At 54.8% G+C, this 57,671-nt stretch carries 50 protein-coding genes and 1 pseudogene (3 of these 51 cut by a window edge); 29 read left to right on the forward strand and 22 right to left on the reverse strand.

Translation table 11 applies throughout. From position 1 onward, the window contains the following. The 6 genes from RWV98_RS10325 to RWV98_RS10350 all read left to right on the forward strand — a co-directional run. Window positions 1-372: the 3' end of a thiamine pyrophosphate-dependent dehydrogenase E1 component subunit alpha gene (locus tag RWV98_RS10325; RefSeq protein WP_317860561.1), read on the forward strand. It extends 585 nt beyond the left edge of the window; only the last 372 of its 957 coding nucleotides appear in the window; its start codon lies beyond the left edge, outside the window; its stop codon occupies window positions 370-372. A 13-nt stretch (window positions 373-385) separates the two neighbouring features. Continuing rightward, window positions 386-1,375, forward strand: coding sequence for an alpha-ketoacid dehydrogenase subunit beta (locus RWV98_RS10330; protein ID WP_317860563.1), 990 nt, complete (start codon window positions 386-388; stop codon window positions 1,373-1,375). 2 nt (window positions 1,376-1,377) lie between these two features. After that, a complete protein-coding gene (locus RWV98_RS10335) occupies window positions 1,378-2,709 on the forward strand; it encodes a dihydrolipoamide acetyltransferase family protein (RefSeq protein WP_317860565.1) in 1,332 nt (443 codons plus the stop codon). Window positions 2,710-2,720: 11 nt separating this feature from the next. Then, window positions 2,721-4,106 (forward strand): dihydrolipoyl dehydrogenase, encoded by a 1,386-nt coding sequence (lpdA, locus tag RWV98_RS10340; protein WP_317860567.1) that lies wholly within the window; start codon window positions 2,721-2,723, stop codon window positions 4,104-4,106. A 33-nt stretch (window positions 4,107-4,139) separates the two neighbouring features. Continuing rightward, on the forward strand, window positions 4,140-5,330 hold the full coding sequence (locus RWV98_RS10345) for an SDR family NAD(P)-dependent oxidoreductase (RefSeq protein ID WP_317860569.1): 1,191 nt from the start codon (window positions 4,140-4,142) through the stop codon (window positions 5,328-5,330). A 99-nt stretch (window positions 5,331-5,429) separates the two neighbouring features. Beyond that, the gene (locus RWV98_RS10350) at window positions 5,430-6,422 is read left to right on the forward strand and encodes a lipoate--protein ligase (protein ID WP_317860571.1); all 993 of its coding nucleotides are present in this window, start codon (window positions 5,430-5,432) and stop codon (window positions 6,420-6,422) included. A 53-nt stretch (window positions 6,423-6,475) separates the two neighbouring features. On the opposite strand, the gene RWV98_RS10355 is transcribed toward RWV98_RS10350, so the two are convergent. Together RWV98_RS10355 and RWV98_RS10360 are read right to left on the reverse strand one after the other, a co-directional pair. Beyond that, complete coding sequence (locus RWV98_RS10355; RefSeq protein ID WP_280962167.1) at window positions 6,476-6,928, reverse strand: Lrp/AsnC family transcriptional regulator; 453 nt, start codon at window positions 6,926-6,928, stop codon at window positions 6,476-6,478. Between the two features lie 339 nt (window positions 6,929-7,267). After that, window positions 7,268-8,428: an iron-containing alcohol dehydrogenase gene (locus RWV98_RS10360; RefSeq protein ID WP_317860573.1), complete on the reverse strand. Its 1,161-nt coding sequence runs from the start codon at window positions 8,426-8,428 to the stop codon at window positions 7,268-7,270. Window positions 8,429-8,540: 112 nt separating this feature from the next. Between RWV98_RS10360 and RWV98_RS10365 the strand changes: the two genes are divergently transcribed. Further along, window positions 8,541-9,353: a MerR family DNA-binding transcriptional regulator gene (locus RWV98_RS10365; RefSeq protein WP_280962169.1), complete on the forward strand. Its 813-nt coding sequence runs from the start codon at window positions 8,541-8,543 to the stop codon at window positions 9,351-9,353. Window positions 9,354-9,459: 106 nt separating this feature from the next. Here the strand turns inward: RWV98_RS10365 and RWV98_RS10370 are convergent, their stop codons facing one another. The 7 genes from RWV98_RS10370 to RWV98_RS10400 form a co-directional block, all read right to left on the reverse strand. Next, a complete protein-coding gene (locus RWV98_RS10370) occupies window positions 9,460-10,374 on the reverse strand; it encodes an acetamidase/formamidase family protein (protein WP_317860576.1) in 915 nt (304 codons plus the stop codon). A gap of 24 nt (window positions 10,375-10,398) precedes the next feature. Continuing rightward, entirely contained in the window at window positions 10,399-11,703 is a 1,305-nt protein-coding gene (locus tag RWV98_RS10375) for a GntT/GntP/DsdX family permease (protein ID WP_317860578.1), read from the reverse strand. A gap of 212 nt (window positions 11,704-11,915) precedes the next feature. Further along, window positions 11,916-12,881, reverse strand: a complete 966-nt coding sequence (locus tag RWV98_RS10380) for a transketolase family protein (protein ID WP_317860580.1) — start codon at window positions 12,879-12,881, stop codon at window positions 11,916-11,918. 6 nt (window positions 12,882-12,887) lie between these two features. Then, window positions 12,888-13,748, reverse strand: coding sequence for a transketolase (locus RWV98_RS10385; RefSeq protein ID WP_317860582.1), 861 nt, complete (start codon window positions 13,746-13,748; stop codon window positions 12,888-12,890). 27 nt (window positions 13,749-13,775) lie between these two features. Next, window positions 13,776-14,888, reverse strand: coding sequence for an alanine dehydrogenase (gene ald / locus RWV98_RS10390; protein ID WP_317860584.1), 1,113 nt, complete (start codon window positions 14,886-14,888; stop codon window positions 13,776-13,778). Window positions 14,889-14,954: 66 nt separating this feature from the next. Then, window positions 14,955-16,454 (reverse strand): MFS transporter, encoded by a 1,500-nt coding sequence (locus RWV98_RS10395; RefSeq protein WP_317860586.1) that lies wholly within the window; start codon window positions 16,452-16,454, stop codon window positions 14,955-14,957. Between the two features lie 56 nt (window positions 16,455-16,510). Then, entirely contained in the window at window positions 16,511-18,454 is a 1,944-nt protein-coding gene (locus RWV98_RS10400) for an NAD(P)/FAD-dependent oxidoreductase (RefSeq protein ID WP_317860588.1), read from the reverse strand. Window positions 18,455-18,797: 343 nt separating this feature from the next. Here RWV98_RS10400 and RWV98_RS10405 point away from each other — a divergent pair, with 343 nt between their 5' ends. After that, entirely contained in the window at window positions 18,798-20,069 is a 1,272-nt protein-coding gene (locus tag RWV98_RS10405; protein WP_317860590.1) for an aminotransferase class III-fold pyridoxal phosphate-dependent enzyme, read from the forward strand. 445 nt (window positions 20,070-20,514) lie between these two features. Here the strand turns inward: RWV98_RS10405 and RWV98_RS10410 are convergent, their stop codons facing one another. From RWV98_RS10410 to RWV98_RS10420, 3 genes are all read right to left on the reverse strand, one after another. After that, window positions 20,515-21,375: an NAD(P)-dependent oxidoreductase gene (locus tag RWV98_RS10410; RefSeq protein ID WP_317860592.1), complete on the reverse strand. Its 861-nt coding sequence runs from the start codon at window positions 21,373-21,375 to the stop codon at window positions 20,515-20,517. Window positions 21,376-21,406: 31 nt separating this feature from the next. Continuing rightward, the gene (locus RWV98_RS10415; RefSeq protein WP_317860594.1) at window positions 21,407-22,345 is read right to left on the reverse strand and encodes a 3-hydroxyacyl-CoA dehydrogenase family protein; all 939 of its coding nucleotides are present in this window, start codon (window positions 22,343-22,345) and stop codon (window positions 21,407-21,409) included. Window positions 22,346-22,578: 233 nt separating this feature from the next. Beyond that, window positions 22,579-24,510 carry a sigma 54-interacting transcriptional regulator gene (locus tag RWV98_RS10420; protein ID WP_317860595.1) on the reverse strand — a complete coding sequence of 644 codons (1,932 nt, stop codon included), beginning with the start codon at window positions 24,508-24,510 and terminating at the stop codon, window positions 22,579-22,581. 255 nt (window positions 24,511-24,765) lie between these two features. Here RWV98_RS10420 and RWV98_RS10425 point away from each other — a divergent pair, with 255 nt between their 5' ends. From RWV98_RS10425 to RWV98_RS10520, 21 genes and pseudogenes are all read left to right on the forward strand, one after another. After that, on the forward strand, window positions 24,766-25,731 hold the full coding sequence (locus RWV98_RS10425; RefSeq protein ID WP_280963615.1) for a hydroxyacid dehydrogenase: 966 nt from the start codon (window positions 24,766-24,768) through the stop codon (window positions 25,729-25,731). Window positions 25,732-25,754: 23 nt separating this feature from the next. Beyond that, complete coding sequence (locus RWV98_RS10430) at window positions 25,755-26,927, forward strand: hypothetical protein (RefSeq protein ID WP_317860599.1); 1,173 nt, start codon at window positions 25,755-25,757, stop codon at window positions 26,925-26,927. A gap of 19 nt (window positions 26,928-26,946) precedes the next feature. After that, a complete protein-coding gene (locus tag RWV98_RS10435; protein ID WP_317860601.1) occupies window positions 26,947-28,017 on the forward strand; it encodes a TRAP transporter substrate-binding protein in 1,071 nt (356 codons plus the stop codon). Between the two features lie 75 nt (window positions 28,018-28,092). After that, window positions 28,093-28,656, forward strand: a complete 564-nt coding sequence (locus RWV98_RS10440) for a TRAP transporter small permease (protein WP_280963618.1) — start codon at window positions 28,093-28,095, stop codon at window positions 28,654-28,656. Continuing rightward, entirely contained in the window at window positions 28,653-29,936 is a 1,284-nt protein-coding gene (locus RWV98_RS10445; protein ID WP_317860603.1) for a TRAP transporter large permease, read from the forward strand. The genes RWV98_RS10440 and RWV98_RS10445 overlap by 4 nt, the downstream gene beginning before the upstream one ends. A 72-nt stretch (window positions 29,937-30,008) precedes the next feature. Further along, window positions 30,009-31,091, forward strand: coding sequence for a TRAP transporter substrate-binding protein (locus RWV98_RS10450; RefSeq protein WP_317860605.1), 1,083 nt, complete (start codon window positions 30,009-30,011; stop codon window positions 31,089-31,091). Window positions 31,092-31,121: 30 nt separating this feature from the next. Further along, on the forward strand, window positions 31,122-31,634 hold the full coding sequence (locus RWV98_RS10455) for a TRAP transporter small permease (protein WP_317860607.1): 513 nt from the start codon (window positions 31,122-31,124) through the stop codon (window positions 31,632-31,634). Further along, window positions 31,634-32,896 (forward strand): TRAP transporter large permease, encoded by a 1,263-nt coding sequence (locus RWV98_RS10460; RefSeq protein WP_317860609.1) that lies wholly within the window; start codon window positions 31,634-31,636, stop codon window positions 32,894-32,896. The genes RWV98_RS10455 and RWV98_RS10460 overlap by 1 nt, the downstream gene beginning before the upstream one ends. 26 nt (window positions 32,897-32,922) lie before the next feature. Beyond that, entirely contained in the window at window positions 32,923-33,678 is a 756-nt protein-coding gene (locus tag RWV98_RS10465; RefSeq protein WP_317860611.1) for an N-acyl homoserine lactonase family protein, read from the forward strand. Between the two features lie 3 nt (window positions 33,679-33,681). Next, a complete protein-coding gene (locus tag RWV98_RS10470) occupies window positions 33,682-34,485 on the forward strand; it encodes an HpcH/HpaI aldolase family protein (protein WP_280963620.1) in 804 nt (267 codons plus the stop codon). 18 nt (window positions 34,486-34,503) lie between these two features. Beyond that, window positions 34,504-35,238, forward strand: coding sequence for an RraA family protein (locus tag RWV98_RS10475; RefSeq protein WP_317860614.1), 735 nt, complete (start codon window positions 34,504-34,506; stop codon window positions 35,236-35,238). Window positions 35,239-35,247: 9 nt separating this feature from the next. After that, window positions 35,248-36,072, forward strand: coding sequence for a transketolase (locus RWV98_RS10480; RefSeq protein WP_317860616.1), 825 nt, complete (start codon window positions 35,248-35,250; stop codon window positions 36,070-36,072). Further along, entirely contained in the window at window positions 36,069-37,013 is a 945-nt protein-coding gene (locus tag RWV98_RS10485) for a transketolase family protein (RefSeq protein ID WP_317860617.1), read from the forward strand. The genes RWV98_RS10480 and RWV98_RS10485 overlap by 4 nt, the downstream gene beginning before the upstream one ends. A 21-nt stretch (window positions 37,014-37,034) precedes the next feature. Continuing rightward, window positions 37,035-37,151: pseudogene (locus RWV98_RS19445) on the forward strand (hypothetical protein); the annotation flags it as partial. Between the two features lie 22 nt (window positions 37,152-37,173). Further along, window positions 37,174-38,325: an RNA polymerase factor sigma-54 gene (gene rpoN, locus RWV98_RS10490; RefSeq protein WP_317865743.1), complete on the forward strand. Its 1,152-nt coding sequence runs from the start codon at window positions 37,174-37,176 to the stop codon at window positions 38,323-38,325. A gap of 18 nt (window positions 38,326-38,343) precedes the next feature. Continuing rightward, a complete protein-coding gene (locus tag RWV98_RS10495) occupies window positions 38,344-39,393 on the forward strand; it encodes an Ldh family oxidoreductase (RefSeq protein ID WP_317860619.1) in 1,050 nt (349 codons plus the stop codon). A 226-nt stretch (window positions 39,394-39,619) separates the two neighbouring features. Continuing rightward, on the forward strand, window positions 39,620-40,693 hold the full coding sequence (locus RWV98_RS10500; RefSeq protein ID WP_317860621.1) for a YARHG domain-containing protein: 1,074 nt from the start codon (window positions 39,620-39,622) through the stop codon (window positions 40,691-40,693). A 2-nt stretch (window positions 40,694-40,695) separates the two neighbouring features. Then, window positions 40,696-41,523, forward strand: a complete 828-nt coding sequence (locus tag RWV98_RS10505; RefSeq protein WP_317860623.1) for an N-acetylmuramoyl-L-alanine amidase family protein — start codon at window positions 40,696-40,698, stop codon at window positions 41,521-41,523. Continuing rightward, window positions 41,510-42,415, forward strand: coding sequence for a serine hydrolase (locus RWV98_RS10510; protein WP_317860624.1), 906 nt, complete (start codon window positions 41,510-41,512; stop codon window positions 42,413-42,415). Before RWV98_RS10505 ends, RWV98_RS10510 begins: the two co-directional genes overlap by 14 nt. Before the next feature lie 68 nt (window positions 42,416-42,483). After that, a complete protein-coding gene (locus RWV98_RS10515) occupies window positions 42,484-42,987 on the forward strand; it encodes a zinc ribbon domain-containing protein (protein ID WP_280963629.1) in 504 nt (167 codons plus the stop codon). Between the two features lie 120 nt (window positions 42,988-43,107). Next, window positions 43,108-44,829 (forward strand): CapA family protein, encoded by a 1,722-nt coding sequence (locus tag RWV98_RS10520; protein WP_317860626.1) that lies wholly within the window; start codon window positions 43,108-43,110, stop codon window positions 44,827-44,829. A gap of 8 nt (window positions 44,830-44,837) precedes the next feature. Here the strand turns inward: RWV98_RS10520 and RWV98_RS10525 are convergent, their stop codons facing one another. Further along, window positions 44,838-45,449 (reverse strand): recombinase family protein, encoded by a 612-nt coding sequence (locus tag RWV98_RS10525; protein ID WP_280963631.1) that lies wholly within the window; start codon window positions 45,447-45,449, stop codon window positions 44,838-44,840. A 587-nt stretch (window positions 45,450-46,036) separates the two neighbouring features. Continuing rightward, complete coding sequence (locus RWV98_RS10530; protein ID WP_317860629.1) at window positions 46,037-49,954, reverse strand: PAS domain-containing hybrid sensor histidine kinase/response regulator; 3,918 nt, start codon at window positions 49,952-49,954, stop codon at window positions 46,037-46,039. 61 nt (window positions 49,955-50,015) lie between these two features. Continuing rightward, complete coding sequence (locus RWV98_RS10535; protein ID WP_317860630.1) at window positions 50,016-52,241, reverse strand: diguanylate cyclase domain-containing protein; 2,226 nt, start codon at window positions 52,239-52,241, stop codon at window positions 50,016-50,018. 309 nt (window positions 52,242-52,550) lie between these two features. Beyond that, on the reverse strand, window positions 52,551-53,432 hold the full coding sequence (locus RWV98_RS10540; RefSeq protein ID WP_317860632.1) for a polyprenyl synthetase family protein: 882 nt from the start codon (window positions 53,430-53,432) through the stop codon (window positions 52,551-52,553). Between the two features lies 1 nt (window position 53,433). Next, window positions 53,434-53,667 (reverse strand): exodeoxyribonuclease VII small subunit, encoded by a 234-nt coding sequence (gene xseB / locus RWV98_RS10545; protein ID WP_317860634.1) that lies wholly within the window; start codon window positions 53,665-53,667, stop codon window positions 53,434-53,436. Next, window positions 53,667-54,938 carry an exodeoxyribonuclease VII large subunit gene (gene xseA / locus RWV98_RS10550; protein ID WP_317860636.1) on the reverse strand — a complete coding sequence of 424 codons (1,272 nt, stop codon included), beginning with the start codon at window positions 54,936-54,938 and terminating at the stop codon, window positions 53,667-53,669. The genes xseB and xseA overlap by 1 nt, the downstream gene beginning before the upstream one ends. Next, the gene (locus RWV98_RS10555; RefSeq protein ID WP_317860637.1) at window positions 54,935-55,870 is read right to left on the reverse strand and encodes a DNA-binding protein; all 936 of its coding nucleotides are present in this window, start codon (window positions 55,868-55,870) and stop codon (window positions 54,935-54,937) included. Before RWV98_RS10555 ends, xseA begins: the two co-directional genes overlap by 4 nt. After that, on the reverse strand, window positions 55,863-56,402 hold the full coding sequence (gene nusB, locus RWV98_RS10560) for a transcription antitermination factor NusB (RefSeq protein WP_317860638.1): 540 nt from the start codon (window positions 56,400-56,402) through the stop codon (window positions 55,863-55,865). The genes RWV98_RS10555 and nusB overlap by 8 nt, the downstream gene beginning before the upstream one ends. 235 nt (window positions 56,403-56,637) lie before the next feature. Further along, window positions 56,638-57,671 carry the 3' portion of a zinc-dependent alcohol dehydrogenase gene (locus RWV98_RS10565; RefSeq protein WP_317860640.1) on the reverse strand. The gene runs 1 nt beyond the window's last position, so the window shows 1,034 of its 1,035 coding nt (coding positions 2-1,035); only part of the start codon is in view: it crosses the right edge, with 2 bases visible at window positions 57,670-57,671; its stop codon occupies window positions 56,638-56,640. Then, window positions 57,669-57,671 carry the 3' end of a sugar phosphate isomerase/epimerase family protein gene (locus RWV98_RS10570; protein ID WP_317860641.1) on the reverse strand. Its footprint extends 831 nt past the window's final position, so only the last 3 of its 834 coding nucleotides appear in the window; the start codon falls outside the window, past its right edge; it ends in the stop codon at window positions 57,669-57,671. The genes RWV98_RS10565 and RWV98_RS10570 overlap by 4 nt, the downstream gene beginning before the upstream one ends.

Genomic DNA, 57,671 nt, shown 5'->3' on the forward strand with positions numbered 1-57,671 from the left:
CGTGCCATTGGGTATGACATTCCGGGCTATACCATCGACGGCAACGACGTGGCAGCCGTATATGAAACCGTTCGGAAAGCGGTGCAGGATGCGCGCGGCGGCAAGGGTCCGTCTATTGTGGAATGTAAAACTTACCGCCACCACGGTCACAACGGCAGCGATCCGGGCACCTATCGTCCGCCGGAGGAACTGGCTGCATGGAAAGCACGGGATCCGCTGGATCTTTTCAAGCAGAAAGGCTATCTGGACGAAGCGGAAATGCAGGCGATTCAGACAGAGGTGGACCAAGAAATTCAGGTCGCCTGCAAGTTTGCCGACGAAAGCCCGTATCCCGACGCCTCGGAACTAATGGACGATATTTTCTGCGATTAAGGAGGGGAATACAATGAGAAAAATCTATTATCGCGACGCTGTTTTGGAAGCGATTGATGAAGAAATGGCCCGCGACCCGATGGTCATGATGATTGGCGAAGATATCGGTGTTGGCGACGGCACATGGCGGTGCTCCAAAGGGCTATACGAAAAATACGGTGATCTGCGCATGAAGGATTCTCCCATCAGCGAAGCCGGTTTCGTTGGTATGGGCATCGGCATGGCTTTGACCGGTATGCGCCCCATTGTTGAAATCATGTTTTCTGACTTCATGCTGGTGGCAATGGATCAAATCGTAAACCAGATGGCTAAGGTATGCTATATGTCCGGCGGACAGAAGGGCGCCCCGATGGTAATCCGCACGACGATCGGCGCGGGCCGCGCCGCCGCCGCCCAGCATTCGCAAAACTTAAACGCGGTGATCGCGCATTTCCCGGGCAGTAAAATTGTCATCCCCTCCGATGCATATACCGCGAAGGGGCTGCTCAAAACCGCGATTCGCGACAACAACCCCGTTATTGTGGTGGAACACCGCAAGCATTACAGCATGGAATTCGATATGCCGGATGATGGGGACGAAAACCTGCTTCTGCCCATTGGCAAAGCCGCGATTGTCCATGAAGGCAATGATATTACTGTTGTGGCGAACTCTTTTCAGGTCGGCCAGTGTGTGAAGATCGCCAAGCGTTTATCCGCAAAGGGGGTCAGCGTCGAGGTGATCGACCTGCGTACGCTGGTGCCGATGGATAAGGAAACCATCATCCAATCGGTCAAAAAGACCGGCAGGCTGCTGATCGTGGACGAAGGCTATACCAGCTTTGGCATCGGCGCGGAGATTTGCGCAGCCGTCCAAGAAAATGTTTTTTATGATCTTGACGCGCCGATTATGCGTCTGAGCGAGCCGGATGTTTCCATACCATTCAGCCCTGCGCTTGAAAAGCTGGTTGTTCCAAACGAAAAGACCATTCTTGCAGCCATTCAGAAGCTGGTACAGGGGGTATAAAAATGGCAAAGGTAATCGTAATGCCTAAATTGGGCTATACACAGGACGAAGGACAAATCGCGCAGTGGCACAAGCAGGTTGGCGATAAGGTTGAAGCGGGAGAAGCGTTCTTTGACGTTCATACGGACAAGTCGGTCGTCACGGTTGAGGCCAGCTGCTCCGGCACCCTGTTGAAAATTGCCCTTGAGCCCGGAGAGACCGTTCCGGTTCTTACGCCGATCGCCGTTGTTGGCAACGCGGACGAGGACGCGGATGCAATTTTAGCGAATTATGTGACCAAAACCGCGGCGGACGCGCAGGACGACGCGGATCTCGACGACCTACCGGAGGAACAACCCACGGCAGAAGCGGCGGCCGCTCCCGCGGAAAGCTTGAAACTGACGCCGCGCGCGCAGAAGTACATACAGGAAAATAACCTTGACTCCGCTTCTATCGCCGGGATCAAAGGCACCGGTTTCGACGGCGGCATTACGGAGCGAGACATCAAGGCATCGCCGCTTGCCCGCAAGCTCGCGGCCGCGCAGGGCGTTGCGCTGGACAGCCTGACGGGAACGGGCGCAAACGGCAAGGTGATGAAGGCCGACGTCGAGCACGCCGCCGCTGCGCGGGCCGTGCAATCGACCGCAACGCCCGACCTGCTGGTAGAAAGCGAAACGCCCTACAAGGGTGTGCGCAAGATCATTGGCGACCGCCTGTCCCAAAGCAAATTTACCGCGCCGCACCTATACTTCACAGATGGCGTGGATACAACCAACCTAACAGCCTTCCGCAAACAGCTCAACGAACAAGGAACCGTCAAGTACGCGGTTTCCGACCTGTTGGTCATGGCGGCGAGCAAGGCGCTGCGCAAATTCCCGGGTATCAACTCCGCACTGGTCAAGGATCAGATCATCACTTACAAAAGCACCAATATTGGCATCGCTGTCGCGGGCGACAACGGTCTGATCGTGCCGGTCGTCAAAAACGTACAGTTTAAAACCCTATCCGATATCGCGACCGAGACCCGCGATTTGATCGCCCGCGCCAAGCAAGGCCGCCTCTCGCCTGACGAGTACAGCGGCGGCACCTTCTCCATCTCCAATTTAGGCATGTTCGGCATCGGCAACTTTACCGCGATTATCAACCCGCCCGAGGCGGCGATCCTGTCGGTCAGTTCGGTCAGAAAAACGCCGGTTGTTATCACGGACGAAAACGGCGAGGACGCTATCGCCATCCGCCCCATCATGAACATTCAGCTTTCGGTCGATCATCGCATCATCGACGGGCTTCTCGCTTCTCAGTTTGTCGAATATATGAAGCAGCTGCTGGAAAACCCAGTCGCCATTTTACTGTGAGGTGAGCAGGTATGATTTACGATTATGATATTGCAGTCATCGGCGGCGGTCCCGGTGGGTACGTCGCCGCCATCAAAGCGGCGCAGCGCGGCAAAAAAACCTGTATCATAGAATCCACTTACATTGGCGGCACCTGCCTGAACGTGGGGTGCATCCCAACAAAGACGCTGATTAGGAACGCCAATCTCCTCCACGAGGTCAAGGAATCTGCAAAATTCGGCATAACCGGCGTTGCGGCGAATCAAATCGGGGTTGATATGAAAGCGGTACAGACGCGCAAAGAAGGCGTGGTCAAGCAGCTTACGCAGGGCGTCAAAAGCCTGTTGACTGCAAACGGCGCAAAAATCATAACCGGCTCCGCCCGCTTTATAGACGAGCACACCATCTCCATCGGAGGCAATCAGATCACCGCCCAGTATTTCATTATTGCGACCGGCTCCGCAAGCGTCATGCCAAGCTTTATCACGCTGGAAGGGGCCAATCATATTCTTACCAGCACGGAAATGCTTTCGCTCAACGCCCTGCCCCAGACAATCGCTATTATCGGCGGCGGCGTGATCGGTGTGGAGTTTGCATATTTGCTCCATAACATGGGCGTTAAAGTCACCGTGATCGAGCTAATGGAGCACATTCTGCCCATGGTTGACCATGAGATCTCCGACCGTGCAAAAAAACGCCTGTCAAAAGACGGCGTCGTCTTTCATCTGGGCGCGCGCGTGGAAAAAATATGCGACGACGCGGTCCATTTTACCGTGGGCGCCGAAAGTAAATCCGTGAAAGCCGACATGGTGTTCATGGCGGTTGGCCGCGCGCCCTATACGGAAGGGCTGGACGCTGGAAAAATCGGTATTGCGTTTGAACGGAACGCGATCAAGGTCGATGCGCAGCTCCGCACCAATATCCCGCATATCTTCGCGATCGGCGACGTCAATGGCAAAGTGATGCTCGCGCACACCGCTTCGGCCGAAGCGGAAACGGTGGTGGACTGCGTTTGTGGGAATGAAAAGTCCATGCGCTATGACCGTATCCCATCCTGCATCTACTTAGAGCCCGAGATTGCCTGCATCGGCCTGACAGAAGCACAGGCGCGCGAACAGTATGGCGACCGGATTCAGGTAGGTAAGTTTCCCGCCATTGCAAGCGGCAAAGCTCTGGTTGAGGGCGATACCGACGGTATGTACAAGATGATTCTGCACGGCGAATACGGCGAGATTTTGGGCGCGCATTTCTATGGCCCGCATGCAACCGAGATGATCGCTGAAATCGCGCTGGCGATGCAGACCGAAGCCACTGCCGACGAAATCATCGACACCATCCATCCGCATCCGACGGTCAGCGAAATGATCCGGGAAACCGTGCTTGCCGCATGGACGGGCAAAGCAATTCACAACCTCTAACATGCCCATATGACTTGAGGAAGGATGATCACTTTGCGTGCATTGCCTATGGAATATCAAACGCTTCCGTTGACCGCGGCTTATATTCTCCCAGCTTTTCGCGGAAAAAGCAAGCCCATTGGCTTCCCGATCGCGCGGCATTTGCCCGCTCCCTCCATCACGCGAAACGCATTTGTATCCGCATATTCCGACCTGCCCGCCGTTTGGATCGGTTGTTGTGAGAGCATGGGCGCATTATACGACCAGCTTCGTGCACTGCCGAAAAACACCTCGGTTCTGGGCATTGAAAATATCGGCGTTTTCTCGTGCGCCGAAACTCCCGCGCGTGCGGATGCGCTTCTGGAGCAATTCACCGGCTGCGATACGGTCGCGTCTGCGGAACCCGCGCTGCCGTACGGAGTCCTGCACGGACGCATTGCCGTAATCACCGGCGCAGCGCAGGGCTTCGGCAAGGGCATTGCGCAAGTGCTTCTCGATGCGGGCGCTTATGTTGTCCTGTCCGATATCAACCAGACAACGCTTGCCGCCACTGCACATGCGTTTTCGGAGCGGTATGGGCCGGACCGGGTTTATACCGTCATCGGAGACGTCTCCAGCGACGACGGCATCAGCCGGCTCTGTGAACAGGCGGTTTTGCATTACGGCGGTATCGACGTCATGCTCAGCAACGCGGGCATCGTCATAGCAGGCGATCTGGAAAACATGACTTCCGAGGTCATGAAAAAGATATCAGATATCAATTATGTCGGTTATTTCCGGTGTGTCAAGTACGCATCCCGCTTTATGAAAATTCAGTCGGCTTTTGATGCGGATTACACAGCTGACATTATACAAATCAATTCGGTTGCCGGCCTTATTGGATATCAAAAAAATTTCGCCTACTGCGGCAGCAAATTCGGCGCGCTTGGCCTTACCGAGTGCTTTGCGAAAGAACTGCTTCCCTATCGCATCAAGGTCAACGCCATATGTCCGGGCAATTATTATGACGGTCCCCTATGGAGCGATCCGGAAAAAGGCCTTTTTATCCAGTACCTAAAGGCCGGCAAGATCCCGGGTGGCAAAACCGTTCAGGATTCCATCGACTATTATATGCAAAAGGAACCGCTTCACCGAGGCTGCACCGCTGAAGACATTGCGCAAGCGGTCCTTTACTGCCTTGTTCAGCAGTTTGAAACCGGCGTCTATATCCCGGTGACCGGCGGCCTTGCAATGGGTTTCGTCTGACTGTTTCTCTCTTCGGATGACCAACCACAAGGAGCACTCCTGCCGGTTGGTCATTCGACTATCTATACCGCTGTTTTCACCAAGGAGGTGCCCATACCAATGCGTTATATTGAAACCTATTCCACCGATCCCTATTTCAACCTTGCCGCGGAAGAATATATTTTCGAGCGTATGGATCGTTCGCATGCATACCTGCTTCTTTGGCAAAACGATAACGCTATTGTCGTAGGCAAGTATCAAAACACCATACAAGAGATTAATTTTTCGTTTGTCCGTGATCATGGCATCCGTGTTGTACGCCGTTTGTCCGGCGGCGGCGCTGTCTATCACGATTTGGGCAATCTGAATTTTTCATTTATCACGGATGCGCAATCCGCGGATGAAATAAATTTCAAGGCATTTTGCATGCCTGTTATTCAGACTCTGCACTCGCTTGGGATTACAGCCGAGCTGAATGGACGCAACGACATTGCCATCAATGGTCAGAAAATTTCCGGCAACGCGCAGTATATCAAAAACGGCCGCCGTTTGAGCCACGGGACGCTTCTTTTCCACGCCGATCTTAACATCGTTTCTCAATCCTTGCGTGTTAACGCTGACAAAATCCGCTCAAAAGGAGTCGCCTCGGTTTCGAGCCGTGTAACGAATATCTATCCGCATTTGCCTACCAAGCTTACGCTGTACGAGTTTAAGGAAATTTTTCTCCGTCATATCCCATGCGGCGAGCATCTCACGCCTTATTCCTTTACGCCCGATGATGTGCAGTCGATCTGCGCTTTGCGCGATGAAAAATACCGCACATGGGAATGGAATTACGGCCGTTCCCCACAATATCAGATTCAAAAACAGCGTTATTTTGAAGGGTGCGGCACAGTGGAGCTCTCCATGTCCGTGGCGCAGGGCGGCGCGATCACCGGATTATCGTTTTTTGGCGATTATTTCAGCGTTTCCGATCCAACTGTGCTGGCGCGCGCCCTCGTTGGCATCCCCTGCCGCTTTGAAGCGGTATTGGCGCGCTTGTCCATGTTTGATGTCGGCTCCTATTTTCTTTCCCTTTCCGCCGAGCGGCTTGCGGCGCTTATCACTTCATAGAAGCCGTATCGTTTCGCAACCGCGGCCGTTGTTCGCCGCATCCCCATCGTCATTTAGACCCGCATCGGGAGGGGCGTATCCTTGACGATTATGCCGGAAAGGACAATGTTGGTTTTTACACCGGTCACATAGTTCAGTTCCGACAGCTGACTGACAAAGGCGTTGACGTCGTCAAGATCATAGGCCACCACCTTGATCAAGAAATCGAACTCGCCGGTGATGTTATTACACTCCATGACATAGGGCAATGTCATCAGATCCTTTACCAGCAACGGATAAGCGCCCGGCAGCTGGGTCTTTACCATCACAAAGGCGGTCACTTGCTGTCCCAGCTTTTTCTGATTGAGCACCACCGTGTAGCGGCTGATGATCCCGCTTTGCTCCATTCTATGAATGCGCTCTATGACGGCCGACACAGACATGTTCACTTCCTGCCCGATCGTTGACGCCTTGACGCGGGCGTTCTTTTGCAGGCGCTGTAATATTTTCAGATCTGTCGAATCCATAAGGCTCCTCCCTTTCCATTCCGCACTGGTTTTCAAAGTGCTTCATTAATCAGTCCAGTAAACATCATACCAACAAGATCACTAAAATAAAGCCGCCGCCCGTTGCCGAAGTAACAGGCGGCGGGTTCGCATAAAGAATGGAATACGCTATTGCTTACCGTAAGAATGGGAGTATTAAAAATTAAGGCTTAAAAGCAGATCGTGGTAGTAATCGGTGAGAGATGAGATCAAAAGCTAAGGTGTTGGAGGAATACAATAGCGAAAGATCCATTCTTATTGCTATAAGGCGTAACCGCAGACAGTTCCTGATCGTGCCACGGTTCTACATGCGCGGCGTGTTTAGAGGCCTTCCTTCAAGAAAGCGGCGATGGCCTCCGGCGCGATCTGCTGCGCGGACATTTGCGTGATCGGATCCTGCGCGATATATTGCAAGACTGTAATGATCTGATCCTCGGTGACGCCATACTGTCCCCAGCGCTTTATTCCAAAGCTTTCGTTAAACGAGCGTATGCGCTCCGAGACGCAGTCGCCGATCTGCTCAGGAGTCAGACCGTCCACATCGGCCGCACCGAATATTTTTGCGACGGTTGCCATCTTTTCAGGCAGCGCACGGCTTTCTTCGCGCACGATCAGCGGCATTGCCAACGCGCATGCGGCCCCGTGATGGATGTGCGCCAACGCGCCGACCGCATGGGCGATGGAATGGCCAAAATGCACGCTGCTGCGGTTAAAGGCCATGCCTGCCATGGTCGAGGCCGTCAGCAGCATACCGAGATCGTCTACCCGCGGCTCTTCGGTATATGCCTTGGGCAGATACGCAGCGATCATTTGGATCGCACCGAGCGCCAGAGCGTCCGAAATCGGGCTGGCGGCAACGCTGGTGTACGCTTCCAGACTGTGCGCCAGCGCGTCAAGCGCGGTCTGCGCAACCAACTGTAAGGGCAGCTTGGTGAGCAGGGCCGGATCGAGCAGCGCGATATCCGGCGCGGCATAACCATCCCAGAAGGGAAGCTTGCGGTTCGTTTCGGTATCGTAGACAACGCCGCCGTCCGTAACTTCGCTGCCCGTGCCGCAGGTGGTCGGAATCGTAGCGAGCACGACATTGCGGCGATTGGGTACTGCGTCCATACCAACAAAGTTTAAGATATCCCCCTCGTTGCTTAGCATGACGGCGATCGCCTTGGCGATATCCAGACAACTGCCGCCGCCCAGCGCCACGATCGCGGAGATCTTATGCGTTTGGGCGAATGCGGCGCCCTCCCTAATAATTTCGACCGGCGCGTCGGAGGCAACTTTATCAAAATTCGCGAGGATGTAACCGGCCGCGCGCAACGAATGCTCTATGTTGTCTACAAGGCCGGATGCCTTGACGTTTTTTCCATGTACCAACATAACGGTAGCGTTTGCGGGCACGCCGGCCTTTTGCACCATCTGCCCGATCAAAGCGGAGCACCCTTCTCCGTAGGTGATCATCGGCTGCGCATGAAACATGTATTGCATATGCTTTTTTCTCCTTTCCTTTTCACCCCTGTAATAAGATTGACAAGCTATTTCCCTTGCTTTATACTCATTATAAAGTCTAATATAATATGAGAGTCAAGGGGGAATTTGCATGGAAAGAGATAAAAATTCACTTTTATCGATCGGACAGCTATCCAAACTTACCGATGTTTCTATGACCTCGTTGCGCTATTATGACAAACTTGGGATTCTTCGCCCCGCTTACATCGACCCGCAAAGCGGATACCGCTATTACAGCTTTTCGCAGGGTTATATGGTATTTGCGATCCAGCAATGTGTTGCGCTCGGCATACCGCTCAGCAGCTTTGATTCGTTTACTCAAAACGACCAGCAAATCCTTTTCTCAAAGGTCATAGAGACGGGCCGTTCGGTTGCCGAACAGAAAATAGAAGAAATCAAAAGTAATTTAAAACGGTTGGAGGACGTGAAAGCCCTGATCGATCATGCTGAGAAATGCATAAACAGCCAAGGGGTGTATGACTGTATCATACCAGAGAAAACGTATTGGATCACAAAATACGAAGGCACTATGGGCAACCCTGAGTTCAGCAAAAAATTTATCAATACCTATTGTGGACTTATCAGACGCAATCAGAAACGTGGGGATGATTTTGGCATATTGGCGCTTGAGGAGAATAATATATTACAAAAATATCTTTATATACAGCTGGATACATCCTATAACGCCCCTCCCAAAGCGGCCAATGTATTGACGCTTCCAGCCGCCAGATACCGGTGTCTGGTCCAAAACGAAAGCAACATTGACAATGCTCCAAAGTTTTTTCCTGAACTATTTTGTTTGCACTATAAAAAAATCATTTTTGACACCGAATTATTTACCGGAAACTATAATTTTCAAGCGCCTATGTACGAATTGCGTTGCCTGCTGCCGGCGGACAATTAGCGCGCAAAAAGTGCGACGTTTCCCACCCCATTTGGGGCGGATACGCCGCTCTTTTTGCGGGGATTGTATTACTAAGCCTGTTTGATATAAAAAGAACTACAGCTTGTCAGCCTTTAAAAAGAGGCACAAAGTCTTTATGAACGGACAAGGCAATGATGGAGGGAAAGAGGCGGTCGTTGCCCTGGCAAATTTGCGCGTCGCAGACGCTGGTGATCATGGCGGCGGCGTTAGTCCGGGACACCCCCGCGTAGTCTTGCAGAAACTGCAGCATGTCAGCGGATGCCAAATTGAGGGCGTCTTGAAACTCGGGAGCCGTTGCAATGGTCCAAAGCTCATCACCCTTGCGCAGCAACGGACCGTTAATCTTCACGCCCTTCACCTTCTCCACGGAAAGCTCTACGGTCGCAGGCATTTCAATGCCGGAGGTCATCAGTTCCCCGGCGCCCATGGAGCCATGAACATCGCCGACCAGCAGCAATGCCTGCTCCATATAAACCGGCAGATAGAGCTCCGTCCCCGCTTCCACAAAACGGCAATCCATGTTCCCGCCATATGTGCCCGACAAAGAGGTGGGCGTTATGTTTGTGGGGGTCACGCCGATCGTGCCGATATGTGGGCGGAGCGGGATGGAAAGGCCGGTCTCCATTTCAATCCGTTCGCCCTTTAGCTCCCCGAAAATGGCCGTGGGCTCACTGGAAACGTCTTTAATGACACCAAAGCCGGGTATGAATACCACGTATCCACGCGCGCCCTGCTCAATGGTGATCGAATGAATCGTGATTTTTATGGTGTCGCCCGCATGGACGTCCTTGATGGCGATGGGGCCCGTGCTTGGGTTCATTTTCGGGATGGGCTGGGAGAGATCGGGCGCTGTCGAGCGATAGTCCGCAAGGGTCTTCATACGGCCGCCGCGGGAGTCGTGCGTTTCTACCCGAAACCGCTCTCCCAGTTCCACTTTCATGCAAGGCTGATGAGCAGGATCAAAAGTATATTGTGTGTTATCTCTGGAAAGCAGTTGCATGTCAATACCTCCGTTTATTTGGGTTTATAGTATGAAGCCGGCCACGGCTGCAAGAATGAGAGACGCGGGTATAACAGCGCAATAGGAAAGCATCATCATGTATTTGATTTCCTTGGCCTTGGCCATGCCCATCGCGGCAAACATGTCGCCATTGGGGTAGGCAAGGGTGGTAATCTGTGTGCCGATGGTCATGATCAGTGTCCAAAGCGGAATCGAAAGATGCAAGCCGTGCGCAAGAGTACCAAACAGATTGTCGATGATGACGGACTGTGCGACGTGCGCGCCGGAAATTCCGAAAACACCGATAAAGCTGGCCATAAAGGAAAAGAAGGGCTTGCCGGCGCCGCTCAGAACCGGGGTAAGCATACTGCCCAGCACGTCGAATGCGCCAGATGCGCTGACATACTTTATAAGAACAGCGGACATGACGAGAAGCAGGAAGATCCAGAGTACCCGGCCGGCGCCTTTCAGGATGTTGACAAAAATTTCAGTGACAGGCATCCGATAAGAAATACCCGTAACCATGGCGGAAACGAACACGATGATCAACGCAAACTGCGCGCCGCCCTGAGTCGCGATACCGACGCCGACCATGATGAAGAGCGTAACCAAAAAGACGATGGTGGCGCGCTTTGATTTCGGACTTGCAACGAATTCCTTGTCCTGATCCACAAGATCCTCAGGGCCATAGCACTCCTTATCCGCTGTGATCTTCTGCACGCGCCCGGCCATAAAGTATGTGCAAACCCACATTACAATGGCAAGCGGGAGCACCGAAAGAAGATACGACGGATAGGATTGCCCCGTAAGAGACATAACCGTTACCGCGGGAGGACTGAATGGCCCCACGAACAGGCCGGTTTGGCTCGCGCCCAGAAAAATCAGCCCCAGCGTTGCCGGCGTAATGCCCACTGCGGCTACAAGCGGGATTAAGACCGGAGCAATTACCGCGTTCGCGCCGGCCATGGTGCCCAGCATGGAGACCAGCAAGATGCCGGAAACCATTGAGGTGAGAATCGCGCGACGCTGCGTGTTGATGCCGATGCGGTTGACGATAAAGCGGACGATGACCTCCGCGACGCCCGTAACCCGCAGCACTTCTGCGAGGCCGGCGCCGAACATGACGGTAAGCCCGATTAAGCCCATTGTAGAGCCCATGGCTTCTCCCACGACGTTGCCGAATTTGAGCAGATTCTCCTGCATTAAAATAGCGCCTATGAGCGAACCAATGATCATATTCATCACAGGATGCACTTTTTTATGGAAGGCCAAGACAATTACGAAAGCCAATGGCACTAGACCGAGGATAGGCGGTAGATTAAAAATCATGAGGATAGCCCCTTTCCATATTCTCTATTTTAAATTGCGACTTCATGATCGCAACCGGTTTCAGCCGCAGTCCCTTGTCGGTACAATAAGAGTAGGGCCTGAGGAAATCGGCAATGCAACGATGCTTTTGTCCGATATGCTCCTCAAGCCCTACACGATAGATTTTACCGCCATAAGGCGCTAAAATCACGAACCAGATATTGTTGCAGCCATTACTGACGCTTCAGCATTTTCTCCAGTGTCGCAACGATACCGTCACAATCCATTCCATAATAATGATAGATCGCATCCACAGGGCCGAGGATCGCAAATTCGTCCGGCATGCCGACGCGGCGGAAATTACCCTGATAGCCATTCTCGCAAAGCACTTCCGCTACCGCGCCGCCCAAACCGCCATTGATCGAGTGATCCTCTACGGTGACGATATTGCCCGTCTTGCTCGCCACGCGCAGGATCGCGTCCGTATCAAGCGGCTTGATGGTGTGCATATCCAGCACGCCAACGCTTACGCCGTGCTTTTCCTGCATGGTCTTGGCGGCCAGCAGGCACTGATGCAAATTGGAGCCGCAGGAGATGATATAGGCGTCCGTGCCCGTTATGGTTTCGATCGCCTTGCCGATCTCCAGCTCGTAATCCTCGGCATAGACATTCGGGGAGCCCGCGCGGTCGATGCGAATGATCATCGGGCCTACAAAATCCATCGAGGCGCGAATAAACTTGCAGCACTGGCCGGCGTCCGCGGGGACGACCACGGTCAGGTTCGGGATCGCGCGGTAGAGCGCGAGGTCCGCGATATCGTTATGGGTCGGGCCGCCGCCGGCGGTCACGCCCGAGTGCGTGCCGATCAGACGGACATTCACGTCGTTGTAGGCGATATCCGTGTGGATCTGATCGGTCGCGCGCAGCGGCAGGAATGGACCGAACACTTGGGAAAATACCGTGCAGCCGGCGAGCGCGAGTCCGGCGGACGCGCCCACCTGATCGGCTTCGGCAATGCCCATGTTGAAGCAGCGCTCCGGAAACTCCTTGAGCAGCTTGCCCGCGGAGCTGGACGGCGCAATATTATCCGAATACGTAAATACAAAATCCTTGCCTTCCTTGGCCATCTTGTAAAGCTCTTCGCCATAAGCTTCACGAGCGTTCGAGACCATTGCATCAAAATCAAACGTCATTGCCATAAATCATCACGCCTTTCTCATCTTTTCGAGCTCTGCAAGGGCAGTCTTCAGGTCATCGTCGCCAATGCCGCCGCCATGCCACTTATAGTTGCCCTCCATAAAGCTAACGCCCTTACCCTTGACCGTATTCGAGATGATAAACGTCGGCTTGGCCTCCTTGGAACAGTCGAGCGGCGGCAGTTTATCGAATGCCGCGCAAACCTGCGCGATATCATTACCGTCCTCGATCTCAATGACATTCCAGCCGAACGCGCGTACCTTTTCATCGACCGGGTCAATGTTCATGACATCGCGGGTATTGCCGGTCATCTGAAGTTGGTTTTTGTCAAGAATGCAAACCAGATTGTTCAGCTTGTAATGGCCGCCGGCCATCAAGGCTTCCCAGTTTGTGCCTTCATCGAATTCGCCGTCGCCGATCGTTACGATGACACGGTAGTTTTCTTTTCGGTAGCGCGCGCCGAGTGCATAGCCGACCGCGATCGGCAGGCCATGACCAAGAGAACCCGCCGAGACCTCGATCTGCGGGCACTTTTTGCGGTTGGAGTGCATGCCGAACTCATAAGTGTCCAGACTTTCAAAGTGCTTAACCATGTAGTCCTGCGTATACGCGCCGAGATCGGAGAAAATCGTGAACAGGGTTTCCGAGCAATGGCCCTTGGACAGGATGAAGCGGTCGCGCCCCTCCATGTGCGGATCCATCACATCATAGTTTAAGTACTTGTAATACATTGCGACCGCCACTTCCACAAGGGACAGTTCACCGCCAAGGTGTCCCATTCCGATACGGTGGATAAAGGTCAGCAGATTGCGCCGGATATCGATACATTTGTTTTCTAATTCGGCGACGGTTTGTAATTTTTCTCTCATTACGAATCATCCTTTCCTAACGGCATTTCAAAACAGGGTGGCGGGGTCTGTATAAGCAAGGCCGAGGCTTGCGGCCACTTCTTTACAGGTGAGCTTACCGTTGTAGGTGTTAAGGCCCAGCATAAATCCGGGGTCTGTCTTGAGCGCCGCCTCCGCGCCCATGCGGGCAAGCATTAGGCCATAGGGCAGCGTGGCGTTCGTCAGCGCCAGCGTACTGGTGCGCGCCACGGCGCCGGGCATGTTGGCTACGCAGTAGTGCACCACGCCGTCCACCACGAAGGTGGGCGCGTCATGGTAGGTCGCCTTGGTGGTCTCGGCGCAGCCGCCCTGATCCACCGCCACGTCGACGATTACGCTGCCGGGCTTCATCTTTTTCAGGTATTCTTTTTTGATGAGCTTGGGCGCGGTCGCGCCGGGAATGAGCACCGCGCCGATCACAAGATCCGCCGAAGCCACCTCGCGCTCGATAGCGGCTTCCGTGCTGTACAGCGTTTGCAAACGCGCGCCAAAGATATCGTCGAGATAGGTCAGCCGGTTCAAGTTTTTGTCCAGAATGGTCACCTGAGCGCCCAATCCCAAGGCCATTTTTGCAGCGTTGGTGCCCACTACGCCGCCGCCCAGAATGACGACCTTCGCCCGCTCCACACCGGGCACGCCGCACAGCAGCAGGCCCATGCCGCCCATGGGTTTTTCAAGGGTCTTGGCGCCTTCCAGCGCTGAAAGCCGCCCGGCCACTTCGCTCATGGGCTTCAGGAGCGGCAGTCCGCCGGTCTTGTCGCGGATCGTCTCATAGGCGATGGACTTCACGCCGTTCTGCAGCAGCGCATCGGTCTGCGGCCTATCCGCGGCCAGATGCAGGTAGGTATACAGGATCTGGTCCTGACGCATCATCGGATACTCCTCGGCCAGCGGTTCCTTTACTTTTACCACCATGTCGCAGGTATCCCACACGGCCTTGGCATCCGGTAAAATTTGCGCGCCGGCCGCCTTGTACTCCGCATCGGTAAAGCCGCTACCTTCCCCCGCCCCGGCCTGCATGTATACTTCGTTGCCTTGGGAAATATATTCCCGGGCGTTGTCGGGCGTCAGCCCAACGCGGAACTCCAACTTCTTAATTTCCTTTACGCAACCAACTTTCATAATTGCATTCGCTCCTTCTATCAATTTAAAATGAGGGTTTGGGTTTTTACACAAGGGGTTGACGCGCTAATCCGCCTGACTCAACTCATGCTCTACCGTTTGACGTGCCGATGAGCGGGCTTGATTTTCCTCAGCGTACCTGCTAACCTGTTTGTCGCTCAGCCCGAAGAACAGTTGCACGATCAGCTGTGCCAGAGTAAACACCGCCGGTATGACAAACGCCACAATGAGCAGGCCGGACAACGCGGTAGCCGTTTGGGCCTGATTCGGGACATAGCCCACCATATCGAGCAGGCCGCCCATAAGCTGCGCGCCAATGGCGCCGCCCACGGTAAGGCAGATGGCATGAAGCGCATAGATCATACCGGGTTGGTACTGCCCCGTTTTCCACGCGCCGTACTCCACCACGTTGGGTAGCAGCACGAGTACAAAGGAGTAGTGCAGACCTGTGAGCAAGCCGTTGACTGTAAATACGAAAAACAGAGCGCCGTATTTCATGGACGCCGCCGCCGCGCTTGGTCCCATGCCCTTACACATAAACCAGAACAGCATGGTAAACACGACGCTGAGTGCCATGGTGATGAGAAAAGCGCGGTTGGCGTCTTTCACGAAGTGGATAACAGGCTTGAGCAGCATGGCGCCCACCACCATGGCCACGGTGGTCACAAACATGGCCATGGGTTGGAAATCTGGCAGATTCAGGTAATAATTAAAGACATAGATCAGCGAACCGTTGCGGATTGCCTGCAGGATATATTGGAAAGCGACGCCGATTACCAGCACCACAGCCGGCCTGTTTTGGACAATATTCTTTACCTGACGCACCACCGGCTCGTGTTCCGTACTCACCAGATGCGGGCGGGGCGTTCCGTCGGCGTTGAGCTCATACTTTTTGGTCACGCCGACCACACCGAGCAGCGTCAGCATGCTGAACAGAGCGATGACCACCGACGTCCAGAAGAAGCCCTGTTTCATGTTGCCGCTGCTGCCGCCAAACAGGTTCACCATGGGCATCATCATGGAAGATACGATGACCTGTCCCCCATTTAAAAAGATCGTTGTGATGCCGGCTACCGTGGCCCGTTCCTCCACGTTCTTGGTCATGTTTGTGATCTGGGACGTCATTGGGATCAAGCACAGGGTGGCGCCGATCGAGCCGTACGCGCCATAGGTGACCACTGACCATATCACCTTGGCGGTCATACTGAAGCCGGGTATCGCGGTGAAAACACCAATGAACAGCAGCGTGATCGGCGCGATGGAAAGAATAATCCAAGAGCGGTATTTGCCCCAGGGCAAATTGAAGCGGTCCACCGCCCAGCCCATCAGCACATCGGTGAAGGCGTCGAAAAATCGCGCGCCGAGTATGATGGTACCCGCAAGCACGGCGCTGATGCCCAGCACATCGGTATAAAAATACATTAGGTAATAGCCAAAGGCCACCCAAGCGATATTGGTTCCCAAACCGGACCCTGCCGCATAGAGAATTTTATCGATCAGGGGGAGCTTAGCCGTCGGGGAAAAGCTAACTTTCTCATAGGTTTTCGCTTTGCTTAGCGTACTCAATAAGAACACCTCTCCTATTCATCCCGCATATACGTCCGTGAAGCTTGTTCCGGCTATTACAGTTCATTGGCCAGATAGAACGCTTCGTGGATCGCATCAATGGCAAGCCGCGCTTCCTTGGCGTCACCGATCAAAGCATAGGGAATATTCGCCGCGGCCGCAATAGCGGCCAGTGTATGCTGGGGACGATAACCGGTCGCGAGCACCACACTGTCGGCTTCCAGAGTATGCTCATTCCCTTCGCCGTCGCGGATTTGGATCGCCCCCTCGGCGATGGACAGGCAGGCGGTGTTCAGCCAAACGGGAATCTGATTCTTTTCCACATATTCCGCCACATAATGCTGCTTGTACATATCCGCCTTGGGAACCATCTGAGCCATCATCTCCACGATGGTGACGTCCTTGCCGAGCGCGGTCAGGAACTCGCCCGTCTCTGCGCCGACCAAACCGCCGCCCAGAATGACCACGCGCCGCCCTGTCTTGGCGTTGCCCGCGAGCACGTCCCGCGCGAGTACGGCGCGCTCCACGCCGGGAATCGGCGGCACCGCCGGGCTTGCGCCTATGGCGATCACGACATAGTCCGGCCGCTCCTCGCGCAAAAGCTGGTCATCCACCTTGCAGTTGCAGCGGATTTCAACCCCCGCTTCCTTTGCCTGACGGACTCGCCTGAGCACCGCGTCAGCGATCTCCTGCTTGCCGGGCGGTACGCTTGCCAGCATGAATTCGCCGCCGCATTCCGGCTGGGCTTCGCATAGCGTCACGGCATGGCCGCGGTTTTGCAGTATCGTGGCCGCCGTAAGGCCCGCTACGCCGCCGCCGGCCACCAGCACGCGCAGGCTTTTTTTCGCCGGGGTTTGCTGCATCATAAACTCGTGCCCGCACAGCGGGTTTTGCATACAGGTAAGGTGGGGTCCGTTCGGCGAGGTGCCGTAGCGGCTGATACAACCCTGATTGCAGCCGATACACTTGACGATATCCTCCGCGCGCCCCTCCTGCGCCTTGCGCACAAAATCGTGGTCGGCCAGCTGGGCTCTGCCCATGGATACGAAATCCGCCAGCCCCTCCGCCAGCACGTGCTCCGCCAGAGCGGGGTCGTTGATGCGGCCCACCGCGATGACCGGCACCGACACCGCGGCCTTTACCGCGGCGGCGTTGGACACGTTAAAGCCGGGCTTGTGCTGAATGGGCGGAATCATATCCCACAGGTCGCCGTAGCTGCCGATCGAGACATGGATGGCGTCCGCGCCCGCCGCCTCGGCCAGCTTGGCCGCCTGCACCGCCTGCGGGGTGGTCATCGCGTCGGGCGACGGCACGCGCTCCTCGGCGCTCATACGGAACAGAACCGGGTAATCGTCCCCCACCTGACGGCGCACCTCACGAATGACCTCGCAGGCGAAACGCATACGGTTTTCCATGGAGCCGCCGTATTCGTCCTGCCGCCTGTTGCTCCACGCGCTCGTGAACTGGCCGATCAGGTAGCCGTGCGCTCCGTGCACCTCCACTGCGTCGGCTCCGGCCTCCTTGGCGCGGCGGGCCGCGTCGCCAAAGCTCTTCACGATTTCGGCAATATCCGCCGCCGTCATTTCACGCGGCACCGGCATGCCCTCCATCCCCGGAATAGGCACTGGAATAGCGCTGGGAGCAATGGCTTCAAAGCCTGTTTCGCCGGGCATCGTCTGGCGGCCGGCGTGCCAAAGCTGCACGCACAGCCTGCCGCCCTCCTGATGGATCGCCTCCGCCAGCTTGCGGAAGCCGGAGATAAAGCTGTCGTCATACAGGGCGGGCGAGCAAGGGATATGGGTGGTTTCATGTACGGCCACATACTCCGTAATGTTCATGGCGCAGCCGCCCCGGGCTCTGGCCGCATGGTATGCGCACAGGCGCGGTCCCACGGTATAATCCTTTTCCGCCATACAGGTGGCCATCGCGGGCATAATCACACGGTTGCGCAGCGTGATCGTGCCAATCTTGCCGGGAGAAAACAAATGCTTGAATGACATAAAATGTCCTCCTTACACGGGCGGCGTTGCGTTCCGCCCGTTTTTTTTCGCTTCTGCCTGTCAGGATCAATTAGGAAGCACTGCATTCCATCTCTCATTCAGCATTCCATCGGAGATACTGTGCCCATCATAAAGTCTGTCCTTTTTAAACGCAAGAGGTTTGCCCCAAGTCCGAAAAGCTTTTTGTTTGGACCGGGCAAAACCAAAAATTTTTCGCCATTTGCCGCATGCGCTTTACACCGCCGCCCTTTCTGTGTACTATGATAGCAGCTTCTGTTGCAGGCAAGCACGCACCGCATTCTCCATCCAGTACGCTTTTAACACTGAAATGGAGGAAAATATTATGAAGACCTATCAATATCCCAATAGCAGCAAAATGATGGAGAAGGCAAAGCAGTTTATTCCCAGCGGCATCCCCGGACATCAGGGCGTCGCCTCCTTTATGCCGCTGGAGCATTATCCGATTTTTTCCGACCATGCCGAGGGAACCTATTTCTGGGATGTGGACGGTAACAAATTCCTTGATTTTATGTGTGGGTACGGCCCCAATATCCTTGGCTATAACGACCCCGATGTCAATAAGGCCGCCATGGAGCAGATGAAGAAGGAGGACTGTGTATCCCAGCCCTCTACCAAGATGATCGAGCTGGCGGAGCTTTTGGTAAACACGATCGACACGGCCGACTGGGCGTTTTTCGCAAAAAACGGCGGCGACGTGACCAGCCTAGCTCTGCTCGTGGCCAAGGCCGCCACCGGACGCCAAAAGATCGTGCTGATCAACCACAGCTACCACGGTGTCGCGCCCTGGGCGCAAAGCCCCGGCGCAGCGGACGGTATGTTCAACAAGGAGCAGGAGGACCTGATCTATATCGACTGGAACAGCGTCGAGCAGTTGGAGCAGGCCATCGCCGAAAACCCCGGACAGATCGCCGGCTTTATCTCCACCCCGTACTATCAGCCCGCCCTGATGCGAAATGAACTGCCGGCTGCCGATTATTGGAGCCGCGTGCGCGATATTTGCACGAAGAATGGCATCGTCCTTATTCTGGACGACGTGCGCTGCGGTTTCCGTCTCGACATGGCCGGTTCCGACCGGTACTATGGTTTCAACGCCGACCTTGTCTGCATGTGCAAATCTCTGGCGAACGGCTACAACATCTCTACGCTCATGGGCATCGAAAGCCTGAAGGAAGCCTGCGAAAAGGTTTATTTCACCGGCAGCTATTGGCTGAGCGCCGTTCCCATGGCCGCTTCCATCGCCTGTATCAATAAGCTGAAGGCCATGAACGCTCCCGAGCGCCTGCTGAAGCTGGGTAAAATGTACACCGATGGCCTTGAAAAGCTGGCAGTAAGATATGGCTACCGCATGGAGGTCAGCGCCGAACCGTCCCTGTTCTACCTCTTTTTGCTGCAGGATCCAGCCGCCCAAAGCTGGGATTTATTCGGGCCCGATGGCGAGCTGCACAGAGCGTGGATCGGTGAGAATGTGCGCCGCGGCGTATTCCTTACCAATTATCACAATCAGTTCATCAACTGTGCAATGACCGAGGACGACATCAAGTTTGCCTTGGAAGTGGCCGACGAAGCGTTCCATGCGGTAAAGGATAGGTTTTAATTTTTTCTAAAAGCCGGACGGTATTGATTAACCGTCCGGCTTTCCCTGTTTGTAAGAGCGGCGCCAATTAAAGATGGCAGCAACCAGTTTTTATTCTGGTTGCTGCCATTACAGCGTGTCAAAGAACCCCTCGCGCCGCAGCGCGCATAAAATCGAATTTTGCCGCAAGTGGCAAAATTCATAAAAACCGGGAGCACGTATCTCGGTTTGCTCTCATTTAATCGCCGCACGGCGGCGGTCAGTGGATAGAGGCCTACGGGCTATACAAACCGACTTCAAGTGTGCCTGTAAGGCGCGCGCAGAAGCCGGAATGCTCGATCGAAATGGGGCTTTGTTTCGATCGACAGACTGTCAAAACTTGTTTTTTGACAGTCTGAGATGGCAGCAACCAGTTTTTATTCTGGTTGCTGCCATTATTTTTGTCACGATTTTCTTTCAGATCCGTTTATTCGCGGCGATAGTGCTCGATCAGCGCCTGTGTGCCTTCGTCTCCATGGCCCTGCGCTTCAAGCTCCACGCACATTTCGCATACCGTGCGCAGAACGGGTAACGGAACGGTTGTTTGCGCCAGCGCAATATGCATGTCCTTGATAAAATGCTTCAGAAAAAATCCCGGGGCATTGTCGTGCGCCATCATTTTGGGCATCTGGTTGCTCATTTGCCAGCTTCCAGCAGCGCCTTGACTGATACTGTCCAGCATTTTTTGCGTGTTCAGCCCGGTCAGCTCGCCATATCGCAGCGCTTCACATACACCGGAGAGCGCGCCCGCGATCGCGATTTGGTTGGCCATTTTGGTGTGCTGCCCGCTGCCCGCCGGTCCCTCTAGGATTATGGTGTTCCCCATGGCCTGCAAAATGGGCAAACACACCTCAAAATCAGCCGCATCACCGCCGACCATAATGGAAAGCGTACCATTTTTTGCTCCGGCGTCGCCGCCGGAAACCGGCGCGTCCAGCGCATGCAGACCACATGCGGCCGCCTGCTGCGCAATGCGCACGGACAGCCGCGGGTCTGTCGTCGTCATATCGATCAGATAGGTGCCGATATTCGCCGCCGCTAGGATGCCGTGATCGCCAAAATAAACCTGCTCCACATCCTGCGGATAGCCGACCATGGTGATCACCGCATCGCGTCCGCGCGCGCAAGCAGCCGCAGTATCGCACCAATCGGCTCCGGTCTCTGCAAGGAATGCGGCGAGCTTATCCTTGCTGCGTGAATAAACCGATACCTCGTAGCCGTTGGCCAGCAGATTGCGTACCATATGCCGCCCCATCACGCCAACGCCGATAAACCCTATCTTTTTCATTATCAATGCTCCTTACTTGCCTTTATCCGTCTTATTCTTCAGGCATTTCCCAACAAAAGCATGCGTAATACGGCGCTGCTTTACGCCTGAGATAATCGGCGTCGTCCTTGCCGCCCCAATCATAAAGGCCGTGTCCCGCCGCACGCCCGGTCCCGCCTGTTGCAAGGCCTGTTGTAACGATTTGCTGCACCTCCCGCGCGCCGCATAAATCAGGATACACGCACCGGGCAATATCACTCTCCATTTGGAACCCGACATCGTCAAAATACTCCAGCAGTCCGATCGACGCATATCGCATACCGACCGCGTATTTGACCGCCTTGTCCACATCTTCGGCCGATACGACTTCCTGCTCGATCAAGTAAAGCGCCTCGCGGAACAGGGCCTGCGCAAAACGATTGATAATAAAGCCCGGTACGCTTTTTTTGAGCACGACCACTTGACGATCCAGCGCTTCCAAAAATGTTTTCGCGCGCGCCATGATCTCCGGCGTTGTCTTGGGTCCGCCAACCAGTTCCACAAGCGGCAGCATATGCGCCGGCTGAAACGGATGTGTGACCACAAAACGCTCGGGATAGGTCATGTCCGCTGTTAATAGCTCCGTTGAGATCGCCGAAGTGGTGGATGCCATCAGGGTTCCCTGCGCAACGACCGCTTCTAATTGCCGGTATATCTCCTTTTTCACCGCTAGATCCTCGAACGCCGCTTCCAGCACAAAGACACAGTCCGACAGCGACGCCATATCCGTAGAAAAGGCGAAACGTTTCCAGATTGCGGCACAGTTTTTTTCTGTTGCAAGCCCCTGTTGTTTCATCTCGTCTAAATTGTCCTGTAATATCCGGCGGCAGCGGACAAGATCGTTTTCATCCAGCCCAATAATCGTCACCCAGCAGCCATGTCCCGCCATGAGGGTCGCCATACCCGCGCCGACACGTCCCGCGCCGACTACGCCAGTTTTGCAATGCATCATTTCTATGATTCTCCTTTCAAGTCTCAAGACCGGTTGACAATTTGCTATACAGCATATTGCTTGCCATATCGGCCTATTTGCCAAAAAAGGAGCGTAACGCACAAAATTTTTGACACGATTGCAACGAATTGCCGAAAATCCGCTCTGTCAAACCCCAAATACCAAATTGATTTTCTATCCGTGCAACAGTTTCGTTGAAACACCTGAAACAGTGCATACGCGCCATGACGCGGTCAGCTTTGTTCCGTCTCCAGCCGTTTGAGCTGACGCCAAAGCGTGACGCGGCTTATGCCCAGCGCTTTGGCCGCCTCTGTTTTATTGCCTTTCGCTGCCTCCAGCGCGTCAAGCAGCCTTTCCAGTTCCAATTCGGTTGCCGGTTTCTCCGGCTCAGCCATCGGCGCAAGGCAGCCGCTTCCTTTAGATAAAAAGTCCTTTAGCATATCGGCTTCCACCACATGCGCTGAGCCGCCCAGCACGCATAACCGCTCACAAAAATTGCGCAGCTCACGGATATTGCCTTGCCAGAGCTGCCGCTCCAATAGCTGCTCGGCTGAAGGAGAAAGCCGGATCGGCTTCCTACTCTGCCCTAAACAGAATTCATCCAGAAACGCCTGCGCCAGCAGTGTGATATCGCCGCCGCGCTCCCGCAGGGGCGGTATCATCAAGTCGAGCACATCCAGACGGTAAAACAGATCTTCCCGAAACAATCCCTTTTGCACCTGCTCGTATAGATTTCGGTTGCTAGCGGCAATGATGCGTACATCGATCGGGATCACTTTATCATGGCCGATGCGCATGATCTCCCTTTCCTGAATCACGCGAAGCAAGCGGCTTTGTAACGCCAGAGGCATTTCTGATATTTCATCTAAAAAAATCGTTCCGTTATGCGCCAGTTCAAACAGACCGGGTTTCCCCTCCTTACTGGCGCCGGTGAACGCACCGCCGGCATAACCAAACAGCTCGCTTTCCAGCAAATTCTCCGGAATTGCCGCGCAGTTGATAGCGACAAACGGCTGGCCCCGCCGCCCGCTGGCATTGTGAATTGATTGGCTGAACAGTTCTTTGCCCGTGCCGCTCTCTCCAAAGATAACAATGCTGGAATTGGTTTGTGCATAAGCGTTTGCACGCCGGATGCATTCGCGGATCGGCGCGCTCTCTCCAATGATATTGTCAAACGTGTATTTTGCCGTATGCCCTTTGTGATAAATCTTGCCGCGCAGCTTCCCCTCCGTCTCCTGAATCTGGTTTGCATTCAAAACGGTCAGCACATAGCCAATCACTTCTTCCCGCAAATATATCGTAATTTTCTTAACGGACAGATGGGTTTGCGCATACTCAACAATCTCGTCAATATAGTCGCCCGATTGTTTGATCAGCTTTGCGATTTGCGGAGATCGCAGCACCTCCCGTATGGGCATGCCCAAGAACCAATTCCCGGGCGCAAGATCCAATATATTGTGCGCAGAATGGTTCATCGATAAAATATTGCCGTTTTGATCGAGCGCGATTAGTCCCTCAAATGCATTGTCCACCATTGCCGAGCGCAACAGGCTCTGCTCCTTTGTTTCACGGCTGACTACGCCAAGCTGTTTGGCCGCGGTAATGGCGTTCCATATCGAGCTTCTGCCGGAAGTCAGCAAAATATGTTCTACGCCAAGGTTGTGCGCGTAAGTACAGCCCCGCATGCCGCCCAATATCACCTTTTTCCCATCTGCAACGGCACGCATGACGACACGGTATATTTCTTCGTCCGTATTTTCTTCTAGGTAGTAAGGTGTGACATTGACGCCGATTTTTTGAGCGGTCTGCTCGATCCCCAAAATCATATTTGTCGAGCCGATCATGGCGGCGGGCGTCTGCCCGTAATGCTCCTTTAAATTATAGAGCACATTTAACGTATCTTCACCCGATATGACGAGTTCAACAATCGGCAACGGAAACCCACGGCGCTTAAGGTCAAAAGCAGTCGCGCCGCGCGCGATGATCACATCCGCGTCCAGATCGAGTGACAGCGCCTGCGCCGTCGTCGGTGCAAGAAGTACGCAAAGATCATAAGCGCGTGCGCCGTTCTGTTCGGCTCGGTCGTTTTCCATGCATTCCGCAAAAACCTGCTCCGCTTCCTTCTTCAAATCTTCAAATGGCGCGATCAATACAATGCGGATCATCCAATCCCTCCCCCAGACTGCGTTTCCTGTGCAACAGCGTTTCATATCGCGTTTCGTTTGTTACGTCTTACCGCAACAACCATACCATATGAAAGGTTTGCTTTCAAGAGTTTTATGTATATTTTGCACAATTTTATAGATTTCACTTGAACACAAAAGAATTTTTTGACGCGCCCTGCAACCTTGGCACGGTTCATGCTATTTAACAGGATGAACGCAAAACAGGCGTATATATAAACAAAGGAGGACATGCAAATGAAACAACAAGTCCTGATCCCCTCCGACATCTCAGAAGCAGGTAAGCAATACCTGCGCGACCGGGGATATGAGATCAAAATGGGACATGGGCTGAGTGAGGACTGCATCATCGCGGATGCCCGAGGCTGCGACGCCATCCTAGTACGCAACGAGCCCATCACCAGACGGATACTGGAAAACATACCATCCGTTAAAGTACTGAGCAAGCACGGCGTCGGGCTTGACAAGATCGATCTGCAGGCCGCCGCCGAGCAAAACCTTTGGGTCACAAACGGACCCATGTCCAATGCGGTCGCCGTCGCGGAGCATACGGTCATGCTGTTGCTTGCCTGCGCCAAAAAGCTGGTGCGGTTTGATCTGGCAATTCGCTCGGGAGATTACAATATTCGCAATACGGTAAAGGGGATAGACGTAGAAGGCAAAACGATCGGCATTATCGGGTGCGGCAAGATCGGTTCCATGGTCGCGAAAAAATGTATTTTTGGTTTTGGGATGAGAGCCGTCGGTTACGACCCGTTTCTACCGTCAGAAGCTCGTATGCCGGAGATGGAATATACCGATCGGCTGGAAGAGGTATTCCGTGTCGCGGATTTTGTCTCCTTACATGTGCCCGCCACCGAACAAAACACCGGCTTTGTCAATCAAGAGCTGCTTTCGCTGATGAAACCCACCGCCTATTTAATCAACGCCGCGCGCGGATCGATTATCAACGAACCCGATCTGTATGAAGCGTTAAAAAGCGAGAAAATCGCCGGAGCCGGTCTGGACGTCTATGCGCAGGAGCCCCCTTCTCCTGAAAACCCGCTCTTCACACTGCCCAATATCACGGTAACGCCGCACAATGCATCGCTGACCTATGAAACGACCGATCGCATGGGCCTGCATGCGGCGCAGGGCATCGATGAGGTGCTCTCCGGTAAAACGCCGACCTGGCCGTGCGTAATCCCCCAAAATCCGAGATAGGCATAACCGCAAAGGAGAACGCGATGTATCAACTAAGAAACAAGAAGTATGACCTCGTTTTGAAAAACGGCACCCTGATTGATACGATCGGCGGTTTTGAAACCAAGGCCGATCTTGCTGTAACCGCTGGAAAGATCGCATCCATCGGCAATATTCCCGCCGAAAACGCACAAATGACCGTGGACGCCGAGGGCTGCTATGTATCCGCCGGTCTCATCGATTATCACTGCCATGTTTTTCACGGCGGCGACTGGGCAAGCTGTCCGGCCGATGTCTATGCGCTTGCGAACGGTGTCACAACCGTAGTCGATGCGGGCTCGACCGGCTGCGGCGGATTCCCCCTCTTTTGGCGCGCAGTCATGGCGCACAGCTTGGTCCATGTCAAAGCATATTTGTTTATCGGCACCGGCGGACAGGTTGGGCTGGGCTGTGTGGAGGATGAGAACCCGGCGCACATCAACCGCGATGGGATCGCCGAACTGTGTCGGCGGTATCCGAACGATATCGTCGGCATCAAATTAAAGCTCGACAAGGAGCATTTGTCTGCTTTTGGGATCGAGCCGCTGCGGGAAGCGATTCGCCTAGGCGAACAAACCGGACTGCGCGTCTCGGCCCATGCTACCGACCCGGTCGTACCGGTAGACGACTTCATCGACTTGCTCCGGCCCGGCGATATTTACTGCCATATGTTCCATGAGACCGGCGAAGGCATTTTGGACAAAGCGGGCGGCGTGCGCGGCAGCATCCGACGCGCGCGCGATCGCGGCGTCCTCTTCGACGCGGCGCATGGAAAAACAAACAATTTCTCGCTATCCTGTGCGCAAAAAGCGATACAGCAAGGCTTTCTGCCAGACATTATCAGTTCCGATTACACGAAGATCTCTTTATCCGCCCGCTATCCGTTCACTATGATGCTGTCAGAATACTTAAACCTCGGGATGCGCTTTTCCGAGGTGCTGAGATGCTGCACCGAGGTTCCCGCAAAGCTGCTGTTCGGCCGGCAAACCCCGTTTCTCGCGATCGGCGAACCCGCCGATCTTGCGGTTTTAAAGGTTGCCGAGCGCCCCGTGACCTTTTGGGATTTTTACGGAAACACGGTTTGCGGCGACCGGCTTATTGAAAACAAAATGACTATTTGCAATGGCGAAATTCTGTTCGATCAACTAGATGATAAATATCAAAGATTCAATGGATAAGAAAAAAAGGAGAATTGCTATGAAATTCAAAAAGGTCTGTGCGTTATCACTGGCTTGCAGCGTGCTTCTTCTTGCGGCCTGCGGCGTGAAGGCCCCCCCGCCTTCCCAAACGGAACCAAAGGAGCAAGCGCCGAACGCTCCATCCGCCGCCGCAAAGGTTTTCAATATCGGTCACTCCAATCCCGCCGACCCTGACGACCAATATCATTATTTCTGCGTACAGCTCAACAAGAACCTACAGGATATTTGTGACGGAGCGATCCAGTTTGAAATTTTTTCGGACAACCAGCTCGGCACCGAAACAGAAATGTTTCAGGGCGTCAGCGACGGCTCGATCGATGCAGTCTGTATTTCCAACAATATCGTGTCCGGCAGCATCCCACAGCTTCAGGTGTTGGATTTACCGTACTTCTTTGACGCAGAGGATGAGTACCAGCATCTGGTGGATGACGAAACATTCTTAAGCACCATCACGCCTATCTTTGAAGACACTTGGAATATGCATCAAATCGCGCCTGTTCTGGACGCGTCATGGCGCACGTTATTCACCAAGGGCAAAGCGGTCGAGTCCTTCGCGGATCTAAAGGATATGAAGGTTCGTGTAACGACCAACCGTGTGCACGAGGCGGCCTATAAAGCGATGGGCGCTATTCCGGCGGTGATTGCGTGGGGCGAATGCTACACCGCGTTCCAGCAGGGCGTTATTCAGGGCTTGGATGTCGGCGTGCCGATCTCCGCTACCATGGGTTTTTACGAGGTTTCCGACTATTGCTCGCGTGTGAATCCGTTCCCAATCATGGCGTGGCCGATGATCAATAAGGACAAGTGGGACGCGCTGACCGAGGAGGAACAGGGCTGGATCACCGAGGCCGCCACAAAGGCCGCGCTTGACCAACGCACGCATCAGCGCAAAATGGAAGAATCCTTTACACAGATGATGGAGGAAAAGGGCATCGCGTTCTTCTCCCCCGACCTTGCCCCCTTTAAGGAGGCAACAGCCAGCGTGCGCGAGCAGTTTAAGCCGGAGATCGGCGAAGCTTTTTATGATGAATGCCTTGCCACCGTTGAAACATATCGTGCCGGCAAATAGTCGGAACGTCATGATCCTGATCCGGCGCAGCTCCAGCGGTGCTGCGCCGGGTATCATCAAAAGGAGTTGAAGTGTATGCAATGGGCCAAGAAATTGGACAGCCGCGTGCAAAAGATCAATGCATTACTCATGCACATAGCCTGTATTTTTCTCGGTATCCTCGTCGTTGCGTGCGTTCTCATGGTCCTGACACGTTTTATCCCGAATTTTACCTTGACGGGTCTGGAGGAGATCGCGCGGTATTCCTTTATTTTTCTCACATTTTTTTCAGCGGGCGCGGGCGCGGGGAGCAACGCGCACCCCGGTTTGACGCTTTTACGCGATGCGCTCCCGCAAAAGGGCCGTTTCGTCCTTGATCTCATCATCTATACATTCATCCTGCTTTTCGGCCTGATCTTTATCTTCTATGGCTTTCAGGCGACGGCGGGCGTATCCAAGCTCATCTCCACCTCCTGGCGTATTCCCATGCCGGTGATCTATTCCTCCGCGGTACTGGGCGGCATTTTTATCACCGGCAACACAATCAACAATATGCTCCAGCTTATCATATGCGGTAACGATAAACGCAGCGCGGAAATCGAAGAGGTTCAAATCGTAGCCGCTCAGAACGCCGAAACGGAAGGGGGAAAATGCATATGACCTCCGCCGCCATTCTATTTGGTCTGCTGTTTCTTCTTCTAGCCTTGTGCGTGCCGATCGGTTACGCCATTGGCCTTTCCTGCTGCGGACTGGCGCTGCTCACCGGCGCCTGCGACTTATCAGCCATACCCGCCAAGATGATAACCGGCAATGACTCATTTATCTTTCTTGCGGTTCCCATGTTCACTTTTGCCGGATATTTAATGGAGGCCGGCAGCATATCGGAACGACTGATTAATTGGGTCAACAAAGTTTTCGGCCGCGTGCCCGGCAGCATGGGAGCAGTCGCTATCATAACCTGCGCCATCTTTGCTGCGCTGACCGGTTCGGGCGCCGCAACGACCGCCGCTGTCGGCGCGATCATGTATCCCTTAATGCGCAGAGCGGAATATTCCGAGGAAACAGCTTCCGGCATCATCGCATCCGGCGGCGTGCTCGGCCCTGTTATTCCGCCAAGCGTGCCGATGATCATATATGGCTCCGCCATGGGCGTGTCTATTTCCGATATGTTCCTTGGCGGCGTCATTCCGGGGCTATTGATCGCGGCTTCGTTCCTTATCTTTAATACTTGGTATGCCATCAAGCATAAGCTCCCCCGCAATATGACCAAATACACCGTTGTTGATATTTTGAAGGCCACTTGGCATAGTTTAGGCGTGCTGCTGCTGCCGGTCATTATTCTGGGCGGGATCTATTCCGGCCTGTTCACCCCAACAGAGGCCGCGGCTGTGGCTATTGTATACAGCAGCGCGCTGATGATCGCTTATAAACGGTTTTCTATTCAGCGCTATTTTCAGGCCATGAAGCGTACCGCCGCCACCACAGGCGTGATCCTGCTGATCGTGGCGATCTCCAACGCCTTCGCGTTCCTGCTTACCAAGGAGCGCATCCCCGCCAAGCTGACGGAGACGGTGGTTCCACTGCTCGGCAACGCATACGTTTACCTCGCGGTCGTCATCATCATCTTCCTGATTGCCGGCGCGCTGATGGATACCGCGCCTGCACTGCTGATCCTTGCGCCGATCCTTGTGCCGATTGGCGTTGAGTTTGGGCTGAGCGAACTGCATCTCGGCGTACTCATGTGCATCATTATGATCTGCGGTCTGATTACGCCGCCGTTTGGTTTAAACTTATTCACCATTTCTTCCACCGCGGGCGTTTCCTTTGAACAGGCAACCAGAGGCGCTTTGCCGATGATTATATGCTGTATCATCGTTTGTATCCTTTGCGCTTATATCCCCGAGCTGATCACCTTTCTTCCCGCAGCGGTGGGCGGCTGATAAAAGACAAGACAGCAAAAGACGGCGTGTTTCGTACAGAACGACACATAGGTCAAAAAGGAGACTGCACACATGAAACATATCAAAAGACTGCTTGCAGCGGCATTGACGCTGGGGATGACGTTGCTTTCGCTCACCGCTTGTGATAGCGGCGGCGATACGGCTAGCGACCGGCAGCATGAAGCGCAGACCGCCGACGCCGCCCAAAGTGCAAACGGCGCGGAATATGAACCGGTAAACTTTGTGCTGGGTCATGTAGGCGCGGCAAGCGATGTAAACCTTTTGCAGCGCTTTGCGGAAAAGTTCAAGAACGATGTGGAGGAAAAAAGTCACGGTCAGGTTACGATAGAGATTCACCCCGGCGGCGAACTGGGCGGCGAACGCGATCTGGTGGAGGGCGTACAGCTAGGCACGATCGATATGGCGTTAAGCTCCTCCAATGTGCTGGGGAATTTCGTATCCGATGTGTTCGCCTTTGACTTTCCCTTCTTATTTAAGGACGAGGCTCATGCGGCGCGTGTTTTTGACGGCGATATCGGCCAAGAGATGCGTCAAAAGGTAATCGCCGCATCGGGCATCAACGTTTTGGTTTGGCCATCCAACGGCGCGCGTCAGATCATGAACAGCAAGCGGCCGGTCACAAAGGCCGCCGACCTAAAGGGAATCAAGATCCGCACGGCGGAAAACAAGATCCATATGGCGTTGTTTTCCGCGCTCGGCGCAGATCCCACTCCGATCGGCGCGCCCGAGCTTTATACTTCTTTGCAGCAGGGCGTTGTAGACGCCATGGAAGGGACGCTGACCTGGATCGTACCGGCCAAGTATTATGAGGTTCAGCCTTATGTATCCATGACCAGCCATTTATACGCGCCCTCTATTTTAGCGATGAATGACGCCGCCTTTCAGGCGCTGCCAGAAAATACGCGCACGCTTTTGCAGGAATGCGCCGAGACCGCCCGCGACTATCAGCGCGATTATGTGACGAACGCAGATGAGGATATGATCAAGATCCTAGAAGAAAACGGCATTCAAGTGACGCGTGCCGAGGATATCGACCGGCAATCCTTTGTAGAGGCGACGCAAGTGGTTTACGATGAGCTGGGTGCTGATTACAAGGAGATCATTGACAGAATTAAGGCGTTGGAAAATGCATGAGGCCGCGCGGTATGGAAAGGAGGACTTAGGATGACGCGGAAATTGCTGAAGGCTGTGGACACGATCAACGGCGCGATCAAAGCAATTCTAGGCGTGTTTCTAATGATCATGTCTGCCATTATCATCATTCAGGTCGTTTTCCGGTTTATCTTGCATGCGGCGCTGCCGTGGTCGGAAGAATTGACGCGGTATTTGATGATTTATATCGTATTTTTCGGCGCGGCCTATGCCGTTCGGTACAACAAGCTCATGCGGGTGGAATTCGTGGAAACAATTTTGCCGCAAAAGGCGCAAAAGTGGTATTTTCTTCTCATGAACGCGGTGCTTATTTTCACCTTTTTGGTCATAACGATCGCCGGATTTGAGTTTACCCGCATGGCGTTGAACCAGCGTTCGCCAGGACTGCATGTGAGAATGGCCTATGTGTATGTGGCCATACCGGTAAGCGGCCTCTTAATGATGATGAATTCTCTTGCCCTGACCATTGAAAAATTCTTGTCTGAACGGGAACAGAAAATACAGCGCGGGGAGGTGGCGGAGTAATGGTTGCCATATTATTTATTTTATTTCTTGCGCTGATCATACTTGGCACGCCTATCGCCGTATCGCTGGTTTCCTCGTCGCTGACGTACTTGATGGGCGCGACAACCATTCCGTTGACCGTTGTCGCGCAGCGCATGTTTACAGGGGCGGATTCCTTCCCTCTCATGGCGGTCCCGTTTTTCATTGTCGCCGGTGTTTTAATGGAATCCGGCGGTATATCCAAAAAGCTGATCCGCTTTGCCGATGCCTGCTTGGGACACCGTACGGGCGGGCTGGCGATGGTGGTGATCGTGACCTCGGCCTTTTTCGCGGCGATTTCAGGATCCAGCGCGGCCACGGTCACGGCGATCGGGATGATCATGATCCCCGCCATGATCAGCAAGGGCTACGACAGACGGTTTGCCGCCGCGGTACAGTGCTGTTCGGGGCAAATGGGCATTATCATCCCGCCAAGTATCGCCATGGTGGTTTTTGCCGTCTCGACCGAGACCTCGATCAGCGATATGTTCAAGGCCGGTTTTATTCCGGGTATTTTTATGGCTATTTGCCTATGCACGTTATCCTATTTCGTTTGCAAAAAGCGCGGCTATGTAGGGTCGGAAAAATCCACTTGGAAACAGCGCGCGATCGCTTTTAAGGACGCGTTTCTTGCTATTCTCATGCCGGTATTGGTTTTAGGCACGATTTACGCCGGGGTGTGTACGCCGACGGAATCGGCGGCCATCGCGGTTATTTACGCCTTTGTTTTGGGCAAATTCGTTTATCATGAACTGACGTGGAAAAAAGTGATAAAGCAGTTTGCCGACGCGGCGATCACCACGGCGACCATCTTATTCCTGATTGCCTGCGCCTGCGTGTTTGCATGGGTACTGGGCAGGTTGAACGTTCCGTCGCAGGTCGCGGCGGCCATCACTTCCATCGCACACAATAAGATCGTCTTTCTGCTGCTGGTGAACCTACTGCTTTTCATTGTCGGCATGTTTATGGATGTTGCTCCGGCCATTACCATTTTGGCGCCCCTGCTCTGCCCGGTGGCTCTGGGCTTTGGCATCAACATCATTCATTTCGGTATCATTATGGTCGTCAATTTGGCGGTCGGCTTGTGCACCCCGCCGGTTGGTATCAACATCTTTTTATCCTGTCAGATCGCGGAGATCCCGTTTACAGCCATACTAAAAGATATTTTGCCGTTTTTACTTGTGCTGATATTGGTCACGTTGGCGATCACCTTTGTCCCATGGATGTCGCTGGCGCTGCTTTGACGCGCTGCTGAGAAAGGAAGATAACCGTGAACTACACGATCACGCCTATTATGCTGGGCCGTTTTGTCGCACATGAAAAATCCGTTTTTACATACAAAAAGGATTACGGTGTGGGCCTGAACTGTCCATTATTCGTCTTTTTGGTACAAGGCGGAGGAAAGACGGTTTTATTCGATTGCGGCCCGGTCAGTCCCGAGCTCGCGCCTGCGAAAAACCACCGCCAGATTACCGATCACATCTCACTGACACAAGCGCTCGCTTCCAAGGGATTGACACCGGACGATATCGACTGCGTGGTGCTGTCCCACCTGCATTGGGATCATTCCTACAATTTGGAGCTGTTCCCACATTGCCCGATCTATGTGCAGGCGAAAGAAGTTGCATATTCGCTCAACCCCTTGCCCTGCGACTATACGAACTGCAATATAAGGAGGGGCAATGGAATGCCCCAGTGGCTAAACGGCTATGAAAGCTTTGTGATGCTGGACGGCGACTATCTGCTCGCGGATGGGCTGAAAATTTTGACGCTTGGGGGGCACAGTCCCGCGCTGCACGGCTTGCTGGTGGATACCGAAGAAGGTCGCTACCTGCTGTCGAGCGATCACTATCCCCTTCTCGAAAATTTTACGGAGGGACTGCCCTCGGGCAACCATACCGACCTTGGATTGTGGTACGAAAGCCACGAAAAGGCAAAAAAAGCAGCGGATTTTGTGCTGCCGGGGCACGACGATTGCGTGCTCGAACGGGACGTATACGGAAAACTTGAAAATGGGAGGAAATAACCAATGTATAATTTACAAAAAATTTCTGATAAGCTGAACGCCGGAAAGGTACCGATCGGTTCCCACGTTGGATTTGACAGCCCCTTTTTAACCGAAGCGCTGGCCGGTTGCGGCTTTGATTTTATTTGGATCGACGCGGAGCATTCCGCGATTGACAAGAAGGACATACAAAACCATTTGCTTGCCTGCCGCGCGGCAGGCGTCGCCGGCATCGTTCGTGTACCGTGGAACGATCATGTATTTATCAAAAGCGTGCTGGACATGGGCGCGGACGGCATCATCGTTCCCATGGTCCGGTCGCTTGAAGAGGCTAAACAGGCCGCCGCCGCCACGCATTACCCGCCTTTTGGGGTGCGCGGCATGGGCACGCGCCGCGCGGTCAACTATTCCATGTGGGACAAGGCGGAGTACACCGCTAACGAGGATAAGCATGTTTGGACCATCGTGCAGATCGAACATGTAAGTGTTGTGCCGGATCTGGAAGCGATCGCCGCGCTGCCCGGCATATCGGGTTTTGTCATCGGGCCAAACGATTACGCCATGAGCATGAACACGCCGTTAAACCGCTATACGGCGGCTTCGCCCGAAGCGCGGGCGGAATTTGATAAGATCGGTGAAATATTGCGCAAGACCGGCAAGCCCTATGGCGTTTCCGGCGCATACAGCGAAAATTTTGTCAAAGACTGGCTTGACCGTGGAGCTGATTGGCTATGTATGAATTTCGATTTTAACTACATTGTCAATGGCGGGCGCGCGGTTCTTCAGAACACGCATCAAATGCTCGATACCCTTGGCAAGGCCTATTGATCAGGAGGTTGCTCTCTCATGGAAGTTTTAACGGCAACGCAGCTGCAAGCGCTGCAAGAATTCGATACGCCGACAGTCTGTAATGCGATCGAAGGCTTTGGCGTCAGAGCCAAAACCGAGGGTTTTACCAATCCGTCACTGCGGCTTCGCGTCGGCATGGAGGATAAGCCGATGGTGGGTTATGCCCGAACGGGCATGATTTCCGCACGTAATCCAGCCGAGCCGAAGCACAATGAAGTGATGAAGGCGTATTACCAACAGTACGAAGGCTTTGCACTGCCGCAGATCGCGGTCATTCAGGATTTGGATGAGCAGCCGGTCGGCTCCTTTTGGGGCGACGTGCAAGCCACCGTGCATCGGGCGCTTGGGTGCATCGGCGCCCTCACATCCGGTGGCGTGCGAGATATCAAGGAGGTGGAAAAGGTCGGTTTTTACCTCTTTTCCACCGAGGTGCTGATCTCCCACGCGCACGTCCATATGGTCGAGGCGGGCAGCACGGTCGAAATCTGCGGTATGGCGGTGCGCCCCGGCGACTTGATCCATGCGGACTGCCACGGTGCGATCGTTATCCCGCACGAAATCGCACCCGATCTGGCCGTCGCTTGTCGGCAGGCCATCGACGCGGAAAACGCTCTGCTGTCGCCTTGCCGCAAAGCGTTGGCAAGCGGATGCCGAGTGACCGCAGAAGAGCTTATGGGGTGGCGTGCCGAAATGACCTTACGCCGTAACGCCATCGGAAAATTTGGAGAATAAGGAGGCGCTATGTTAAACGAAAAATACATTCAGGAAACCGCCCGGCAAATCCGCCGCGATATCGTGACCATGATCCATACGGCCGGGTCAGGTCATCCGGGCGGCTCGCTTTCCTCCGCAGATCTGCTTGCGACACTGTATTTTACCGATCAGTTTCGATGTGATCCGGCAAATCCGACTTGGCATGATCGGGATCGGTTTATTCTATCCAAGGGACACACCGCGCCGGTTCTTTACAGCGTACTGGCTCGAAGGGGCTTTTTCCCTCCTGATGAGCTTTTGACCCTGCGAAAATTTGGCTCCCGCCTGCAGGGGCACCCCAAAAAGGGGACGGTCCCCGGTCTCGACTGCTCCTCCGGCTCGCTTGGTCAGGGATTATCGATAGCAAACGGCATCGCCTTTGCGCTTAAACGCCGCGGATCGGATGCGCGCGTTTGCTGCCTTTTGGGCGACGGCGAGCTACAGGAAGGGCAAGTGTGGGAAGCCGCGATGTTCGCCCCGCAACATGGGCTTGACAATGTGCTCGCGATCGTGGACTGTAACAACGTGCAGCTTGACGGCAAGGTTAGCGACATCAAGGATGTTTACCCGCTGCGTGAAAAGTGGCAGGCCTTTCACTGGAATACGATAGAAGTGAACGGACACCATATTAGGGAAATCTATGCGGCCTATCAGGCGGCGCGCGTCTGCAAAGGCAAGCCCACCGTGATTTTCGCCCGGTGCACCAAGGGCATGGGGGTTTCTTACATGGAAAACAGCGCGAAATGGCACGGCACGGCGCCGAATGATGAAGAGTATGCGCAGGCAATGGCGGAACTGGGGGTGCAGTCATGAAGGATACGCCGATGCGGGACGGCTATGGCAAGGCGTTGCTGGAGCTTTGCGATGCTCACGACGATATCATGGTGCTGGATGCGGACGTAGCCAAATCCACGCGCACGGAATGGGTGAAAAACCAATTCCCCACACACTTTCTCGATTGCGGAATCTCGGAGCAGGACATGGTTGGCGCGGCGGCTGGTATGGCGCTCGCCGGACTTATTCCCTTTGCCTCCACTTACGGCGTTTTTCTCACCGGACGGGCATGGGATCAGATTCGCAATACGATCTGCTACAATCATTTAAATGTAAAACTTGCGGGCGCGCACGGCGGCATCTCCGTTGGCCCGGACGGCGCAACGCATCAGGCGCTGGAGGATATCGCATTGATGCGGGTGCTGCCCGGCATGACGGTTGTCGTGCCCTGCGACGCGCTGCAAACCTGTAAAGCGACGCATGCTCTATATCATACGCCCGGGCCCTGCTACATCCGCTTTGGCCGCGAGGCGGTTCCCGTGGTAACAGAAGAAGACACCCCCTTTGTTTTGGGTAAGAACCGGCTGGTACGCAGGGGCACGGATGTGGTCTTTCTTGCCAATGGGTTTCTAGTGCACCAAGCCATGCAGGCAGCCGAACGGCTATCGGCCCATGGCGTATCAGCCCGCGTTGTCGACGTGCATACCGTCAAGCCGCTCGACCGCGAGGACGTGCTGCGTCACGCGCTGCAAACCGGCGCAGTAGTCACTTGTGAGGAGCATCAGCTGACCGGCGGGCTCGGCAGCGCGGTGTGCGAAGCGTTATCGGAAGGCCGCTGCGTACCGGTTGAGCGAATCGGTATTCGGGACAGTTTTGGCGAATCCGGCCGGCCCGAGGAGCTCATCGATAAATATGGCTTGGGCATAGAAGCGCTTTGCCAAGCCGCGCTTCGCGCTGTGCAGCGAAAAAAAGCAAAATAGTTACGGAATGGGAGGACATGCATGGAGCTGAACGCTAAGCAAGACCTATCGCAACGGCAGGTTCTCTCCTACGCGCAAATACAATCTCTTCAGGTTCTCTCTATGAATTGTGACGAACTGGAGCGGTTTGTTCAGCAAGAGATAGAAGACAAACCCTCTGCTGGAGCCGCCAGAATACACCGAAACAACATCAATCCTGCCGACAGATTTCCATCCCTACTCCGGCGAAGCGAGCTACCGGGATATTCCTGCGCCCGAACACGCCTCTCTGCGCGAGCATCTGCTCCGTCAACTCAATGAACGCACGATGAACGCACAGGAATGGCGCTGCATGCAGTTTCTTATCGATTCGCTTGATGATCAGGGCTTTCTTGATCTATCTGCGCAGGAAGCGGCGGCGCTTTTGCGGATAACGCCCGCGCTTGCAAAGCAATGCGTCGCCCGTTTACAGTCGCTCGATCCGCCGGGCGTCGGCGCGCGCGATCTGGGAGACTGTCTTTATTTGCAGTTGGTCCGTCTCGGACAGCAAAACGAATCCTATCATACCTTGCTTCACACCTGTCTTGAGGATTTGGCCGCTGGGCGGTTTCACAAAATCACACTTCGCACGGGAATCTCCAAGCTGGTCCAGCACCGCTGCCTACAGGCGATCCGCCAATTAGATCCGCATCCCGCCGCCGCGTTTGACTATATGGAAACCCGGTTCGTCACGCCGGACTTGATCTGCGAATACACAAACGGTCATTGGTCGGTGCAGATCAATGACCGGTGGATGGGAACCGTCGGGATCTCCGCTCTATACGATCGCCTGCTGCGCGCGGACGGCCGTCCCGAAATTCAGGCCTACTATACGGAACGCTTGGCGCGGGCCCAGCTTGTTTTGTCCAGCATTGAAAAACGGCGCGCCACACTGACTGCGCTTGTGCTTCACGTGGTGCGGCATCAAAGCGCATATCTGCTGGCGGATGATCCGCTCCGCCCACTTTCGTTTCGCGGGCTGGCGGAAGAAATGGATATCAGCGAATCGACGATCAGCCGTGCCGTGCGTGATAAATACATTCAAACGCCGCGCAAAACCATACTGCTGCGTCACTTATTTACGACAGCGCTGCCTGCCGTTAAAGAAACGAGTCAAGCGCAGGCGCTGCAGGTGCTGCAAGACCTGATCGCTTCCGAGGACAAACGCGCTCCTCTCAGTGATCAGGCACTCATGGAGCGCCTGCAACACGAAGGGATAACGCTGGCGCGGCGTACCGTCGCCAAATATCGCGAATCTCTCGGCATTCCGGGCGCCGCCCAACGGAAACGATAAGAAAAGGAGCTTTTACACATGAAATACCCTGTTGATTCCATCCGCCGATTTGGTATCGCCGTATCGATCAAAGCCGGTATGACGCAGCAAAACGCGGAAATATTTATTGATGGTATGATCGCCGCCGATCTGCGAAACATTCGCTCGCACGGCATCACCAAGTTTCGCGGCTATCTGTCGCGCGTCGAGCATGGCGTTTCCGATATACAGGCGGAACCTTCGATCGTACGTACCGCGCCTTCGACACTTGCGGTAGATGGCTGCAATGGAATGGGCAGCACGGTGGCATGGAAAACCATGGAGGCCTGCATACAGACCGCACGGGAAACCGGCGTTGCCTTTGCCGCAGTTAAAAACGCCTCGCACCACGGTATTGGCGGCTACTACGTCATGCACGCCGCGGAGCAAGGCATGATCGCGTTTGAGGTCTGCAATTCACCCAAGCTGGTTGCACCGTTTGGCGGCGCCAAGCCGTTACTGGGCACCAATCCCATTTCCATTGCCATTCCGGCGGGCCAGCATCCCATGCTGGTCTGCGATATGGCGACCAGTGTTGTCGCCAAGGGAAAAATCGCGCTGGCGATTAAAGAAGGCCGCTCCATCCCTGATCATTGGGCGCTTGATGCAGAGGGGCGTAAGACAACCGATCCGGTCGCCGCAAACGTTGGCACGTTACTGCCCTTCGGCGGCCCGAAGGGGTATGCGCTCGCGTTGATTATCGATGTGCTGTGTCACTGCCTCGCAGGCGCGAACGACAGCCAGCATATCCCTCGCGTATTTGAAAATCTGGCGGAGCCCTCCAACATCGGCTACTGTATGTGCGTGATCGATATCGGTAAATTTCTTCCGCTCCATGCGTTTCAACAAAGCGTAGACGAGCTTTTTGACAGTATCAAGCGCTGTCCCCCAGCCGAAGACTTCAGAGGTGTGCTAATTCCCGGCGAAATCGAATTTGCGGCCGCACAAAAAAATCTTGCCGAAGGGATCGAGCTGTCTGAACCTGTTTTAAAGGAGTTTCGCGAGTTGTCTGAAAAATACGGCGTTGATTTTTACATTCCTCAGAATTGACACGTGCGGAGTTTCCTCCACACAAAAGAGTAGAGCGGGAATTAACCTTTGTTAGTTCCCGCCCTTTTTCTGTTTTTCGGTCGGATAGCATGCGGCTTTATAGATAATTTAAAAAAGTTGCATTGCCTTCTTTTACATGGTAAGCTGTTATTAAAAAGGATACCGGTGCACATATGCGGCTGTGATACGGTCATCCTGCGCATCTGTTATTGAGGGGGAACGCTATATGAAATGTTCAAAATGTCAAGCGGAAATTAAGGATGACGCTGCCTTTTGCCCATTCTGCGGCGCGCGGCAGCAGGCGGCGGAGCCGCCCAAGGAAGAACAGCCCAAGAAGGAGCAGCAATTTTGTCCCGCCTGCGGTTCGCCCATGAAGGCCGGCGCCCGGTTCTGCCCGTCCTGCGGACACGGCATGCAGGGTGTTGCGCACACGCCGTCCGGAACGGAACAGCCCCTGCCGGAAGGCGGCGCACAGGCGCAGCAGCCCAAGGGCAAGGGACATATCGTAGCGCTGGTGTTTTTGGCGATCGCTCTGCTGTTGTGTATCGGTATAGGCTTGGCGATCCGCCATGCGCTGGTCGGTACGCCGTCTCCGTTCGCGGATCGCGGTATTCCGCCCGCCGCCAGCGATTTTGTGCCCGACGACATGCCTATAGAAGTTCCCAAGGAGAAAGAAAAAGTATCCGCCGATCTGGTTGCCGACGGTGTGTGCGATCTGATCGGCAAGGTCAGCACCTCGGCTGACGGCTCGCCGTTCTTGAAATGGGATATTCCGATCTCCATCTTGATGGATGACGAAAAGGGCGAGCGGGTGCTTTTGGAAGCGGTCTCCTCCGCTTATCTCGCGAACAACGGCGTGGAAGAAGGTATCTGGGCGCAAATCCCGGAGGACGAATACGTGGTCGTCCGTTCCACGCTTTCCTTGAAAGGCAGCAAGCTGTACCTCATGGCGGAGGAAGTGCTCGACCGCGACGGCAATGCCTTGACTTTGGAACCGGACGAGGCGGAGACCTATATCCTGCCTGACTCGGATAAGCGCTTGCTGACAGATGCCGATGTAGCGGATCTGTCTCTTCAGGAGATCAATTACGCAAAAAACGAGATCTTTGCGCGGCATGGCCGCCGTTTCCTGTCAAGCGAGCTGCAAACCTATTTTGACGGAAAGACATGGTACCACGGCACCGTTTCCGCGAGCGACTTCTCTGAAAGCTCGCTTTCAGAGATTGAGCGCAAAAACGCCGATTTTCTCGCGAAGGTAGAGTTCGGCATCGCGCCGAACGGCTACAAGCTGGATGCATAGGGATGAAGATACGATATGGCGCGGGACTATTGCTCCTGCTGCTTTTAAGCGCTTGCGGCGTTCCGCGGCAGCAAAGCTTGAAATCCGCCGCATTGGACCCGGATGAACCCGTGCGAGTGATCGACGATTTGGAGCCGCCCGTGGAAACAGATCAGTCGGCTTCCAATGCGGCGGAGCCGCAAGCCGTCGATCAAGAAATCCTGATCGCAATCGATCCGGGGCATCAGGCGTGGGATGTGGACATGAGCGCTCCTGAGCCGAACGCGCCCGGCTCGGATGTGAGGAAGGCCAAGGCGACCACGGGCACGTCCGGTTCCTATTCCGGCGTGCCGGAGTATGAACTCAATCTGGCGGTCTCCCTGCTGCTGCGGGACGAACTGAATACACGCGGCTACGATGTTGTGCTGACGCGCGAGGACAACCAGACCGCCATCAGCAACGCGGAGCGGGCGCAGCTGGCAAATGAAGCCGGTGCGGACATCTACCTGCGCATTCATGCAAACGGCAGCGAGGACTCAGGCGTGCATGGCGCGCTCGCGCTAGTCCCCTCTGGTGAAAACGCTTATGTGGGCGCGCTCGCGGGCGACAGCCAGCGGTTGGGGCAATGCGTTTTATCGGCTTACTGCGCCGCCTCCGGGTTTTCAGATCGCGGCATCCAATTTAATGACACCATGACCGGCATGAATTGGAGCAAAATCCCTGTGATCATTCTGGAAATGGGTTTTATGACCAATGAAAGTGACGACCTGCAAATGGCGGATGACGCTTTCCGGCGCATCATGGCGCAGGGCATTGCGGATGGGATCGATCAATACTATGAAGAAAAGTAACGCCAGCATGGCAAAAAAGCTGACAGCCGGGTTCTGTGCTCTGTTGCTGCTAGGCGGCTGCGGCAAAACGCCGGTCCCGCACAAGATGGCTGTCGAACCGCCGGAAGAGGCGCCGGCACAGGCCGCAGAGCCTTCCCGTCCGCCTGCTTCTCCCCCAGCTGATAATCGTTTTGACGCGCTTGCCGAACAGCTCGATGCACTGCTGCAAGCGTATGCGCAGGACGATGGAAGCTGGTCAATCTATCTTTGGGATACGGAAACAGAGCAGGAGGTGTCTTTGTCTGCTCACCCCATGGAATCGGCCAGCCTCATTAAGCTGTTTGTCGCCTGCGCCGTGCAGGAAAACCGGGCGTTGGTCGACGGTCAGCAAAGCTATACGGGCGAAACAGCAGCGCTGCTGCTCGATATGCTGTCCGTCAGCGATAACGACGCGACAAACGCCCTTGTGCACCGGCTCGGCAGCGGCGACGCGGCCGCCGGTATGGCTTGCGTCAACGCCTATTGTCAGGCAAACGGCTTCGCCGACACGCATATGGGCCGGCTGATGCTCGATTTTGATGCGAATGATGATAATTCTACCTCCGCAAAAGACTGCTGCGCCATACTCAACCGAATTTTAGATGGCGAGGCGGCTGGAGCGGCGGAACTGCTGGATGCGCTTCGCCGGCAACAGCGCACCGAGAAAATCCCTGCCGGCGTGCCAGAGGACATAAGCACCGCTAACAAGACCGGCGAACTGACGGATGTGGAGAACGACGCGGCGATCGTCTGGACCGAGAACGGCGCTTACATTCTCTGCGTCATGTCCGGCGATCTTTCCGATACGGCGTCGGCGCGTTCCCATATCGTCACGCTTTCCCAAACGGTATATGATTTTATGACCAAAAAATAAGTGCAATACGCGGGCCGCTCAGCGCTTCCGCTTTGCAATAGACTACATTATCTTAGGGGGAATACCATATGAAAACTTGTCCCATATGCGGCGCGCAAGAAGAGGATCAGGCTGCGTTCTGCACCAAATGCGGCGCTGCATTCGCAGCGCAAGAGCAGTCGGGCGGGGGCGCGGCCCCTCCTCATCATACGCCGCCGCAATATGCTGCGCCGCAAGCTGTTTACAACCCGTTTGATCATACGGCGGAGTTTACCGCAAAGGATATTTCCGAAAACAAGGTTGTGGCGATGCTTTGCTACCTCATGGGTACGCTCGGCGTAATCATCGCGCTGCTGGGCAGCCACACCTCTCCCTATGCGGCGTTCCATGTGCGGCAGTCGCTTAAATTTACGGTGCTGGATATTCTGCTGCTCTTGATCGGGCTGATCTTTTTCTGGACCGTCCTTGTGCCCATCGCCTGCGCGATCTGCTATGTGGTGCTGGGCGTAGTGCGAATCATTTGCTTTTTCTCCATCTGCAAGGGCAACGCTAAGGAGCCGCCGATCGTGCGGTCGTTTGGCTTCCTGCGCTGACCGAAACAAAAGCCGGCAAAGAGCCAATCTTTGTCGGCTTTTTGTTTGCCTGTATGGTCAACGCGCTTGCGGCAGCCCGCTTTTTATGGTACCTTTAAAGTACAGATAATGAGGATAAGGATGGAGCTTAAAATGGCGATCATGAAACGGATAGGCGCATATCTCTTAGCGGCAGTGTTGACCGTCGGAATCATGACGCACGCCACAGCGTACGCATGGGACGATACCCCGCCTGTCATGAGCCCGTGGGCCGCCGCCGGCGTACAAACAGCTTATGATAACGGTGCGGTCGCACCGGATTTTGACCTTGGAAACGACTACACCCAGCCCATCACACGCGCTCAGCTTGCGCGGTTAATGGTCGATCTTATTTCGTTTGAACAGCAGTTCTCCATCCCCGAGCTCGCCGAGCGTTACAGCATCGTCTGGGAGCAGCCGGTTTCATCCGAGCCGGCCGCAGAGGGTGACGGCACCCTTTCCTACCCTGCCGCCGAAACGGCGGAGACAGATGTGGAGCAAACCGAAAGCGATGGAGATACGCAGCTTCCTTTCTCCGATCCCTTTGCGGGCGGCTTGCCGCAGGTCTTATCGGGTAGTTTTGGCGATACGCGCAGCATTTATATTGAGCTGGCGGCCCGCATGGGGATTGTAAAAGGTGAAAACGGCCTATTTCGGCCAGACGACCATGTCTCGCGCGCGGAAGCGGCGGCAATGATGCAACGCTGTATGAGCGTGCTCGATATCACCGAAGCGAATCTACAGCCGCAGCAATTTTCTGACAACTACGAATTTCCCCGTTGGGCGGTAGAATCCATCAAATTCATTTCCGGCCGGACCGATACGAACGGGCAGGCGATCATGAGCGGAGCGAACGGTCATTTTTCCCCGCGGGACACCTATACGATTGAGCAGGCAATCTTATCGATTGCAAGAATGCAGTCCTCCCTGCGCGTTACCGAGGTAGCGGCGGACTGGCGCAGCGCGCCCGGTTATGATTCGGTCACGCTCGCGCTCACCTTTGGCGGCGACTGTACGCTTGGCCGTGGGCATGATTTTTCCTACAGCGGATCGTTCGATGAAATGTATGACCGCCAAGGTCCTTCTTATTTTTTCTCCGGCATCACCGAATTTTTTGACGACGATTTGACGATGGTCAATTTTGAAGGAACCCTTACCGAATCGACCACGCATGCGAATAAGACCTTTGCGTTCAAAGGCCGTCCTGCTTATGCCGAAATACTTCGCGAGGGCAGCGTCGATGTCGTCTCCGTTGCAAACAACCATTCCATGGACTATTTACAACAGGGCTTCGATGATACGATCCGCGCGCTCTCGCCCTATGTGCATATCTCCGGCTATGAGCGCATGCCTATCGTCACCGTCAAGGGCGTACGCATCGGCTTTGCCTCCAATACCGGGTGGTCGTTCGATGCGGAGCAAAAACGGTTTATCGACAACGCGATCTCCTCTCTGCGTGAACGCGGCGCCGATTTGATCGTGTTCAATTACCATTGGGGGATCGAGCGCTCCTACCACAGCGACTCCACGCAGCAGGCCATCGGCCATTACTGTATCGATCAGGGCGCTGATCTGGTCATTGGTCACCATCCGCATGTCGTGCAGGAAGTCGAGACCTATCGGGGCAAGCAGATCGCGTACTCTCTTGGCAATCTTGTTTTCGGCGGCAATCACAACCCGGCGGAAAAAAACTGCCTGATCTACCGCCATAGCTTCACGCTCGACCTAGCGAACCGCGCCGTTACCGCGTCCTCCTACCATGCGATTCCGTATCAGGTATCCTCCGTATCTTGGCGCAATGATTATCATCCGGTTAAACGGTAACGCATGCTTCAAACTCGCATCTGCCTTCTATATTGTCGCAGTCTGCGATAAAAAGTCGACTCGCTCATGCTGCACATGGAAAGCACATCGGAAATGCCAATTTGTTTCTTCTCCCAAGCGTATATGATCTTTTGGAAATCCTCTGGCGAGGATTTGGAGGGCCGGCCAAATCTTACGCCTCTGGCTTTTGCCGCCGCGATTCCTTCCGATTGGCGCTTTTTGATGTTTTCCCGCTCATTTTGCGCGGTGAAGGAAAGGATCTGTAAAACCAGATCGGCGATAAACGTTCCCATCAAATCCTTGCCGCGGCTAGTGTCCAGCAGGGGCATATCGATTACGGATATATCTGCGCCGATATCTTTGGTCAAAATGCGCCACTGCTGCTGTATTTCTTCGTAATTCCGGCCCAGACGGTCGATACTCAATATGTAAAGCAGATCACCGGCCTTTATTTTACGCATCAGCTTTTTATATTGCGGACGGTCAAAATCCTTGCCGGACTGTTTATCCATGTAAATACACTGCTTTTCAACACGTTTTTCCCGCATTGCAATCAGCTGCCTGTCCTCGTTTTGATCCATGCTCGATACGCGAATGTAGCCGTAAATATTCTTATACATTTATTTACCCTCTTCTTCCTTTTCCAAGATTGTTGGCTATATAAGCACCCATTACCATAATTATTATAAATCGATGCCTTCTCGTCAACTATTCTCTTATATGTGCAGCTACATTTCTTTTATGCGCGGCAGTGATCCGCGCGAAGTATTTCGCATATTTTTATGTTTAAAACCCCGTATTATTCGCAAAACGCAAAAAACAGGGACGGTTTTCACCATCCCTGCGCTTGTCCACCAAACTATTTGTTTTAAAAAATATTTTTCCCTTTAATAATTGAGCAACAACAAGGCACGGGTTTCTTTGCAAAACCCGTGCCTCAGCGTGTCGACAAAGTCGACATGCTGTCTAGGGGGTACCCAGTGCCCCCTAGATACTCGACCAGTTCCGGAGAAACCGGTCTCGATACCCCCGGATTACGCGCCCGGTGGCGCGGGTCGAGGTGTTTTTTCGAGGTACACGCCCCCGAAAAACGGATTTTACGTCGCTTCGCTCCATTTCCCTTTCTATGCGCGCTGCGGCGAGAGACCTTTGGCTACAGTCTGAGGCACGGGTCTCTTTGCAAAACCCGTGCCTTTGCTTTTCTTGCTCAGATCATAGGGCGCGCGGAGTCCAGTACGCCGCTTAAAACGAACCGTAGCGTATCCATATCGACCGGCTTGGCTACATGAGCGTTCATACCGGATTCCAAACATGCCGCAATATCTTCGGAAAACGCGTTGGCAGTCATGGCAACGATGGGGATCGCGCCCGCGTCCCGGCGCTGCAGCGAGCGGATTGCGCGGGTTGCTTGATAGCCGTCCATCTCCGGCATTTGCACATCCATCAGTACAGCGTCATAGGTATCCGGCGCCGCGCTCTCAAAGGCCCGCAAGGCCTGCCTGCCGTCTGTCTTAACGACCGATCTGGCGCCTTCCATACTCAAAAGCTCCTGCAGTATCTCCGCATTGATCTCATTATCCTCTGCGATCAGGAAGGTGCGGCCGTTTAAATCCGCCGCTTGTGCCTGATGCGCGGCTTTTGCTTGAGATGCCCCGCTTCTGCATTCGGCGGCTTCGTATTCCAGCTCTACGCGGAAAACCGAGCCCTCGCCCAGCTTGCTTTCAACCGTTATCTCGCCGCCCATCAGGTCGATCAGCCCCTTCGTAATGCTCAAGCCCAGCCCGGTTCCCTCCACGCGGGATACCGCGCGGCTGCGGGCAAACGGCGCAAAAATATTGGCAAGAAACTCCTGCGTCATACCGATACCGGTATCGCTGACCGTGAAGCGGTAGCGAATGCGCTGCGGGTCTTTCTGCGGCGCTATCTCCTCCACGCAAACGCCGACCGCGCCGCCCTTCTGCGTGAACTTGATCGCATTGCCGGTGAGATTAATCAATATCTGGCTGATCCGCAGCGAATCCCCAAAAAAGTCCTGATGCTCGATCCGCTCCTGCCAGATGGAAAATTGCAGCCCTGCCAACCGGGCCTGCGGCACCATGATGTCGGAAAGCTGTTCCAGCAGCTCGGGCATGGAAACGTTGACACGGTTCAGGGAAATCTTAGACTGCTCGATCTTGCTCATATCCAGAATATCATTGATCAAACTGAGCAAATGCTTGCTGGATACCTTGATCTTTTGCAGGCAGTCCGCTACCCGCGCGCGGTCGTCCATATGCGCGACGGCCAGCGTCGTCATACCCATAATGGCATTCATCGGCGTGCGGATATCATGGCTCATGGTGGATAGGAAATCACTCTTGGCCCGGTTCGCCTCCTCCGCAATATCCAGCGCACGCTCCAAATCTTGCTTGGCTTTGCGCTCCGCAGCCAGTATATCGGTCACATCCGCCCGTACCAGACAAATCGTACTGTGGTTCTCGTCGCCCCACAAAACATTGATCTGCTTATACCGCAGGCCGTTTTCTGACCGAAACGGTACCACAAAATCGTAACCAGACGGCTGTTCCGCAAGCCTTACCAGCATGTTCGCAAGGCTGAACCGCTCATGCGCCTGCTGTTTATCCTCTTCCAGCCCATGATCGTCTACGAACTTCGCCAGCTCCTCCTCAAACCGGTCCACGATACGGGGCGCCAGATTTTCCAACACCGTTTGCCGGGTATACAACGTAAAGCGTCCGCTTGCCAGATGCAAAATCCCCATGAGATCAAAGGTGTACGCCATCATATTGAGCAAACTCTGTTCCTCACGCACGGACTCTGTGATGTCGCTGCATACCAGACAAAACCGGTCTAAACGTAGATCGACAGCGGAGATCGTCATATTTTTTGTGCAAACCTCCCCCTTCTCCCCTAACAGGCCGTAGGAAATCGTATAGGAACCGCCCGCTTTCAGACGGCGGCGCATCTCCGCCGGGTCCGTAGCGCAGGCAAAACGGCTGCGGTCTTTTGGTACGAGCAAATGCGCTACCATATCCGCCACCCGCTCGGAAAAGCGGCCCGTTGGCGGCGGTGGGAATTTTACGTCTTGGCTGCAGGTGACGACCGTATGCCGATCGTGCTCCAAATCCACATCGATAACATAATCATAGCTGGTGACGGAAAGCTGATGCAGAATCCGATCGGATATGGTCTGCTCCGTTATATCGGTCACAGTCAGCACGCCCGTGATATCTCCGGTAACCGGCGTTTCGATCAGGTTGACCTTGAACTGGACATAGCGTCCACGCTTCTCCTTCGGTAATTTGATGAAGCACGGGAGAACGCATTCCGTTTCATGCCGGTGGAAGGCCGCGAGCGCCGGTTCATTTAAATACATGTCAAGAAAAGCCTGCCGTTCGGACGGATCGACGATCAAGCCGGCTACTCCGGTAAAAAATGCTTCACGGACGTCGCCAAAGGTTTCCAGCAAATCGGAATTCGTATGATCCACAATGTCCAATATCCGGTTTGTCGTCACATTGCAGTGCCCAAGCACCAATTCGTCCGCCCCCGGTTTTCGGTAGTGCTGCAGGATGATATCCTCGTACCGGCAGCGAATCTGCTCCTGTTCCTCCACCATTTTGGTGATATCGGTATAGATCGAGTAGATCCTGCGCACGCCATCCGCATGTTGCTGCACTGAAAGCGAATCCTTGACCCAGACATAGCCGCCGTCCCCGCAAGCCATGCGGGCGGTGAGCGTACAATGCCCGTCGCCTTTTTCGATGAAGGATCTCAGCTTTTTTTGATTCTCCTCCACATCATCGGGGTGCACGCCTGCAAAAATATCTTTTTGATAAAGCTCCCCTGCTTGCGCCACCGTCATATGCGTCATGGCGGCGAAGCCGTCTGAGATAAATTCCGGCGTCATCCCACCGTCCGGATCACAGCGTATCACGGATATGCCGCCGGGTAAATTGCCCACGACGGTTTGAAAATACATTTCCAAACGTTCTTTTTCCTGACGGGTGCGCACTTCCTCCGTCACATCCCTGATATACTGCACATAGGCCGGAATCCCGTTCCAGTCCGTTTCCCGGAAGCGCACGGTAAAGAACCTTCCCGGCATGCTTTCCAACGTGATCTCATGCTCTTTTCCGTCCGCGCCATATGTTTGCAGCACACACGATGCACAGGGCGCCGGATTCCCATGCAGCGCTTCAAAACATTTTTGTCCCACACACGGTTTGGCTTCGCTGAACAGCGCGTTTGCATCGTTCGTATACAGCAGCTCATGCGTTTGCCGGTCGATCACATAGATCCCATCCGCGGTCTCATTGGCGATGTCCTGAAACAAGCGGGTCTGCATGGACATGCCGGTAAAAACAGCGTAAAAGCACAGCGAATCGCCCGTGTTTTCTATGCGCCGTCCGTTTAGATGCAGCCAGATCAGTTCGCCGTTCCGATGGCGCATTCGGTAAGAGACATCCAGCACGGTACGGCGGCTTAGCGACGAGCGGGCGGCTAATAGCACCCTTTCGCGGTCGGGTTCATAAACGCTGGCGATCGCGTCCGCATGAACGATCGCGTCGTACTCCTCCCGCGTGTGCCCAGTCAGCGCCGGAACGCCGTCGGAATAGAACAGGGGGATGAATTGGTCGCCCTCCACCCGATAACTGGCAATGCCGCCCGGTACGGAATTGACCAGATTACTCAATTCTGTTTGCGCCTCCTTTAGCGCGGAAATATCGTGAAACACGCATTGCAGCAAGGGCCGACCGCCCTCTTCTCCCACTGTTTTCGCCTGCACGCGCACCCAAATCGCGCGGCCGTCGCGATGCTGCTTGCGAAATTCAAATTCCACGGTATCCTGCGCCTGCGCGGCGAGACGCAGCCGGTCGGTCACCATTTCGGCATCTTCTAAATGGGTCAGGCCCACATCGTCCCGCATAGCCATGTTCCGGCATTCCTCCGCGGAATAACCGCTCATTTCCAGCACGCCATCGGACACATACACAGGCTCGAAAGCAGCTCCGACCCTATAAACCGCGACCCCGCCCGGGATCGCATGGATAATATCCTGCATCACGCTATTGGTATACACGGCCTTGACCTGTTCGGCGGTAAGAGAACCGCTCCCTATCATTCCCGATCACCGCCCTTTTCTATTTTTCTATCTCTGCTGCATGCAACGTGCAGCTCATTTTTCAATCTTCCGGGGTTTCAGCCGTTTTATCTTTCTGCATACGCTTATAAGCCGTTATATCGTAGCAGGATAGCAGATAGGCGCAGTAATCCCCCCATTTGATCGGCGATACCTGCACGCTGGTCCAAACATCATATTGCGGATTGTAGATTTCCTTCGCCCCTTTGAGCGGACAGGTCTCGCAAGGGTTCTCTCTGCTGAAAAACGCCCGGTAGCATGGCATGCCGACCCGCGCCGAAGCGTCCAGCTCCTTTGTTTTGTGGTTTAAGTAAAGCAATTCGTAGTTGGTTTGATCGACCGCGTAAATATAGGCGTCCTGCATATCCAGAATGGTATTGAGCTGCAGCGTCATTTGCCGGTCGCGCTCCATCACATGCTTTTTTTCCAAAAAGATCGTCAGCATTTGGGAGATCAGCGATAAAATGCCGATCTCTTCCTTGGTCCACATCCGCATGCCTGTGCATTCGTCAAAGCCTACAAACCCGCGAAACTGATTGTTCTCCCGGATCGCGCACTGCAATGTGGAGCAGATCCCTTGCCCTTCAAAAAGAGCCGCCTGCGCCGGCGTGAGCGAACGAACGTCGCGGCAATAGAAAATGGCGTTGTCTTTAAATAAATCCTTATACCCCGTTACATCTTCATAGGGATAGTGTTGTAAATTGTCCTTTTCCGGGGCGATCCCCTCATTGCACCATTCATAGGTATTATCGCAATATTTTCCATCCGAACTGTTTTCAAAAATATAAGCCCGGCTTACATCAAAGCGCTTGCCCACGATCTCTAGGATCAGTTGGATGGCGCACTCCATATCCGCCGTATCATAAAGGATTTGGAACACATAGCTGACCAAGTCGCCCTGCAGCCCCGCAGTGCGCTGATCCGAATCGATGGATGCGCCGATGGAGGAATACCCGATCTGGTTGATCGGCACGGCATCCCTCGGATCGAACAACACGTATTGGTTCTTCCCTTGGCTCTTGGCCCGATACAGCGCGAGGTCCGCGCTGTGATAAAGCGATTGGAAATCGGTACCGTCATCCGGATAGATCGCCGCGCCGATGCTGCAGGTGACCTCTGTCAGGGATTTTTCTCCCTCGAACAGATGGGTGAACATATCCAGAAGCTTGCCCGCCTTGTCCTGCGCCACTTCTTTGGAAGGCAGGTTATTTAAAAATATCGTGAATTCATCCCCGCCGATTCTTCCGACCGTATCGGTCCGGCGGGTCAGCTTCTTCATGCCCGCGGCCAGCTCGGTCAGCACCGCGTCCCCGAACAGGTGCCCCTGTCCGTCATTGATCTGCTTGAAGTTATCGATATCGATCATCAAAAGCGCGCAGATATCTTCAGGATAGCGCTCCAAACAGTGCTTAATCTGCCGCTCGGTCTCCTCACGGTTGTAAAGCCCGGTCAGCGCGTCCCGCTCAGCCCGCCGCCGCAAATCGTCTACCAAACGCTTTTCCCGGTCGATATCGGTGATCACGCCCACGGTTTTCAGCGGCTTTCCGTTCTCATCATACTGATCGGTGATACGGACGCGGCACCAGATATACCGTTCCTCCGCGTCCTGTATGCGGATCTCGATCGAAGAATAGGGTATGCCCTCCCGAGCGTTTTTCATAAGCTCCAACAGTTGCGGCATATCCTCCGGATGGACATGTTGATTCTGCGGCAGCTGCAAGGAGATTGCATCCGTCATCGGTTCATATCCGAATTTACGCATCCAGTTCGCGGAATAAAACATGGTATCCGCGCGAATGTCCCATTCAAAAATGATATCGGCCGTCTGATCCATGATAATCCGATGACGTTCCAGAGACAATCTCAGCTTTTCCCTGTCGTTTCTGGATTCCGTTACATCCAGCATAACGCAAAACATCCGCTCGCCGCCGGATGCGTCACGGCTCGTTTCGATACTGTTCATCACCCATTTGCCCGCGCCGTCTTTACAGCGCACCCGGCAGTTGACGATAGCCTTGCCGTTCTTCTTGAGCTGCTGCCCGGCCATGCGCTGCATAATCTCGCGATCCACCGGCACGATCATTTCTATAAAACGGTTGCCGAACCGTTCGGACAGCTCCTCGCGGGAATATCCAAACATATCGATAAAGCCTCGGTTGACCGCTAACATCGTCCATGTATCGTCAGCCAGACACTGTAGGACGCCGCCGGGAATGTGGTCTAAAACCGCTTGTTCATCATTGCTGAAAGAAATAGGCTGTGTATCCATTATAAACCCCCGTTTTTCCAAACGCTCTATCTCGGCTTCGCTACACGGCTTTTGTCCGGGACATGGCTTTGCTTGTGCCGTCACACACAACAAGTATTATTTTGTTCATACTCCCATTTATCAAAGTATAGCAAAGCAAAGCCAAAATAGCAATGCTTGACTGATACTAAAAAGCAGTAGAGCAGTAAACCTTCGCCATTTTACACCTTTGTCATTGTCAGTTTACATGTTTTTATCGTGCGCATTTCCCCATCAAGATAAAAAAACGATGCAGAAGCATTTCGCTTTTGCACCGTTTTCCATATCCGTTTATTTAACCCGGCCGATCAGACTGCGGGATAGGGCTTCAAGCAGCGGATCGCCCCCGAAATGATCGAGCGCAGCCACGGCTTCATCGGTAAGAGCATTGACCAGTTCCCGGCACTTCTCCATGCCAAGCAGCGCGGGAAAGGTTGATTTTTCGCTCTTTTCATCCTTACCGACCGACTTTCCAAGCACGGCCGCGTCCCCTTCAATATCGAGCAGATCGTCTTCGATCTGGAAGGCAAGGCCCAGCTTATTGCCAAAACTTTCTGCGGCGGCAAGCGTTGTCTCATCACTTTTGCCCGCCGCGATACAGCCGACAGCGGCCGCGGCGCATAACAAGCAGCCTGTTTTTAGCTTCTGCAGACGGTTTAACGTATCAAGGGATATCTGCTTGCCCTCGCTCGCCATATCGAGCACCTGTCCGCCGATCATACCGTTCATACCGGCGGCGCGGGACATATAGCGTATGGCGGCCAGTGCGATCTCGGGCGCGCAGTCCGCGCCCGCCATGGTCTCAAAGGCCCGCGTCAGCAGCCCGTCTCCCGCCAGTACAGCGGTCGCTTCGCCGTATACCTTATGGCAGGTCGGGCGGCCGCGGCGCAGGTCGTCGTCGTCCATACAGGGCAGATCATCGTGAATGAGCGAATACGTGTGGATCATTTCAAGCGCGCAGGCAAAAGGCAGCGCCTTCAGCTTGCTCCCGCCGCACAGGCGGCAAAATTCCAACAAAATCACAGGGCGCAGCCGCTTGCCGCCCGCAAGGGCCGCATACTTCGCAGCGTCGAAGATCTCGTCATAGCCTTCGCCGTTCTCGCCTGATAGGTAGTTGCGCAGCGCGGACTCGATCAGGGCGATATCCTCTTGAAGCGTCTTTTCCAGTTCCATATTATGCCTCTTCCTCCGGTACAAAGGGCGTTTCGACCAGTTCGCCCTGCTCGCTTTCTTGCATGACCGTCACCTTTTGCTCGGCCTTGTCCAGCAGCTTGCCCATCGCGGCGGAGAGCTTCGTGCCCTCCTCGAACAGCTTGATGCTTTCGCTCAGCGGCGCTTCGCCGCGCTCAAGCAGGCGAACGATCTCCTCCAAGCGCTCCATCTGGCTTTCAAATGACTTTTCCGCCATTATGCTTCTCCCTTCTCGATATCCAAAACACTGCAAGTTGCCACGCCCTTCGCAAAGCGCACGCGCAGACGGTCGCCCGCGTGAAGGGCGGCGGCATCTACAACAACGCCCTTTTCCCCTTCCGCGATCGCGTAGCCACGCGCCAGAACGCCGAGCGGGCTGATCGCATCCAGCGTGGCGACCAGACGGCTAAAGCGCAGCCTGCGCGCTTGCACGCCGCGCTGCCCCGCAGCCGATAGCTTTTGCCCCAATAGCCGCACATACTGCCGCTCCCGGTCAAGGCGGGCCGCCTGCGCGCCGAGCAGGCGTTCGCACGCGCTGTCCAGTTGCAGGCGTTTTTCATCAATATACTTTGCCGGCGTGCGCGCGGCGAGCCGCTCGGCCAAACCGTCCAGCCGCCGCCGGTTGGTCTGCATGTGCCGCAATCCCGCCGTGTGCAGTCGCAGCTCCAGCGAGCGCAGCGCCACGCGGTACTCCGCCCGATCGGGCACAGCCAGTTCCGCCGCGCCCGAGGGCGTCGGCGCGCGCAGATCGGCTACAAAATCCGCGATTGTTACATCGGGTTCGTGCCCAACCGCCGAAATGACAGGGATCTCCGATTCAAAGATCGCGCGGGCGACCGCTTCTTCGTTAAAAGCCCACAGGTCTTCCATGGAACCGCCGCCGCGGCCGCACAAAATAACATCGGCCTCGCCCACAGCGTTGGCCAGCGCGAGCGCGCGGCAGATGCTGGGCGCCGCGCCCGGCCCCTGCACCAACGCGGGGTACAGCGTCACCCGGGCCAGCGGCCAGCGCCTGCCCAAAATACGGACCATATCGCGCACCGCCGCGCCCGTGGGCGAGGTGATGAGCGCGACATGCGAGGGACAGGCGGGAATAGGCTTTTTGTACACTTCATTGAAAAGCCCTTCTGCGTGCAGCTTGCTTTTGAGCTGCTCAAACGCTAAGTTCAGCGCGCCCGCGCCGTCCGGCACAATCTCGTTTAGATAAAGCTGCACCTGCCCGGTGCGCGGAAACGAACTGACCCGCCCGCGCACGATCACTTTCATACCGTTTTCCAAACGAAATTTCAGCCGCATCGCGTCTGAACGGAACATCACCGCGCTAATTGACGCGCCTTCGTCTTTGAGCGTTAGATAATAGTGGCCGGAGGAATGCGCCTTATAGTTGGATATCTCGCCCTGCACGAAAAGGTTGCGGTAACCCGGTACGGCGTCCAGCAGGTCCTTGATCTCATTATTAAGCCTTGTGACTGAATATACCGTGCTCAATTTTCTGTCCTTTCATACTGCCGGGCGGCCAATACCGCTACTCCGACCGCGTTATCGCCAGAAAGACGCGGTTCGGCAAAGAAGATATTCTCTTGCTCCGCAAACCTTGCGCGCAGTATTCCGCTTGCCATGACCCCGCCCGCGCACAAAACGGGATAAGGGTATTGCCGCCGCGCCTGCCGGGTCGCTTCCCAAACGGCGTTCGCCACTGTTTCTAGTGTAAAGCGCGCGATCTGCGCGGGCGGCTCCTTCTTTCGGACCCGGCTTTCCACCTGATTTTGCATGCCGGAAAGCGAAAAATAACCATCCGTCACGCGCGGCTTTGCGCCCTTTTCGGGCGCGGCGTCCAGCGCGTGCCGATCGAGCGCCGCTCCGCTGGGAAAGGATAAGCCGAGCGCCGCGCCCGCCCGGTCGACGAGCTGACCCGCGGACAGATCGGTCGTACCGCCGATGCATGCACAGTCCGGCAGGCCGTCCTCCCCCGGTCGCACCAACAGCAGCTCGGTCGTGCCGCCGGACAGGTGCCACGCGAGAAAGGGCACATCCAGCAGCGCCAACCGTCCGGCGGACAGCGCCGCCGCCGCGATATGTCCCTGCTGATGGGAACAAGGAAAAAGCGGCACGGAAAGCAAATGCGCCGCGCTCCGCGCGGCGCTTTCGCCTGCCAAAAAGCAGGGCATATACGAACCTTCGACCGCGCGCGGCCGGGTACTGACGCCAACGGCGCAAACAGGCCCTATGGGCAGCGCGCCTATCTTTTCATGCAGACGCACGGTGTGCTGGAACAGCGCGTCCGATTGGCGCAGGCCGATCGCGCCCGCGGGCACCGTAAGCAGCTCCCCCTCGTTAACCCAGCAAAGGGTGTCTGATTCAAAGATCGCGGCCGAGGTGCGGTAATTGGAGGTATCCACCCCCAAAAAACGTTTACACATTGGATGCGGCGGCTTCCGGCTGCGGCGCCGCAGGTTCGGCCGATTCAGCGGCAGTCTCTGCCACTGTTTGATCCATAGGCGCGTCGCCGCTGTTTTCCGCGCGCACAATCGAACCCAAAATGCCGTTGATAAAGGCGGCGGCTTCCTCGGTGTCGTAGATCTTAGCCAGTTCGACCGCTTCATTGATGGCCGCGCCAACCGGCACATCGGCCACGTAACGCGATTCATAAAGGGCCAGCCGCAAAATGGCGATAGTCATATGCGACAGGCGGCTGAGCTTCCAGCCGTGTGAGAACGCTTCGATATCCCGATCCAGTTCGCTCAGGCGACCGGCCACGCCGATTACGACCTCGCGGATATACGATGTTTCCGCCTCGCCCAGCTTGCCTGCGTACAGCGCGATATCGCCGCTGATCGAAGCCATGATGCTCTCGTCCAGCCGGTCGGCCAGCACCTCTTCCGCCTTGAAATCCTGAAACCCCATTTCAAAAATCAGGTGCAGGGCGATCTCTCTTGCTTGTTTTCTGCTCACGGTGGCAAGCTCCTCCTCGTTTCATGTCGAATACACTTGAATACGCCTTATTCTATCCTATTTTCGCCAAAAACGCAAGCGGATAGACAAAGAAAAAGCGGGTTTTCCTGAAACAACGCCAAACGGCCCGGCGAACTTCCGCCGGGCCGCTTGGTGCAGGTAAAAAGAGAAAGAGGAAGAAAAAGAGAAGAGTCACGGGATAGGACTCGCTTTAGGCGACCATACCCCGGGTTTGTCAGGGTAGAAGCTCCGCCTTGATCAGACCGGGTTCTCCGGCGTGCAACCTTGCGAGAAGCTCGTTGCCCATTTCCAGCGGCCCGGTCGCACTGATCAGGCTGTCGACATCGATCTGACCGGATGCAATCAGCGACAGGCAGATATCGTATTCGCCCGCGGAGGCGCACGAGGTATACAGCGCGATCTGCGATACCACGGCCTTTTGCAGTGGAAACGTCACGCTGCCCGCGATATTGCCGACCAATACCACGCCGCCGCCCTTTCGCGTGCACTGCAACGCCGTATCAAACGTTGCTTGCAAACCGACTGCTTCAAACGAAAGATCCGCACCGCGCCCTTCCGTCAGCGCCCGCACGAAATCCGGCGCGTTTTCTTTTGTTGTGTTCACTGTATATGCCGCACCCATGCGGCCCGCTGTTTGAAGCTTTTGTTCGTCTACATCCATGGCGATGATCATGCTGCAACCGGCTGCTTTAAGCGTTTGGATCAGCAGCAGGCCGATGGCACCGCAGCCGACCACAACCGCACGATCACCCAGCTTCACCGGCGAAAGACCTACCGCATGTACCGCTATGGAAAGCGGTTCCACCATGGCCGCCTGCTCAAACGAAACCGCGTCGGGCAGCCGATACAGAATGCGCTGCGGCACGGCGATGTATTCCGCCATCGCGCCGTCGCGCCGGTACTCCGCGCAGGAAACGCCCAGCACCTTTCGGTTTTCACAAAGGTTGATCAGCCCTTTTTTGCAATAATAGCAGGCGCCACAGTACTCCGTCGAATCAAACGTGACCCGATCGCCCTTCGCAAAATCCCTGACCGCCGCTCCGGTCTTTTCGATCACGCCCGCGGCTTCGTGCCCCATGATGATGGGCGGGCGGCGGCGGCCGCTTGTTCCATCGTATCCGTGCACATCGCTCCCGCAGATCGCGCACGCTTTTACGCGGATCAGTACATCTTCCGGGCCGATCTGTGGTATCGCCACCTCTCGCACTTCGGCTTTTCCGTTTTCTGTTACCACCAATGCTTTCATCA

The organism is Agathobaculum sp. NTUH-O15-33, from assembly GCF_033193315.1.
Lineage (GTDB): Bacteria > Bacillota > Clostridia > Oscillospirales > Butyricicoccaceae > Agathobaculum > Agathobaculum faecihominis_A.

Coding starts and splice junctions, on each gene's coding strand:
- RWV98_RS10380 (WP_317860580.1), bottom strand. CDS start 12,881: ATGGCAATGACGTTTGATTTTGATGCAATGGTCTCGAACGCTCGTGAA.
- RWV98_RS10555 (WP_317860637.1), bottom strand. CDS start 55,870: ATGTGTAAACGTTTTTTGGGGGTGGATACCTCCAATTACCGCACCTCG.
- lpdA (WP_317860567.1), top strand. CDS start 2,721: ATGATTTACGATTATGATATTGCAGTCATCGGCGGCGGTCCCGGTGGG.
- RWV98_RS10450 (WP_317860605.1), top strand. CDS start 30,009: ATGAAACATATCAAAAGACTGCTTGCAGCGGCATTGACGCTGGGGATG.
- RWV98_RS10540 (WP_317860632.1), bottom strand. CDS start 53,432: ATGGAACTGGAAAAGACGCTTCAAGAGGATATCGCCCTGATCGAGTCC.
- RWV98_RS10510 (WP_317860624.1), top strand. CDS start 41,510: ATGAAGAAAAGTAACGCCAGCATGGCAAAAAAGCTGACAGCCGGGTTC.
- RWV98_RS10420 (WP_317860595.1), bottom strand. CDS start 24,510: ATGATCCGCATTGTATTGATCGCGCCATTTGAAGATTTGAAGAAGGAA.
- ald (WP_317860584.1), bottom strand. CDS start 14,888: ATGAAAGTTGGTTGCGTAAAGGAAATTAAGAAGTTGGAGTTCCGCGTT.
- RWV98_RS10425 (WP_280963615.1), top strand. CDS start 24,766: ATGAAACAACAAGTCCTGATCCCCTCCGACATCTCAGAAGCAGGTAAG.
- RWV98_RS10360 (WP_317860573.1), bottom strand. CDS start 8,428: ATGCAATACATGTTTCATGCGCAGCCGATGATCACCTACGGAGAAGGG.
- RWV98_RS10535 (WP_317860630.1), bottom strand. CDS start 52,241: ATGGATACACAGCCTATTTCTTTCAGCAATGATGAACAAGCGGTTTTA.
- xseB (WP_317860634.1), bottom strand. CDS start 53,667: ATGGCGGAAAAGTCATTTGAAAGCCAGATGGAGCGCTTGGAGGAGATC.
- RWV98_RS10335 (WP_317860565.1), top strand. CDS start 1,378: ATGGCAAAGGTAATCGTAATGCCTAAATTGGGCTATACACAGGACGAA.
- RWV98_RS10455 (WP_317860607.1), top strand. CDS start 31,122: ATGACGCGGAAATTGCTGAAGGCTGTGGACACGATCAACGGCGCGATC.
- RWV98_RS10460 (WP_317860609.1), top strand. CDS start 31,634: ATGGTTGCCATATTATTTATTTTATTTCTTGCGCTGATCATACTTGGC.
- RWV98_RS10330 (WP_317860563.1), top strand. CDS start 386: ATGAGAAAAATCTATTATCGCGACGCTGTTTTGGAAGCGATTGATGAA.
- RWV98_RS10435 (WP_317860601.1), top strand. CDS start 26,947: ATGAAATTCAAAAAGGTCTGTGCGTTATCACTGGCTTGCAGCGTGCTT.
- RWV98_RS10440 (WP_280963618.1), top strand. CDS start 28,093: ATGCAATGGGCCAAGAAATTGGACAGCCGCGTGCAAAAGATCAATGCA.
- RWV98_RS10430 (WP_317860599.1), top strand. CDS start 25,755: ATGTATCAACTAAGAAACAAGAAGTATGACCTCGTTTTGAAAAACGGC.
- RWV98_RS10355 (WP_280962167.1), bottom strand. CDS start 6,928: ATGGATTCGACAGATCTGAAAATATTACAGCGCCTGCAAAAGAACGCC.
- RWV98_RS10485 (WP_317860617.1), top strand. CDS start 36,069: ATGAAGGATACGCCGATGCGGGACGGCTATGGCAAGGCGTTGCTGGAG.
- RWV98_RS10385 (WP_317860582.1), bottom strand. CDS start 13,748: ATGAGAGAAAAATTACAAACCGTCGCCGAATTAGAAAACAAATGTATC.
- RWV98_RS10525 (WP_280963631.1), bottom strand. CDS start 45,449: ATGTATAAGAATATTTACGGCTACATTCGCGTATCGAGCATGGATCAA.
- RWV98_RS10530 (WP_317860629.1), bottom strand. CDS start 49,954: ATGATAGGGAGCGGTTCTCTTACCGCCGAACAGGTCAAGGCCGTGTAT.
- RWV98_RS10500 (WP_317860621.1), top strand. CDS start 39,620: ATGAAATGTTCAAAATGTCAAGCGGAAATTAAGGATGACGCTGCCTTT.
- RWV98_RS10515 (WP_280963629.1), top strand. CDS start 42,484: ATGAAAACTTGTCCCATATGCGGCGCGCAAGAAGAGGATCAGGCTGCG.
- RWV98_RS10520 (WP_317860626.1), top strand. CDS start 43,108: ATGGAGCTTAAAATGGCGATCATGAAACGGATAGGCGCATATCTCTTA.
- RWV98_RS10445 (WP_317860603.1), top strand. CDS start 28,653: ATGACCTCCGCCGCCATTCTATTTGGTCTGCTGTTTCTTCTTCTAGCC.
- RWV98_RS10350 (WP_317860571.1), top strand. CDS start 5,430: ATGCGTTATATTGAAACCTATTCCACCGATCCCTATTTCAACCTTGCC.
- RWV98_RS10495 (WP_317860619.1), top strand. CDS start 38,344: ATGAAATACCCTGTTGATTCCATCCGCCGATTTGGTATCGCCGTATCG.
- RWV98_RS10405 (WP_317860590.1), top strand. CDS start 18,798: ATGAAGACCTATCAATATCCCAATAGCAGCAAAATGATGGAGAAGGCA.
- RWV98_RS10480 (WP_317860616.1), top strand. CDS start 35,248: ATGTTAAACGAAAAATACATTCAGGAAACCGCCCGGCAAATCCGCCGC.
- RWV98_RS10375 (WP_317860578.1), bottom strand. CDS start 11,703: ATGATTTTTAATCTACCGCCTATCCTCGGTCTAGTGCCATTGGCTTTC.
- RWV98_RS10415 (WP_317860594.1), bottom strand. CDS start 22,345: ATGATGCATTGCAAAACTGGCGTAGTCGGCGCGGGACGTGTCGGCGCG.
- RWV98_RS10475 (WP_317860614.1), top strand. CDS start 34,504: ATGGAAGTTTTAACGGCAACGCAGCTGCAAGCGCTGCAAGAATTCGAT.
- RWV98_RS10370 (WP_317860576.1), bottom strand. CDS start 10,374: ATGCAACTGCTTTCCAGAGATAACACACAATATACTTTTGATCCTGCT.
- RWV98_RS10400 (WP_317860588.1), bottom strand. CDS start 18,454: ATGTCATTCAAGCATTTGTTTTCTCCCGGCAAGATTGGCACGATCACG.
- RWV98_RS10410 (WP_317860592.1), bottom strand. CDS start 21,375: ATGAAAAAGATAGGGTTTATCGGCGTTGGCGTGATGGGGCGGCATATG.
- RWV98_RS10365 (WP_280962169.1), top strand. CDS start 8,541: ATGGAAAGAGATAAAAATTCACTTTTATCGATCGGACAGCTATCCAAA.
- RWV98_RS10470 (WP_280963620.1), top strand. CDS start 33,682: ATGTATAATTTACAAAAAATTTCTGATAAGCTGAACGCCGGAAAGGTA.
- RWV98_RS10505 (WP_317860623.1), top strand. CDS start 40,696: ATGAAGATACGATATGGCGCGGGACTATTGCTCCTGCTGCTTTTAAGC.